The 55,872-nt window shown below is 73.6% G+C and carries 58 protein-coding genes (2 of these 58 running past the window's edge); 42 read left to right on the forward strand and 16 right to left on the reverse strand.

Annotated elements, in window-relative coordinates; genetic code table 11:
* From NMK34_RS07920 to NMK34_RS07935, 4 genes are all read left to right on the forward strand, one after another.
* Positions 1–150: the 3' end of an NAD(P)H-dependent glycerol-3-phosphate dehydrogenase gene (locus NMK34_RS07920; protein ID WP_013284538.1), read on the forward strand. 858 nt of this gene lie to the left of the window's left edge; only the last 150 of its 1,008 coding nucleotides appear in the window; the start codon falls outside the window, past its left edge; the stop codon is at positions 148–150.
* Positions 151–161: 11 nt separating this feature from the next.
* Complete coding sequence (locus tag NMK34_RS07925; protein WP_318332862.1) at positions 162–1,280, forward strand: cystathionine gamma-lyase; 1,119 nt, start codon at positions 162–164, stop codon at positions 1,278–1,280.
* Between the two features lie 172 nt (positions 1,281–1,452).
* Positions 1,453–2,244 carry a putative protein N(5)-glutamine methyltransferase gene (locus tag NMK34_RS07930; RefSeq protein WP_318332863.1) on the forward strand — a complete coding sequence of 264 codons (792 nt, stop codon included), beginning with the start codon at positions 1,453–1,455 and terminating at the stop codon, positions 2,242–2,244.
* Between the two features lie 109 nt (positions 2,245–2,353).
* The gene (locus NMK34_RS07935) at positions 2,354–3,403 is read left to right on the forward strand and encodes an ROK family protein (protein WP_318332864.1); all 1,050 of its coding nucleotides are present in this window, start codon (positions 2,354–2,356) and stop codon (positions 3,401–3,403) included.
* 43 nt (positions 3,404–3,446) lie between these two features.
* On the opposite strand, the gene NMK34_RS07940 is transcribed toward NMK34_RS07935, so the two are convergent.
* Complete coding sequence (locus NMK34_RS07940; protein WP_262014756.1) at positions 3,447–3,638, reverse strand: DUF397 domain-containing protein; 192 nt, start codon at positions 3,636–3,638, stop codon at positions 3,447–3,449.
* A gap of 4 nt (positions 3,639–3,642) precedes the next feature.
* Positions 3,643–4,488 (reverse strand): helix-turn-helix domain-containing protein, encoded by an 846-nt coding sequence (locus NMK34_RS07945; RefSeq protein WP_262014757.1) that lies wholly within the window; start codon positions 4,486–4,488, stop codon positions 3,643–3,645.
* A gap of 235 nt (positions 4,489–4,723) precedes the next feature.
* Between NMK34_RS07945 and NMK34_RS07950 the strand changes: the two genes are divergently transcribed.
* Positions 4,724–4,948 (forward strand): hypothetical protein, encoded by a 225-nt coding sequence (locus NMK34_RS07950; RefSeq protein WP_194799685.1) that lies wholly within the window; start codon positions 4,724–4,726, stop codon positions 4,946–4,948.
* Positions 4,949–5,114: 166 nt separating this feature from the next.
* Positions 5,115–6,218: a D-alanine--D-alanine ligase family protein gene (locus tag NMK34_RS07955; protein ID WP_318332865.1), complete on the forward strand. Its 1,104-nt coding sequence runs from the start codon at positions 5,115–5,117 to the stop codon at positions 6,216–6,218.
* A 53-nt stretch (positions 6,219–6,271) separates the two neighbouring features.
* On the opposite strand, the gene NMK34_RS07960 is transcribed toward NMK34_RS07955, so the two are convergent.
* Both NMK34_RS07960 and NMK34_RS07965 read right to left on the reverse strand, forming a co-directional pair.
* Complete coding sequence (locus NMK34_RS07960) at positions 6,272–6,859, reverse strand: DUF3515 domain-containing protein (protein WP_318332866.1); 588 nt, start codon at positions 6,857–6,859, stop codon at positions 6,272–6,274.
* Complete coding sequence (locus tag NMK34_RS07965; RefSeq protein ID WP_013284547.1) at positions 6,860–7,093, reverse strand: Lrp/AsnC ligand binding domain-containing protein; 234 nt, start codon at positions 7,091–7,093, stop codon at positions 6,860–6,862.
* A 163-nt stretch (positions 7,094–7,256) separates the two neighbouring features.
* Here NMK34_RS07965 and NMK34_RS07970 point away from each other — a divergent pair, with 163 nt between their 5' ends.
* Positions 7,257–8,207 (forward strand): thiamine-phosphate kinase, encoded by a 951-nt coding sequence (locus NMK34_RS07970; protein WP_318332867.1) that lies wholly within the window; start codon positions 7,257–7,259, stop codon positions 8,205–8,207.
* Between the two features lie 157 nt (positions 8,208–8,364).
* Positions 8,365–8,832 (forward strand): GNAT family N-acetyltransferase, encoded by a 468-nt coding sequence (locus tag NMK34_RS07975; protein WP_318332868.1) that lies wholly within the window; start codon positions 8,365–8,367, stop codon positions 8,830–8,832.
* On the opposite strand, the gene NMK34_RS07980 is transcribed toward NMK34_RS07975, so the two are convergent.
* Together NMK34_RS07980 and rpmB are read right to left on the reverse strand one after the other, a co-directional pair.
* Positions 8,829–10,085: an ATP-grasp domain-containing protein gene (locus tag NMK34_RS07980; protein WP_318332869.1), complete on the reverse strand. Its 1,257-nt coding sequence runs from the start codon at positions 10,083–10,085 to the stop codon at positions 8,829–8,831. The two genes, NMK34_RS07975 and NMK34_RS07980, sit on opposite strands and share 4 nt — an antisense overlap.
* 210 nt (positions 10,086–10,295) lie before the next feature.
* Entirely contained in the window at positions 10,296–10,487 is a 192-nt protein-coding gene (gene rpmB / locus NMK34_RS07985) for a 50S ribosomal protein L28 (protein ID WP_013284551.1), read from the reverse strand.
* 210 nt (positions 10,488–10,697) lie between these two features.
* Here rpmB and NMK34_RS07990 point away from each other — a divergent pair, with 210 nt between their 5' ends.
* The 12 genes from NMK34_RS07990 (at position 10,698) to NMK34_RS08045 (ending at position 23,469) form a co-directional block, all read left to right on the forward strand.
* The gene (locus NMK34_RS07990) at positions 10,698–12,311 is read left to right on the forward strand and encodes a DAK2 domain-containing protein (RefSeq protein WP_318332870.1); all 1,614 of its coding nucleotides are present in this window, start codon (positions 10,698–10,700) and stop codon (positions 12,309–12,311) included.
* A complete protein-coding gene (gene recG, locus NMK34_RS07995; protein WP_318332871.1) occupies positions 12,308–14,509 on the forward strand; it encodes an ATP-dependent DNA helicase RecG in 2,202 nt (733 codons plus the stop codon). Before NMK34_RS07990 ends, recG begins: the two co-directional genes overlap by 4 nt.
* A gap of 75 nt (positions 14,510–14,584) precedes the next feature.
* Complete coding sequence (locus NMK34_RS08000) at positions 14,585–15,520, forward strand: serine hydrolase domain-containing protein (RefSeq protein ID WP_318332872.1); 936 nt, start codon at positions 14,585–14,587, stop codon at positions 15,518–15,520.
* A gap of 80 nt (positions 15,521–15,600) precedes the next feature.
* Positions 15,601–16,164 (forward strand): 16S rRNA (guanine(966)-N(2))-methyltransferase RsmD, encoded by a 564-nt coding sequence (gene rsmD / locus NMK34_RS08005; protein ID WP_318332873.1) that lies wholly within the window; start codon positions 15,601–15,603, stop codon positions 16,162–16,164.
* Entirely contained in the window at positions 16,161–16,637 is a 477-nt protein-coding gene (gene coaD, locus NMK34_RS08010) for a pantetheine-phosphate adenylyltransferase (protein ID WP_318332874.1), read from the forward strand. The genes rsmD and coaD overlap by 4 nt, the downstream gene beginning before the upstream one ends.
* Positions 16,638–16,900: 263 nt before the next feature.
* Positions 16,901–17,398, forward strand: coding sequence for a hypothetical protein (locus NMK34_RS08015; RefSeq protein WP_135243736.1), 498 nt, complete (start codon positions 16,901–16,903; stop codon positions 17,396–17,398).
* 124 nt (positions 17,399–17,522) lie between these two features.
* Positions 17,523–18,086, forward strand: a complete 564-nt coding sequence (locus tag NMK34_RS08020) for a YceD family protein (protein WP_318332875.1) — start codon at positions 17,523–17,525, stop codon at positions 18,084–18,086.
* A 5-nt stretch (positions 18,087–18,091) separates the two neighbouring features.
* Positions 18,092–18,265, forward strand: coding sequence for a 50S ribosomal protein L32 (gene rpmF / locus NMK34_RS08025; RefSeq protein WP_030500827.1), 174 nt, complete (start codon positions 18,092–18,094; stop codon positions 18,263–18,265).
* 132 nt (positions 18,266–18,397) lie between these two features.
* Positions 18,398–19,357 (forward strand): phosphate acyltransferase PlsX, encoded by a 960-nt coding sequence (locus tag NMK34_RS08030; RefSeq protein ID WP_318336291.1) that lies wholly within the window; start codon positions 18,398–18,400, stop codon positions 19,355–19,357.
* A complete protein-coding gene (gene rnc / locus NMK34_RS08035; protein WP_318332876.1) occupies positions 19,354–20,166 on the forward strand; it encodes a ribonuclease III in 813 nt (270 codons plus the stop codon). Before NMK34_RS08030 ends, rnc begins: the two co-directional genes overlap by 4 nt.
* Positions 20,159–21,016 carry a bifunctional DNA-formamidopyrimidine glycosylase/DNA-(apurinic or apyrimidinic site) lyase gene (gene mutM, locus NMK34_RS08040; RefSeq protein ID WP_262014769.1) on the forward strand — a complete coding sequence of 286 codons (858 nt, stop codon included), beginning with the start codon at positions 20,159–20,161 and terminating at the stop codon, positions 21,014–21,016. Before rnc ends, mutM begins: the two co-directional genes overlap by 8 nt.
* A gap of 239 nt (positions 21,017–21,255) precedes the next feature.
* Complete coding sequence (locus NMK34_RS08045) at positions 21,256–23,469, forward strand: MMPL family transporter (protein ID WP_318332877.1); 2,214 nt, start codon at positions 21,256–21,258, stop codon at positions 23,467–23,469.
* A gap of 311 nt (positions 23,470–23,780) precedes the next feature.
* On the opposite strand, the gene NMK34_RS08050 is transcribed toward NMK34_RS08045, so the two are convergent.
* Positions 23,781–24,650, reverse strand: a complete 870-nt coding sequence (locus NMK34_RS08050) for an endo alpha-1,4 polygalactosaminidase (RefSeq protein WP_318332878.1) — start codon at positions 24,648–24,650, stop codon at positions 23,781–23,783.
* Between the two features lie 77 nt (positions 24,651–24,727).
* Complete coding sequence (locus tag NMK34_RS08055) at positions 24,728–25,876, reverse strand: CAP domain-containing protein (protein ID WP_318332879.1); 1,149 nt, start codon at positions 25,874–25,876, stop codon at positions 24,728–24,730.
* Between the two features lie 372 nt (positions 25,877–26,248).
* Between NMK34_RS08055 and NMK34_RS08060 the strand changes: the two genes are divergently transcribed.
* The 3 genes from NMK34_RS08060 (at position 26,249) to NMK34_RS08070 (ending at position 30,972) form a co-directional block, all read left to right on the forward strand.
* Positions 26,249–26,443, forward strand: coding sequence for a hypothetical protein (locus tag NMK34_RS08060; RefSeq protein ID WP_013284566.1), 195 nt, complete (start codon positions 26,249–26,251; stop codon positions 26,441–26,443).
* Positions 26,444–26,758: 315 nt separating this feature from the next.
* Positions 26,759–30,358, forward strand: coding sequence for a chromosome segregation protein SMC (smc, locus tag NMK34_RS08065; protein WP_318332880.1), 3,600 nt, complete (start codon positions 26,759–26,761; stop codon positions 30,356–30,358).
* Positions 30,355–30,972, forward strand: a complete 618-nt coding sequence (locus tag NMK34_RS08070) for an HAD-IA family hydrolase (RefSeq protein WP_318332881.1) — start codon at positions 30,355–30,357, stop codon at positions 30,970–30,972. The genes smc and NMK34_RS08070 overlap by 4 nt, the downstream gene beginning before the upstream one ends.
* Positions 30,973–31,011: 39 nt before the next feature.
* Here the strand turns inward: NMK34_RS08070 and NMK34_RS08075 are convergent, their stop codons facing one another.
* On the reverse strand, positions 31,012–31,947 hold the full coding sequence (locus NMK34_RS08075; RefSeq protein WP_318332882.1) for a superoxide dismutase: 936 nt from the start codon (positions 31,945–31,947) through the stop codon (positions 31,012–31,014).
* 78 nt (positions 31,948–32,025) lie between these two features.
* On the opposite strand from NMK34_RS08075, the gene NMK34_RS08080 reads away from it, so the two are divergent.
* Entirely contained in the window at positions 32,026–33,015 is a 990-nt protein-coding gene (locus NMK34_RS08080; protein ID WP_318332883.1) for a helix-turn-helix domain-containing protein, read from the forward strand.
* Here the strand turns inward: NMK34_RS08080 and NMK34_RS08085 are convergent.
* From NMK34_RS08085 to NMK34_RS08105, 5 genes are all read right to left on the reverse strand, one after another.
* Positions 33,002–33,529, reverse strand: coding sequence for a DinB family protein (locus tag NMK34_RS08085; protein ID WP_318332884.1), 528 nt, complete (start codon positions 33,527–33,529; stop codon positions 33,002–33,004). The two genes, NMK34_RS08080 and NMK34_RS08085, sit on opposite strands and share 14 nt — an antisense overlap.
* A gap of 68 nt (positions 33,530–33,597) precedes the next feature.
* Complete coding sequence (locus tag NMK34_RS08090; protein ID WP_318332885.1) at positions 33,598–34,086, reverse strand: universal stress protein; 489 nt, start codon at positions 34,084–34,086, stop codon at positions 33,598–33,600.
* Between the two features lie 2 nt (positions 34,087–34,088).
* Positions 34,089–35,678 carry an MDR family MFS transporter gene (locus NMK34_RS08095; RefSeq protein WP_318332886.1) on the reverse strand — a complete coding sequence of 530 codons (1,590 nt, stop codon included), beginning with the start codon at positions 35,676–35,678 and terminating at the stop codon, positions 34,089–34,091.
* 110 nt (positions 35,679–35,788) lie between these two features.
* Positions 35,789–36,214 carry a MarR family winged helix-turn-helix transcriptional regulator gene (locus tag NMK34_RS08100; RefSeq protein WP_318332887.1) on the reverse strand — a complete coding sequence of 142 codons (426 nt, stop codon included), beginning with the start codon at positions 36,212–36,214 and terminating at the stop codon, positions 35,789–35,791.
* A 13-nt stretch (positions 36,215–36,227) separates the two neighbouring features.
* A complete protein-coding gene (locus tag NMK34_RS08105) occupies positions 36,228–37,940 on the reverse strand; it encodes an alkaline phosphatase D family protein (protein ID WP_318332888.1) in 1,713 nt (570 codons plus the stop codon).
* Between the two features lie 146 nt (positions 37,941–38,086).
* Between NMK34_RS08105 and ftsY the strand changes: the two genes are divergently transcribed.
* The 8 genes from ftsY to NMK34_RS08145 all read left to right on the forward strand — a co-directional run bounded on the left by ftsY (position 38,087) and on the right by NMK34_RS08145 (position 47,800).
* Entirely contained in the window at positions 38,087–39,277 is a 1,191-nt protein-coding gene (gene ftsY / locus NMK34_RS08110; RefSeq protein ID WP_013284575.1) for a signal recognition particle-docking protein FtsY, read from the forward strand.
* An 8-nt stretch (positions 39,278–39,285) separates the two neighbouring features.
* Positions 39,286–40,149, forward strand: coding sequence for an aminoglycoside phosphotransferase family protein (locus NMK34_RS08115; RefSeq protein WP_174361701.1), 864 nt, complete (start codon positions 39,286–39,288; stop codon positions 40,147–40,149).
* Positions 40,150–40,315: 166 nt separating this feature from the next.
* On the forward strand, positions 40,316–41,671 hold the full coding sequence (locus NMK34_RS08120; protein WP_318332889.1) for an ammonium transporter: 1,356 nt from the start codon (positions 40,316–40,318) through the stop codon (positions 41,669–41,671).
* A gap of 25 nt (positions 41,672–41,696) precedes the next feature.
* Positions 41,697–42,035: a P-II family nitrogen regulator gene (locus NMK34_RS08125; protein ID WP_013284578.1), complete on the forward strand. Its 339-nt coding sequence runs from the start codon at positions 41,697–41,699 to the stop codon at positions 42,033–42,035.
* 17 nt (positions 42,036–42,052) lie between these two features.
* Positions 42,053–44,317 (forward strand): [protein-PII] uridylyltransferase, encoded by a 2,265-nt coding sequence (locus NMK34_RS08130; RefSeq protein WP_318332890.1) that lies wholly within the window; start codon positions 42,053–42,055, stop codon positions 44,315–44,317.
* Between the two features lie 185 nt (positions 44,318–44,502).
* Positions 44,503–46,056: a signal recognition particle protein gene (ffh, locus tag NMK34_RS08135; RefSeq protein ID WP_194799708.1), complete on the forward strand. Its 1,554-nt coding sequence runs from the start codon at positions 44,503–44,505 to the stop codon at positions 46,054–46,056.
* A 67-nt stretch (positions 46,057–46,123) separates the two neighbouring features.
* Positions 46,124–46,702: a Uma2 family endonuclease gene (locus tag NMK34_RS08140; RefSeq protein WP_318332891.1), complete on the forward strand. Its 579-nt coding sequence runs from the start codon at positions 46,124–46,126 to the stop codon at positions 46,700–46,702.
* Between the two features lie 18 nt (positions 46,703–46,720).
* Entirely contained in the window at positions 46,721–47,800 is a 1,080-nt protein-coding gene (locus NMK34_RS08145; protein WP_318332892.1) for an amidohydrolase family protein, read from the forward strand.
* 19 nt (positions 47,801–47,819) lie between these two features.
* On the opposite strand, the gene NMK34_RS08150 is transcribed toward NMK34_RS08145, so the two are convergent.
* Together NMK34_RS08150 and NMK34_RS08155 are read right to left on the reverse strand one after the other, a co-directional pair.
* The gene (locus NMK34_RS08150; RefSeq protein WP_318332893.1) at positions 47,820–48,413 is read right to left on the reverse strand and encodes a TetR/AcrR family transcriptional regulator; all 594 of its coding nucleotides are present in this window, start codon (positions 48,411–48,413) and stop codon (positions 47,820–47,822) included.
* A 25-nt stretch (positions 48,414–48,438) separates the two neighbouring features.
* Entirely contained in the window at positions 48,439–48,969 is a 531-nt protein-coding gene (locus NMK34_RS08155; protein WP_318332894.1) for a hypothetical protein, read from the reverse strand.
* A 69-nt stretch (positions 48,970–49,038) separates the two neighbouring features.
* On the opposite strand from NMK34_RS08155, the gene proS reads away from it, so the two are divergent.
* The 10 genes from proS to NMK34_RS08205 form a co-directional block, all read left to right on the forward strand.
* Entirely contained in the window at positions 49,039–50,445 is a 1,407-nt protein-coding gene (proS, locus tag NMK34_RS08160; RefSeq protein ID WP_318332895.1) for a proline--tRNA ligase, read from the forward strand.
* Positions 50,446–50,521: 76 nt separating this feature from the next.
* Positions 50,522–51,169 carry a DUF402 domain-containing protein gene (locus tag NMK34_RS08165; protein WP_318336292.1) on the forward strand — a complete coding sequence of 216 codons (648 nt, stop codon included), beginning with the start codon at positions 50,522–50,524 and terminating at the stop codon, positions 51,167–51,169.
* Positions 51,170–51,412: 243 nt separating this feature from the next.
* Entirely contained in the window at positions 51,413–51,871 is a 459-nt protein-coding gene (rpsP, locus tag NMK34_RS08170) for a 30S ribosomal protein S16 (RefSeq protein ID WP_018786330.1), read from the forward strand.
* Positions 51,846–52,106 (forward strand): RNA-binding protein, encoded by a 261-nt coding sequence (locus NMK34_RS08175; RefSeq protein ID WP_026268109.1) that lies wholly within the window; start codon positions 51,846–51,848, stop codon positions 52,104–52,106. Before rpsP ends, NMK34_RS08175 begins: the two co-directional genes overlap by 26 nt.
* Positions 52,106–52,645, forward strand: coding sequence for a ribosome maturation factor RimM (gene rimM, locus NMK34_RS08180; protein ID WP_043325915.1), 540 nt, complete (start codon positions 52,106–52,108; stop codon positions 52,643–52,645). The genes NMK34_RS08175 and rimM overlap by 1 nt, the downstream gene beginning before the upstream one ends.
* A 27-nt stretch (positions 52,646–52,672) precedes the next feature.
* Positions 52,673–53,461, forward strand: coding sequence for a tRNA (guanosine(37)-N1)-methyltransferase TrmD (gene trmD, locus NMK34_RS08185; RefSeq protein WP_194799714.1), 789 nt, complete (start codon positions 52,673–52,675; stop codon positions 53,459–53,461).
* A gap of 143 nt (positions 53,462–53,604) precedes the next feature.
* Positions 53,605–53,964: a 50S ribosomal protein L19 gene (gene rplS, locus NMK34_RS08190; RefSeq protein ID WP_013284591.1), complete on the forward strand. Its 360-nt coding sequence runs from the start codon at positions 53,605–53,607 to the stop codon at positions 53,962–53,964.
* A gap of 168 nt (positions 53,965–54,132) precedes the next feature.
* Entirely contained in the window at positions 54,133–55,017 is an 885-nt protein-coding gene (gene lepB / locus NMK34_RS08195) for a signal peptidase I (protein WP_318332896.1), read from the forward strand.
* Positions 55,014–55,646, forward strand: coding sequence for a signal peptidase I (gene lepB / locus NMK34_RS08200; protein ID WP_318332897.1), 633 nt, complete (start codon positions 55,014–55,016; stop codon positions 55,644–55,646). Before lepB (NMK34_RS08195) ends, lepB (NMK34_RS08200) begins: the two co-directional genes overlap by 4 nt.
* 90 nt (positions 55,647–55,736) lie before the next feature.
* Positions 55,737–55,872 carry the 5' end (the start) of an NUDIX hydrolase gene (locus tag NMK34_RS08205; RefSeq protein WP_318332898.1) on the forward strand. It continues 332 nt past the right edge of the window, so only the first 136 of its 468 coding nucleotides appear in the window; its start codon is at positions 55,737–55,739; its stop codon lies beyond the right edge, outside the window.

Here is a 55,872-nt window from a genome sequence, read left to right on the forward strand (position 1 = left end):
TGCCTGGCCATCCGCGACCTGGCCCGGGCGCACGGCGTCGAGATGCCGATCACCGAGCAGATCGAGCGGATCTGCCACGAGGGGATGGATCCGCGCCTGGCGGTGGACGCGCTGATGAGCCGTACCGCCAAGCCCGAGTCGTACGAGTGAGCGGAGCGGGGATGAGCAGCGAGCACTGGGGTGACGGCACGCGCAGCGTGCACGCCGGCCTGCCGGAAGCGGTACCCGGGCAGCCGTTCCTGCCCGGCCCGGTCTTCGCGGCGCCGTACCACCTGGACCCGGAGCGCGGCCCGTCCGCGGCGACGAACGGGTACGGACGGCCCGACAACCCCACCCGGCGGCTGCTGGAGACGGCGATCGGCGAGCTGGAGGGCGGCGACTGCCGGGTCTTCGCCAGCGGCCAGGCCGCCATCACCGGGCTCCTGCTGACACTGCTGCGCCCCGGCGACACGGTGCTGCTGCCCGCCGACGGCTACTTCTCGGTGCGCGCGTTCGCCTCGGACACGCTGGAACAGCTCGGCGTACGCGTGGTGCTCGCGCCGACGGCCGGGCCGTACCCGTCGTTCGACGGCGTACGGCTGGTGCTGCTGGAGACCCCGGCGAACCCCGGCCTGGACGTGGCCGACGTGCGGGCGGTGGCCACCGCCGCGCATGCCGCCGGCGCGCTGGTGGCGGTGGACAACACCACCGCCACGCCGCTCGGGCAGCACCCGCTGGACCTCGGCGCGGACGTGGTGGTCGCCTCCGGCACGAAGGCGCTGACCGGCCACTCGGACCTGCTGCTCGGCTACCTGGCGACCCGGGACGCCGGGCTGCGGGACGCGGCCACCACCTGGCGCAACGCCACCGGCGGCGTGCCCGGCGCGTTCGACTGCTGGCTGGCCCATCGGTCGCTGGCCACGCTCGACCTGCGGCTGGCCCGGCAGACCGCGAACGCGCGGGCGCTGGCCGACCTGCTCGCGGACCGCCCGGACGTCACCGGCCTGCGCTGGCCCGGACGGCCGGACGATCCGGCGTACCCGGTCGCGTCGGCCCAGATGCGGCGCGTACCGGGCGTGCTCTCGTTCGACCTGGGTGACGAGCGCCGGGTGGCCCGGTTCCTCGCCGCCTCCCGCCTGGTGGCCGCCGCCACCTCGTTCGGTGGCCTGCACAGCACCGCCGACCGGCGGGCCCAGTGGGGCGACGACACGACGCCGGGCTTCGTGCGGTTCTCCTGCGGCGTCGAGGACACCGCCGACCTGCTCGCCGACGTGACGGCGGCGCTGGACGCGGCGGGCTGACGGCGTATCGGCCGCTGGGCTAAGGTGACGGGCAGCCACGGCCCGTGCGGCCCCGACCCGAGGAGGTGAGTCCGATCCACGAGCAGAGGACCGGCGCTCCCTCCGAGTCCGCGTCGCTTCGGGGCTGAGGCGACGCCGGGGGCGCCGACGAGCGCTTCCCGAAAGGCTTGCCATGGCATCCACCGTGTTCACCCCCGATCGTCAGGCCCTCGTCCGGCGGCTGCGCGCCGCCGGCTGCGTCTTCGCCGAGGACGAGGCGGACCTGCTGATCGCCGCCGCCGACTCGGCGCAGTCACTGACCCGGCTGGCCGACCGTCGCGTCGCCGGCCTGCCGCTGGAGCACCTGCTCGGCTGGGCCGAGTTCTGCGGCCGGCGCATCGCCGTCCACCCGGGGGTCTTCGTGCCGCGCGGCCGGACCGCGCTGCTCGTCGACGCCGCGACGGCGCTGGCCGGGCCGGCACCCGCGGTGCTCGACCTGTGCTGCGGCTCCGGCGCCGCCGCCGTGGTGCTGCACGAGCGGCTGGCGCCGCGCTGGCTGGCCGCCGCCGACATCGACCCGGTGGCGGTGGCCTGCGCCCGGCGCAACCTCGAACCACTAGGCGTCCCGGTCTACCAGGGCGACCTGTTCGACGCGCTGCCGGCCGGCCGGCGCGGGACGCTGGACCTGGTGGTGGCGAACGCGCCGTACGTGCCGACCGCCGCGGTGGCCTCGCTGCCGGCCGAGGCGCGCCTGTACGAGGCGCCGGTGGCGCTCGACGGCGGCACGGACGGCCTGGCCGTGCTGCGCCGGGTCGCCTCCGGCGCGGCCGAGTGGCTCGCCCCGGGCGGGCATGTCGTGGTCGAGGTGAGCGTCGCGCAGGCCCCGGAGTTGTGCGCTGTGTTCACCGCCGCCCGGCTGGAGCCGGCGGTGGTCCGCGACGAGGAACGCGAGGCGACAGCGGTGACCGCCCGCCGTCCCGGCTGACCGTGGCGGGGGAGTCCCGCTGATCGCGGTGGGGGAGTCCCGGCGGGGGCGTGGCGGGTGGCCCGGACGGGAACTAGCCTCGGGTCAGGCGCGGCGGGAGGCGGTGGCGGTGGGCAGCGCAGGTGTGCCGGTGGTGGTGGGACTCGACAACGGGGGCACGAGTGACAACGCCACTGTGCTGACCGTCGACGGCCGGTTCCTGGTGGACGGGTTGCTGGAGATCCCGAGCGACGTCGGCGCCGGCCCGGAGACGGCGGTGGAGGCGCTGGTGCGGGCGTTCGACGGCGTCCTGGCCCACACCGGTGTGCCGCGTGACCTGGTCCGCGCGGTCGGGCTGGACACGCCCGGCCCGGCCAGCGCCACCGGTGTGATCTCGTCCCGCGGCTCGACGAACTTCTCCCAGCCCGCCTGGCGGGGCTTCGACGTGCGCACCGCGCTGGAACGGCGGCTGGGCCTGCCCGTGGTGTACGCCAACGACGGCAACGCCGCCGCGCTCTACGCCCACCACGTCTACTTCGGCGCCGACGCGATGGCCCGGTCGTCGGTGTCCGCGATCGTCGGCACCGGGCTCGGCGGGGGCGTGGTGGAGTCCGGCCGGGTGGTCGGCGGCGCGGCCGGCATGGCCGGCGAGTTCGGGCACGTGCACATCCCGCTGGACGGCCTGATCGAGCCGGACCAGGCGGCGCCGGTCTGCGCCTGCGGTTTCACCGGGGACGCGGAGAGCGTCGCCTCGCTCACCGCGATCCGGCGCAACCTGCTGCCGTACTGGCTGGCCCGGCATCCGGAGCACCCGCTCGCGGCGGAGGAGCCGGACCGGGCGGCGAAGCTGCTGCGCGGCTACGGCGAACGCGGCGACCCGCTGGCCCGCCTCGTCTTCACCCAGCAGGCCAAGGCGCTGGGCCGGCTGTTCACCATCGCGGCCAACTTCACCGACCCGCACGCGTACTTCGTCGGCGGGGGCGTGGTGGAGGCGGCGCCGGAGTTCCGGGACTGGTTCCTCGCCGCGGTCGCCGAGCACACGGTGCTCCGGGAGGAGCAGCGGGCGGTGGCCACCTTCGCGCTGGTGCCGGACCGGGACATGGCCGGCGCGCGGGGGGTGGCCATCGCGGCGCTGGAGGCGGTACGCGGTGCCGCCACCGCCGCCGCCCCACTCGGCTGACGCCGGCCCGCCCGACGGGCCACCCAGGCGGGCGGCGGGCCGGTCAGGCGCTCGGCGGCGCGGCGGTGAACGCGGCCCAGGCGTGCGGCGGGAACACCAGCACCGGGCCGGCCGGATCCTTGGAGTCGCGGACCGCCACCGCGCCGGGCAGCGGCGCCATCTCCACGCACGCGCCCTCGTCGCCGCTGTGGCTGCTCTTGCGCCAGCGGGCCGGTGTGGGATTCGTGCCGTTCATCTGGTCACCTCTCGTTCAGCAGGCGGAGGAGCTGGTCCCGGCTGGCCGCAGGGCTCAGCGCCACGGTCCGCAGGTGCTCCATGATCTTGGCGCAGGTTCGCAGGTCACCCGGCCGGTCGAGGACCATCTGCCCGGCGACTGTCTCCACCGAGGCGATGATCGGGTCCTCCGGGTCGGCGAACTCCAGGATGTGCAGCGATCCCCGGGTGCCCCGGTGGTATCCGGCGGCGAGCGGGATCACCTGCACCGTGACGTTCGGCAGCTCGGCCATCTTCAGCAGGTGCTGGAGCTGGCCGGACATCACCGAGCGGTCACCGACCGGGCGCAGCAGCGCGCCCTCGTCGATGATGGCGTCGAGGATCGGCGGCTCGGACCCGGAGAGCCGCTGCTGGCGGTCCAGTCGTAGCTGGACCCGTTGCTCCACCTGCTCGTCGGTGAGCGTGTGCGGCCCGCCGCGCATCACCCCGCGGATGTAGTCGGCGGTCTGGAGCAGACCGGGCACCACAGAAGGTTCGAAGTTCGCGATGCCGGTGGCCTCGGCCTCCAGCGCGATGAAGTCGATGGTGCGCTGGTCCAGCAGGTACGAATAGGACACCCACCAGCCCGGCTTGCGGGCGTCCTTCGCGAGTTGCACCGCCGCCGCGATGTCGGCCGGGTCCACGCCGTAGCTGGTCAGCAGCGCGCGCACGGTGGCGGGGCTGACGAGCGTCTGCGCGTTCTCGTAGCGGGACAACGTGCTCCGGGTGCTGTTGATCTCGTCGGCCGCGGCCTCCAGGGTGAGGCCGACGGCCTCCCGGTGGGTCCGCAGGGCGATGCCGAGCCGTCGGGCCCGGGCGGTCTTCGGCGCCATGCATCGATGGTCGCACATCTCGCGGGAAAGTGGGCATGAGAGAAAGTCGATGAGAGTTGCATTCACGCCGGTGAACCTGTCAATGTGTGACGGCGTCCTCACCACCGGTTGTCGTGGCGACGGTGGTGGTGAGCGACCGGAGGGGATGGGGCGCGCGGTGGTCGGATTTTTCACTCCCCCACGATCCGACCGCCGCGTGCCCCTGCCGGTCCACGAGACGGGAGGGATTGCCGCGGTGACCAGGTTCCTCGTCGTCCTCACCGACGTACGTCCGCCGGACGGCAGCCGGCGCGACGAACGGACCAGTCCGGAACGCCGCCGTCAGGTCGTCGGCGCGAGCAGCCGGGAGGCGGCCGACCGGATCGCCGGCGCGTTCATGGCGCTGGGCATGGTGCGGGCCGGCCGGCAGCGCGTGAAGGTCATCGCGGTCGGCCGCCGGCCCCGGCATCCGGCCTTCTGAGGCACGCCGCTCCGTTACTCCCCGTATATGTCACCTTGACCGTTTGCCACGCGACTCCGCGTCTCCCCGGGTAACGACCACCGCTTGCGGCAACGCACAGTAAGGTCAGTCGGGTGAGCGCCACCGGCGAGCACGGCCAGCCGCAGTCGCGAACGATGAGGTGACCATGACCACCCCAGGCAAGACCCGTGTGGCGATCGTCTTCGGCGGCCGCAGCCCCGAGCACGGCATCTCCTGCGTCAGCGCCGGCAGCGTGCTGGCCGCGCTCGACCCGGACGAGTTCGAGGTGGTGCCGGTCGGCATCACCCGGCAGGGCCAGTGGGTGCTCGCCAGCGGCGACCCGAGCGGGCTCGCCATCGCCGACCGCAAGCTGCCCGAGATCACCGCCGGCTCCGGCGCCGAACTGGTGCTGCGCGCCGACCCCGCCGTCGGCGGCCTGATGGTGCTCGACCCCGCCCAGGGGCCGGTCGCGCTGGCCGACGTGGACGTGGTCTTCCCGGTGCTGCACGGCGCGTACGGGGAGGACGGCACCATCCAGGGCATGCTGGAGATGGCCGACATCCCCTACGTCGGCGCGAACGTCTTCGCCTCCGCCGCGGCCATGGACAAGGAGTTCACCAAGAAGCTCTGCGCCGCCGAGGGCATCCCGGTCGGCCCGTACGCGGTGCTGCGCGCCGGGATGTCGCTCAGCGACGAGGACAAGGAGCGCCTCGGGCTGCCCGTCTTCGTCAAGCCGTCCCGGGCCGGTTCCTCGTTCGGCATCACCAAGGTCGACGACTGGGCGGACCTGGACGCCGCGCTCGTCACCGCGCGGGAGATCGACAGCAAGGTGCTCGTCGAGGGTGCCGTGGTCGGCCGCGAGATCGAGTGCGGCGTGCTGGAGGGCGAGGCCGGTGGCGCGCCGGAGGCCTCCGTGCTCGCCGAGGTGCGGATGATCGGCGACCAGGACTGGTACGACTTCGAGGCCAAGTACATCTTCGCCGACGAGGTCTGCGAGTACGACGTACCGGCCGACCTGCCCGAGCCGGTCGCCCGGCAGGTGCGCGAGTACGCCACCCGGGCCTTCACCGCGCTCGACTGCTCGGGCCTGGCCCGGGTCGACTTCTTCGTGACCCCGCAGATGGACGTCTACCTCAACGAGATCAACACGATGCCGGGCTTCACCCCGACGTCGATGTTCCCGCGGATGTGGTCGGCCAGCGGGCTGGAGTACCCGAAGCTGGTCAACCGGCTGATCCGTACCGCCCTGCACCGCCGCGCCGGCCGCTGACCGCAGGCGCCGTCGCCTGACGCCGGCGGACGGCGGACGTCGGGCGTCAGGCGTCAGGCGGAGCAGCCCGAGGGGATCTGCTTCGCCGAGGGGACCGAGCTGACGATCGTGTCGGAGATCGAGGTCACCCACTGCAGCGGCGGCTCGTACGACGTCGGCACCCGCACCCGGATCGGGGTCTCCCGGTCGACGGTGGTCAGCACCGTGGCGTCGGCCTCCTTCGCCGCGTGCCAGCAGACCTGGTTGACCTTCCACACCTCGTCGGTGGGCGGGAACTGCGCCGGGCTGCCGCCGCAGGCAACAGTCAGCGCCGGGTCGCCGTACGCGGCGTTCTGCTCCGGGCCCGCGGTGACCGGACGCTGCGGCAGGTCACGCACGCTGTCCGGGAGCTGCGACATCAGGGCGCGGCAGAGGATGGTCGGGCGCTCGGCCAGCGCCGGGGCGGGCATCTCGACCGGCGCGCTCGACTGCGCCCGAGGGCTCGCCGACGCGCTCGGCTCGGCGTCCGGCGACTCCGGGGCCAGCTTGGCGAACGTGAACCCGGCCACCGCCAGGGTCACCGGCACCGCGACGAGCGTCGCCCAGAGCGCGGCACGGCGGGTGGCGCCGTCCCGGCGGGGGGAGGTGTTCTTCTCGTCCACTTACAGCCGCACCACCGAACACGTGAGGGTGCGGGTGATGCCGGGCACCATCTGCACCTTGCTGACGATGAGTTTGCCGAGCTCGTCGACGGTGTTCGCCTCGGTGAGCACCACCACGTCGTACGGCCCGGTGACGGCGTCGACCCGTACCACGCCGGCCAGGTCCGCGATCAGACCGGCCACGTCACGCGCCCGGCCGACCTCGGTCTGGATGAGGATGTACGCCTGTACCACGACTCGACCTCCGTCCGTCGCCTCCGGGCGACCCGAAGGGTGAAACTACCGTACTGAGCGGCCGTGATCCCTATCGGTTGCCGGTCGGACGCGGTGAGCGAGCACACGCCGGTGCGGACAGGGGTGGGACGTGCGGAACGACGCAGCGGAGCGAGGGGACGGAATGACTGTCACTGATGTCGGCGAGTTCGGCCTGATCGACCGGGTGACCGCCCGGCTGGCGCAGGGACGGAACTGCCTGCTCGGCCCCGGCGACGACGGCGCGGTGGTGGCCGCGCCGGACCGGCGGGTGGTCGCCTCGACCGACGTGCTGGTGGAGGGGCGGCACTTCCGCCGCGACTGGTCCTCGGCGCGCGACGTGGGACACCGGGCGGCGGCGGCCAACCTCGCCGACATCGCCGCCATGGGCGCCACCCCGACGGCGCTGCTCGTCGCGCTCTGCATGCCGGCCGAGATGGACCCGGCCTGGGCCGAGGAACTGGCCGACGGGCTGGGCGCGGAGGCGGCGCTGGTCGGCGCGAGCGTGGTCGGCGGGGACATGTCCGGCAGCCCGACGCTCACCGTCGCCGTGACGGCGCTCGGCGACCTGGCCGGCCGCGAGCCGGTGGTGCGCTCGGGCGCCCGCCCCGGTGACGTGGTGGCGCTGGCCGGGCGCACCGGCTGGTCGGCGGCCGGCTACACCGTGCTGTCCCGGGGTTTCCGCACGCCCCGGCTGCTGGTCGAGGCGTTCCGCCGCCCCGAGGTGCCGTACGCCGCCGGACCCGCTGCCGCCGCGGCAGGGGCCACCGCCATGATCGACGTGTCGGACGGGCTGCTGGCCGACCTCGGGCACGTGGCGACCGCCAGCGGCGTCGCGATCGACGTGAGCCGCGACGCGTTCGAGGTGCCCCGGCAGATGCGGGACGCGGCGCAGGCGCTCGGCGTCGACCCGTACACCTGGATCCTGGCCGGCGGCGAGGACCACGCGCTGGCGGCGACGTTCCCGGCGGACGCCGCGCTCCCGGACGGCTGGCGGCCGGTCGGGCGGGTGGCGGCCGGCGCGGGGGTCACCGTCGACGGCGCCGCCTACAGCGGCCCGCGCGGCTGGGACCACTTCCGCCGGACGGCGGAGTAACCAGCGCAGCCGCCGGACGGCGGAGTAACCGGCGCAGCCGCCGGACGGCGGACTAACCGGCGCAGCCGCAGGGCGGAGTGACCGGGCGGGAGTGATCTGCGTCCGACCCCGGGCCGCCGGACCGGGCCGGAGCCGGCGACGGTCGTAACCTGGCACGGTGAGCGAGATCGAGATCCGGGAGCGGCGCTTCGACGCGCCCGAGTCGCAGGCGCTGATCCGGGCGGCGCTGGCCGACCTCGGCGCCCGGTACGGCGGCAGCGGCGACGAGACCCCCGTCGACGCGGCCGAGTTCACCCCGCCGGACGGCACGTTCCTCATCGCCTACCTGGACGGGCGGCCGGTGGGCTGCGGCGGCTGGCGCAGCCACGGCGAGGACGGCGACACGGCCGAGCTGAAGCGGATGTACACCGACCCGGCGGCCCGGGGCCGGGGCGTGGCCCGCGCGGTGCTCGGCGCGGTCGAGCGGTCCGCCCGCGACCACGGCCGCAAGCGGATCGTGCTGGAGTGCGGCGACAAGCAGCCCGAGGCGATCGCCATGTACACCTCGGCCGGCTACGAGCGGATCCCGAACTTCGGCTTCTACAAGGACGCCCCGGGCTGCCTGTCGTACGGCCGTACCCTCTAGCCGACGGTGATGCGGATCTGGCTCGCGGCGCGGCGGGCGGCGTCCGCCGCCTCGTCCGGGGTGGCGCCCCAGGTCATCAGGTGCCCGCTGCGGTGCGCCGAGGAGAGCAGCTCCGGCACTGTCTGACCGACCTTCGTCTCCACCTGCACGTCGAGCACGCCCGGCACGCGCAGCGCGTCGCGCCTGCCGTCCACGGCGGTGACGCGGCCGGGCGGCGCGATCAGGAACTCGATCGCCGCCGCGCCGGTCGCCCGCGCCGGCAGCTCCGGCCGTTCGCCGCGCAGGATCCGCAGGTACGCCTCGATGACGTCCCGCTCGTAGGCGATCGAGATGAGTGCGGTGATCATGTCGCCGGGCATCCGGGCCGCGCACTCCACGAGCGTCGGCACGCCGTCGGCGAGGATCCACTCGCTGTGCAGCATGCCGCTGCGGAAGCCGGCCGCCTCGGCGAGGCGTACCGCGGCGGCGCGCAGCGCGTCGTGCGCGTCGGCGGGCAGCGCGGACGGCACGGTGTGGCCGGTCTCGACCGGGTAGCGGCCACCGGCGATCCGCTTGTCGGTGACGTTGGCGAAGACCACCTCGCCCTCGGCCACGAGCAACTCCACACTGTGCTCGGAACCGACAAGCAGTTCCTCGACCAGCACACCGGTGGGCAGGCCGCGCTCGGTGGCCTCGGCCGGGTCGGGCGGGGTGGCGCTGGCCGCCCAGCGGGCCGGCACCTCGGCCGCGTCGGTGATCAGCTGCACGCCCAGGCTGCCCGAGCGGCGGGTGGGCTTGAGCACGCACCGCCCGCCGTGCGCCTGCGCGAACTCCACCGCCCGCGCCGGGTCGTCGACCAGCTCGTACGCCGGGTTGGCGAGCCCGATCCGGTCGGCGAGCAGCCGCATCCGGTGCTTGTCGGAGAAGACGTCGGCGGCCTCGACGCCGGCGCCGGGGAGGCCGAGCCGCTCGGCGAGCCGGGCGGTGGCGCCGACCGCGTACTCCAGGCCGGGCAGGACCAGCCGGGCGTCGGCGAGGCCGGGCTCGCGGGCGAGCAGGGCGTCCGGGTCGAAACCGGTCTGGTACTCGGCCGCGACGAGGCGCCCGATCATCGGCAGCCGCTCGGCGAACCGGGCCAGGTCGCGGCGGGCGATCACGTCCGGCTCCTCGACCAGCACCACGCTGCCCGGCGGCAGCTCCTGGTCGAACCAGCTCAGCGAGCCGAACGACGCGCCCACCACCACCAGTTGCTCGCGACCCAGATCGAGGTCCACCGGTCACCCTCCCCACGGCTCGCGCCGGAACCGGACGGCCGGCGCAGCAGCACCCTAACCGGCCGGATCGCGGCGGTCGCCGTACGGTCGGTCAGGGGTGCGGGGGCGGGTCGGTGGATACAACCGCGCGGGGCCGCCGGACACGACAGAAGCCGGCGGACCCCGAAGGGATCCGCCGGCGACCGACGATGTTCCGGTGGCGCTACCGCGTCAGGCGCGGGTGACCTTGCCGGCCTTGATGCACGAGGTGCAGACCTGCAACTTCTTGGTGGTGCCGCCACCGGCCGGGGTACGCACCGACTGGATGTTCGGGTTCCAGCGGCGGTTGGTCCGCCGGTGCGAGTGGGACACGTTGTGGCCGAAGCCCGGCCCCTTGCCACAGACGTCGCACACGCTAGCCACGGGATACTCCTGGGATTGAAACGTTCATGAGGTCGCCGCCAGGCGCTGCCCGGGCAACCTGGTCAGGTTACCCGATGACAGTCGGTACGCCCAACCGGCCCTTTCGCGAGCCCACCCAGCGTACCGGCGTCCCGGCCGGGCCGTCGGCCGGGGCGGACACGCGGCGGACGACCCCGGCGCGTGTCGGTGTGCGCCAGTAGGCTTCCCGACGTGCTGGAGACCCTCGACGCCGCAGCGGTACGCCGCTGGTGCGCGAGCGGGCTGACCGCCCTCCGGGCCCACCAGGGCGAGATCGACGACCTGAACGTCTACCCGGTGCCCGACGGCGACACCGGCACCAACCTGGTGCTCACGTTCACCTCCGCCCAGCAGGCCCTGGCGATGGACCTCGGCACCCTCCCCGACGACGGGCACACCCCGCACGGGCACGCGCTGCGGCTGATGGCCCGGGGCGCGCTGCTCGGGGCGCGCGGCAACTCCGGGGTGATCCTCTCGCAGATCCTGCGCGGTCTCGCCGACACGCTCGCCGCCGTGCCCGCGGTGCGCGGGCGGCAGCTCGCCGACGCGCTGGCCGACGCCACCACCGCCGCCTACGCCGCTGTCGCCCGGCCGGTCGAGGGCACGCTGCTGAGCGTGGTCGCCGCCGCGGCGCACGCGGCCCGCCGGGCGGACAGCGACGACCTGCGCGCCGTGGCCCGGGCCGCGAGCGAGGCGGCGGCGCACGCGCTGGCGCGTACCCCCGAGCAGTTGCCGGAGTTGGCCCGCGCGGGCGTCGTCGACGCCGGCGGGCGCGGCCTGTGCCTGCTGCTGGACGCGCTGGTCGAGGTGATCACGGGGGAGAGCCCGGGCCAGCCGGCGCCCGCACCACCCGCCCGCCGCGCGCCGGTCACCGCCGTGCGGGAGAGCGGCTCCGACGCGTACGCCTACGAGGTGCAGTACCTGCTCGACGCCACCGACGAGGCGGTGAACCGGCTGCGCGCCGAGCTGGACGCGCTCGGCGACTCCCTGGCGATCGTCGGCGACGGCGCCGGCACCTGGAACGTGCACGTGCACGTCAACGACATCGGGGCGGCGGTCGAGGCGGGCGTGGTCGCCGGCCGCCCCCACCGGATCAGCGTGACCCGCTTCGCCGACCAGACCGCCCCGGCGCCCGGGCCGCAGGTGCCGCCGCCGGAGGGGCGGGCCGCCGTGGTGGTCGCCACCGGCGCGGGCATCGCGGAGCTGTTCGCCGCCGAGGGCGCGGTGGTGGTGCCCGCCAACCCGTCCACCGGTGAGCTGCTCGACGCGATCCGGGCCACCGGCGCCGCCCGGGTGGTGGTGCTGCCGAACGACCCGAACACCCAGTCGGTGGCGAGCGCGGCGGCCAGGGAGGCGCACGGCCTCGGCGTGAAGGTGAGCGTGGTGCCGACCCGCTCGCCGGTGCAGGCGCTCGCGGCGCTCGCCGTCCGCGATCCGAAGCGGCGGTTCGAGGACGACGTGATCGCGATGGCCGAGGCGGCCGGCGCCTGCCGGTACGCGGAGGTCTGCCACGCCGCCCGGGAGGCGCTCACCGTCGCCGGTCCGGCCCGCCCGGGTGACGTGCTGGCCCTGGTCGAGGGCGAGGTGCACCTGATCGGGCAGGATCTGGTCGACACCTGCACCGCCGTGGTGGACCGGATGCTCGGCGGTGGCGGCGAACTGGTCACGCTGCTCTGCGGCGCTGACGCGCCGGCCGGGCTGGCCGACCGGGTCCGCGCGCACGTCGAGGGGGCTTGGCCGTTCGTCGAGGTGCAGGCGTACGAGGGCGGGCAGCCGCACTATCCGCTCCTGGTGGGGGTCGAATGACTGGTGAAGCGGCCACTGTGGACACGCCGCTGAAGAAGCTGGTCGGCGAGCGCACCGCGAAGGCGCTGGCCGGGCATCTCGACCTGCACACCGCGGGCGACCTGATCTACCACTTCCCACGCCGGTACGACGAGCGCGGCGAGCACACCGACATCCGCTCGCTCGACGTGGGGGAGCAGGTCACGGTGCTGGCCCAGGTGCAGCGCACCGCCGTGCGCCCGATGCGCCAGCGGCGCGGCAACCTGCTGGAGGTCACCGTCGGCGACGGCTCCGGCGGCGTGCTCACCTGCACGTTCTTCGGCAATCAGGCGTGGCGCGAGCGGGAGCTGCGGCCCGGCCGGTGGGGGCTGTTCGCCGGGAAGGTGACCGAGTTCCGGGGTAAGCGGCAGCTCAACGGCCCGGAGTACGTCCTGCTCGGCGAGGGCGGCGAGGGCGAGGCAGCGGCGAACGAGGAGGTCGAGGAGTTCGCCGGGGCGCTGATCCCGGTCTACCCGGCCGCGGCGGCGGTGCCGACCTGGGTGATCGCCCGTTGCGTCCGCGTCGTGCTCGACACGTTCACCCCGCCGGAGGATCCGCTGCCGGCCACCGTCCGGGCCACCCGCAACCTGGCCGACATCGGCACCGCGCTGCGCGAGATCCACCGTCCGACCAGCAAGGAGGCGCTCTACCGGGCCCGCCGCCGGCTGAAGTGGGACGAGGCGTTCGCCGTGCAGCTCACGCTGGTGCAGCGCAAGCAGCGGGCGGCGGCGTCGCCGGGGCGGGCCCGGCCGGCGAAGGCGGGCGGCCTGCTCGACGCGTTCGACGCGCGGCTGCCGTACGAGCTGACCTCCGGCCAGCAGGTCGTCGGGCGGGAGATCGCCGCCGACCTGGCCCGGCCGCACCCGATGCACCGGCTGCTCCAGGGCGAGGTGGGCTCCGGCAAGACGGTGGTGGCGCTTCGCGCCATGCTCCAGGTGGTCGACGCCGGTGGGCAGGCCGCGCTGCTGGCCCCGACCGAGGTGCTCGCCGCCCAGCACCACCGGGGCATCCTCGACCTGCTCGGGCCGCTCGGCCGGGCCGGTGAGCTGGGCGCCGCCGACGACGCCACGCGGGTGGAGCTGGTCACCGGCTCGCTCGGCGCGGCGGCCCGGCGGCGGGCGCTGACCGAGGTGGCCGAGGGGCGCGCCGGCATCGTGCTCGGCACGCACGCCCTGCTCTACGAGGGCGTCGACTTCCACGACCTCGGCCTGGTGGTGGTGGACGAGCAGCACCGCTTCGGCGTGGAGCAGCGCGACGCGCTGCGCGCCAAGGCCGAGCAGCCGCCGCACGTGCTGGTGATGACCGCGACACCGATTCCGCGCACCGTGGCCATGACCGTCTACGGAGACCTGGAGACCTCCACGCTGTCCCAGCTCCCGCAGGGCCGTTCACCGATCGCGTCGCACGTGGTCCCGGCCGCCGAGAAGCCGGCCTTCCTCGACCGGGCCTGGCGCCGGTTGCGCGAGGAGGTCACGAAGGGCCACCAGGCGTACGTGGTGTGCCCGCGGATCGGCGAGGGCCCGGTGTCGGACGAGGAGCCGCCGCGGGAGGACGACAACGGCCGCCGCCCGCCGCTGGCCGTGACCGAGGTGGCCCCGCTGCTGGCCGAGGGGCCGCTGCACGGGCTGCGGATCGGGGTGCTGCACGGCCGGCTGCCGGCCCACGAGAAGGACGCGGTGATGCGCGCGTACGCCGACGGCGAGCTGGACGTGCTCGTCGCGACCACTGTGGTCGAGGTCGGCGTGAACGTGCCGAACGCGACGGTGATGATCGTGCTGGACGCCGACCGGTTCGGCGTCTCCCAGCTGCACCAGTTGCGCGGCCGGGTCGGCCGGGGCTCGGCCGCCGGTCTCTGCCTGCTGGTCACCGAGGCGGCCGAGGGTTCGTCGGCGCGGGAGCGGCTGGACGCGGTCGCCTCCACCACCGACGGGTTCAAGCTCGCCGAGCTCGACCTGGAGCAGCGCCGGGAGGGCGACGTGCTGGGCGCGACCCAGTCCGGCCGGCGCTCGCACCTGCGGCTGCTGTCGTTGCTGCGCGACGCCGAGCTGATCCGCGACGCGCGGGCCGAGGCGACCGAACTGGTCGAGGACGACCCGGACCTCTCCCGGCATCCGGCGCTGGCGGCGTCGGTCGCCGCGCTCGTCGACGAGGAGCGCGCCGAATACCTGGAGAAGGGCTGACGGCGGGCCCGGCCGGCGCCCCGGTGCGGCTTCGCGGGACTGCGGCGCGGGCGTCGCGTGCCTAGGCTCGCGCAGATGTCGACACCATCACTCGAACACGGCGTGCTGCTGCTGACCCGGGGCGACGAACTCGTGGTGGACCGGGTGGCCGGAGTCGCCGATGAGGCGTCCGGCCGGCGGTGCACCGCGGCGACGCGGTTCCAGATCGCCTCGATCAGCAAGCAGATGGCCGCCGTGGCGGTGCTGCTGCTCGCCGAGCGGGGAGCGCTGGGCCTGTCCGATCCGGTGGTACGCCGGCTGCCCGGCACGCCCCCGCCGCAGTGGTCCGGCATCACGCTGCACCACCTGCTCACCCACACCTCCGGCCTGGGCCACTGGGAGGACTACCCGGCGATCGACCTGCACGGGCCGGCCGAGCCGGCCGAGCTGCTCGACCGGTTCGCGGCGCTGCCGCCGCTGTTCCGGCCCGGCGCGGGATGGCACTACAGCAGCCCCGGCTACGTGCTGCTGGCCCGGACCGTCGAGCGGGTGGCCGACCGGCCGTACGCCGAGTTCCTCGCCGAGGAGGTCTTCGCGCCGCTGGGCATGACCGGTAGCTTCGCCGGTTCCGGCGACGGGCGGGCGGACGTGGCGATCGGGCACGAGGGCGGCCGTCCGGTGCCGTCCTGGGATCTGACGACGGTCAGCCTGGGCGCGGGTGACGTCTGGTGCACCGGGGCGGACCTGCTCACCTGGCTCGACGTACCGCGCCGGGGCCGGCTGCTCGGCGCGGCCTCGGTGGCGGCGATGACCGCGTCGCACGCGCCCACCGGGCGGACCGGCGAGGCGTACGGCTACGGCTTCTTCGTCGGCCCGCTGGCCGGCCGGCGGGCGCTGCACCACTCCGGCGACAACGGCGGCTACAAGGCGTTCGCCGCCTGGCTGCCCGGCTCCGACCAGCGGCTCGTGCTGCTGACCAACCGGGCCGAGGTCGATCCGCGGACGATCACGTCGGCGCTCGACGCGACCTGACCGCCCGTACGCACGGCGAGGGCGCGCCGGCCGGGTGGTCGGCGCGTCGCGTAGCGTCGGGGCATGCGCAGGGAGCGACGGTGACCCGGATCGTGGCCGGTACGCTCGGCGGCCGGCGGATCGCCGCGCCACCGGGTGCCGGCACCCGGCCCACCTCCGACCGGGTCCGCGAGGCGCTGTTCAGCGCCGTGCACTCGCATGTCGACCTGGACGGGGCGCGCTTCGCCGACCTGTACGCCGGTTCCGGCGCGGTCGGTCTGGAGGCGCTGTCCCGGGGCGCGGCCCACGTGCTGCTCGTCGAGTCCGACGCGCGGGCCGCCCGGGTGATCCGGGAGAACATCGCCGCGCTGCGGGCCGCGCCGGCCGCCCGCCTGGTCACCGGCAGGGTCGCCACCGTGCTGGCGGCCGGTCCGGACGGCGGGCCGTACGACGTGGTCTTCGCCGATCCGCCGTACGCGGTGCCGGACGGCGAGATCACCGCGATGCTGGCGGCGCTGGTCGACGGCGGCTGGCTCGCCCCGGACGCCCTGGTGGTCGTCGAGCGGTCCAGCCGTACCGGACCGGTCACGTGGGTGGAAGGTGTCACTCCGGAGCGCAGCAGACGTTACGGCGAGACCACTCTTTGGTACGGTCGCCGATCATGAGACGTGCGGTCTGCCCGGGCTCGTTCGACCCGGTCACCAACGGACACCTCGACATCATCGGCCGGGCCAGCCGGCTGTTCGACGAGGTGATCGTCGGAGTGCTGGTCAACCAGTCCAAGCAGGGCCTGTTCACGGTCGAGGAGCGCATCGACATGCTCCACGAGGTGACCGGCTCGTACGACAACGTCCGGGTGGAGTCGTTCCGCGGCCTGCTCGTCGACTTCTGCCGGGCGCAGCAGGCGAGTGTGCTGATCAAGGGCCTGCGGGCGGTGAGCGACTTCGACTACGAGCTGCAGATGGCCCAGATGAACATCGGCCTGGCCGGCGTGGAGACGCTGTTCATGCCGACCAACCCGCTCTACTCGTTCATCTCGTCCAGCCTGATCAAGGACGTGGCGAAGTGGGGCGGCGACATCTCCGCCCACGTCCCCGACCTGGTCCGAGCCCAGCTCTCCGCCCGCCTCCGCCCCTGACCTCGCCCCGCCCTCCCCACCCGCCCGCCCGACCCCCGCGATCTTGCAGTTTCGGCCCGGACATTCCTCCCGCAAGGGACGAACGCCGGGCCGCAAGTGCAAGATCGCCGGGGAGAGGGGCGGGTGGGCGGCGGGCGGGCGACGCGCCGGGTGGGGCGGGTGGGGTGGTTGTGGCTCGGGCGCGACATGATGTCTGCAGCGCCGAGACCGGGCGCGAGGCCGCATGATGGAGGGCGGCCGACGAAGACAGGAGTGAGGTACCGGTGGACCCGCTCGATCGCATCGACGAACTGATCGCCATGGTGGAGCAGGCCCGCTCCGTCCCGATGTCGCGCAACAACTGCATGGTCGACCGGGGCGAGATGATCGCCGCGCTCGACGAACTGCGCGCGGAGCTGCCCGCCGACCTGCGCCGGGCCGCCGCGTTGCTGGAGGAGCGGGACAAGATCATGGAGGCCGGCAAGCGCGAGGCCGACCGGATCATCAGCGAGGGTGAGGCGGAACACGCCCGGCTCGTCTCGGTCAACGAGATCACCGTCTCGGCCGAGCATGAGGGCGCGCGGATCATCGCCGAGGCGCGGGCCGAGGCGCAGCGCCTCCGCGAGGAGGTGGACGACTACGTCGACACCGCGCTGGCGAACTTCGAGCAGTTCCTCACCCGGGCGCTGGCCTCGATAGAGCGCGGCCGGGACAAGATGCACGCGCTGCGCGAGATCGGGACCTTCGGCGGGGACGAGGCGGACCGCCCGCTACCCTTCTGAGCGGCGCGCGGGCCGGTCGCCGACAGCCGGCTCCCGCCGGGCCGGAGGCGAGCCCCCGGTTCGACGGTCCGCCCGTCTGGCAGGTAACCTTCTTTGTCGGCCTCTCAACGGCCGGAGTCTGACTATGCCCAAACACTCGCCAAGCACACTCAACCCCAGGTCGCCGCTGGTCCTCGACACGAGGGAACTGCCGCGCCGACCTGGCGCGTTGCGTACGCACAAGCGGGTCGTGCCGGCACCGGCGGACCTCGGCGTGGAGTTGATCGGCGTGCCGGAGGGCGCGGACCTCGACCTCGATCTGAGGTTGGAGTCGGTGTCCGAGGGCGTACTCGTCTCCGGGACCGTCACCGGTCCCGTCAAGGGCGAGTGCGGCCGCTGCCTGCGCGAGATCGACGACTCGTTGGCCGTGACGATCCAGGAGCTGTACGCGTACGAGAACAGCACCACGGACGACACGACCGAGGAGGACGAGGTGGGCCGGATACAGGGCGATCTGATCGACCTGGAGCCGGCGTTGCGGGACGCGGTGGTGCTGGCGCTGCCGACGAACCCGCTCTGCCGGGAGGACTGCCCAGGCCTGTGCCCCGAGTGTGGGGTGCACTGGGACGATCTGCCGGCCGACCACAGCCATCAGCAGGTCGACCCGCGTTGGGCGAGCCTGACGCAACTGACCCGTACAGAGGAGTAAGAACCGTGGCCGTCCCCAAGCGCAAGATGTCGCGCAGCAACACCCGCGCCCGCCGGGCGAACTGGAAGGCCTCGGCGGTGGCGACCGTGGCCTGCCCGCAGTGCAAGTCGGCCAAGCTGCCGCACGCCGCCTGCTCCGTCTGCGGCACCTACAACGGCCGTCAGGTCCTCGAGGTCTGACCCGGCTGCCGAGTGACGTCCCCGACCACCGGTCGGGTGACGCGCGCACCAAGGCTCTCGCCCGGTGCCCCGGCTCCCGCCACCGCCGACCGGTTCACGGCCGGCGGATCGTCGGAGCCGGGCGCCGCGCGGATCGCCGTCGACCTCCTCGGCGGGGACGATGCTCCCGCCGTCGTGGTTGACGGCGCTCTGCGAGCGGTACGCACGGATCCCGCCCTGCACCTGATGCTCGTCGGCCCGATCGAGGTGGCCGACGAGCTCATCGGTGCGCTCGACCCGGCCCAGCGCGCCCGGGTCACGGTCCGCCCGGTGCGGACCGTCGTCGGCATGGCCGACCATCCCACCGCCGCCCGCGGCGAGAGCACGGTACGCACCGCCGTGCAGGCCGTCCGCGACGGACTCGCCGACGCGGTCGTCTCCGCCGGTTCGACCGGCGCCACAGTCACCGCCGCCGCGCTCGGCCTCGGCCGCTGGACCGGGATCCGCCGTCCCGCGCTCGCCGCCACGCTGCCCGCCGTCGAAGGGCCGGTGGTGCTGCTCGACGTCGGCGGCACGCTCGAACCGGGCCCGGCCACGCTGGCCCGGCACGCCCTCCTCGGCGCGGCCTACGCGTCGGTGGCCCACGCCGTCACCGCACCCCGCGTCGGGTTGCTCTCCGTCGGCCACGAGACGGGCAAGGGCGACCGGCTGCGCCGCGTCGCCGCGCCCGCTCTCGCCGCCGCGCCGCTGCCCTGCGACGGCCGCTACGTCGGCCTGGTCGAGGGGTACGACATCTCGCTCGGCGCCCGCGCCGACGTCGTGGTGACCGACGGCTTCACCGGAAACGTCCTGCTGAAGGCCATCGAGGGCGCGTACGCCATGGCCGGCGGCCCGCCCGCACGCGGCGGCGCCCCGCGTGCCGCCGCGCTGCTCGGGGTGGGCGGCACCGTGGTGGTGTGCCACGGCGCGGCCGGCTCCGAGGACGTCGCCTCCGGAATCGCGCTCGCGGCCCACCTGTGGCGCCGCGACGCCGCCGCGACGGTCCGCTCCCTGCTCGCGGACATCCCGCACGATCTCGCACCTGACCGACACGACACCGAGGTAGCACCATGACCAACGACAAGCGGCGGCGTGCTCCCGTCGGCCACCTGGAGGCGGCCTTCGGGGTGTCGCTCGACCCGGAACTGCTGGAACGCGCGCTGACCCACCGCTCGTACGCGTACGAGAACGGCGGCCTGCCCACGAACGAGCGGCTGGAGTTCCTGGGCGACTCGGTGCTCGGCGTGGTGATCACCACAGCCCTGTTCCACAACCACCCCGACCTGCCCGAGGGGCAGCTGGCGAAGCTGCGCGCCAGCGTGGTCAACATGCGGGCGCTCGCCGACGTGGCGCGTGGCCTGGGCCCGGACGGGCTGGGCGCGTACCTGCTGCTCGGCAAGGGCGAGGAGGCCACCGGCGGACGGGACAAGGCGAGCATCCTGGCCGACACGCTGGAGGCGCTGCTTGGTGCGATCTATCTCCAGTACGGCCTGGACACCGCCGCCATCGTCATCCACCGGCTGTTCGACCCGCTGATGGCCGAGTCGGCGGGCCGGGGCGCGGCGCTGGACTGGAAGACCAGCCTCCAGGAGCTGACCGCCGCGCTCGGGCTCGGCGTGCCCGAGTACCGGATCGAGGGCACCGGACCGGATCACCTCAAGACGTTCACCGCCTGGGTGGTGGTGGCCGGCAACCGCTACGGCGGCGCCGAGGGGCGCAGCAAGAAGGAGGCCGAGCAGCGCGCGGCCGAGTCGGCCTGGCGGATGCTCACCGAGCAGGCCGAGGCGGAGGCGGCGGCGCGGGCGGAGGCGGCGCAGGCGGAGGCGGAGACGAGCCCGCAGGACGACACCTCCGACGTGGAGGCGGGCGCCGGCCGTGCCTGAGCTGCCCGAGGTCGAGACCGTCCGGGTGGGCCTCGCCCAGTGGGTGATCGGCCGGCGGATCGCCGCTGTCGAGGTGCGCCACCCCCGGGCGGTACGCCGGCACGCGCCCGGCGGCGCGCACTTCGCCGACGTGCTGGCCGGCCGGACGATCACCGGGGTACGCCGCCGCGGCAAGTACCTCTGGCTGCCGCTGGACAGCGGCGACGCGGTGATCGGCCACCTCGGCATGTCCGGCCAGCTGCTGCTGCAGCCGGTCGGCGCGGCCGACGAACTGCACCTGCGGGTCCGGTTCCGGTTCGCCGACGACGGGCCGGAGCTGCGTTTCGTCGACCAGCGCACGTTCGGCGGGCTGTCCGTGTCCGAAGGTGGGGCGGAGCTGCCCGCCGAGATCGCCCACATCGCCCGCGACCCGATGGACCCGGAGTTCTCCGACGAGGCGTTCGTGGCGGCGCTGCGGCGCAAGCGTACGGAGATCAAACGCGCCCTGCTCGACCAGACGCTGATCTCCGGGGTGGGCAACATCTATGCCGACGAGGCACTGTGGCGGGCGAAGCTGCACGGCACCCGCCCGGCCGACGCGCTGACCCGTCCGGCCGCGCTGCGGCTGCTCGGGCACGTGCGGGACGTGCTCGCCGAGGCGATCAAGCAGGGCGGCACCAGCTTCGACGAGCTGTACGTCAACGTCAACGGCGAGAGCGGCTACTTCGACAGGTCGCTGAACGCGTACGGCCGGGAGGGCGAGCCCTGCCCGCGCTGCGGCGCGCCGATCCGGCGGGAGGCGTTCATGAACCGGTCCTCCTACAGCTGCCCGCGATGCCAGCCGCGGCCCCGGGGCACCCTCCGGGGATGACCCCGAGCCGGTTCGGGGTTGCGCCGGTGTGCATGGCCCGGCGGTCCCCGGAGACGCGCCGGAGCGTACCCGGAGATGCCCTTTTCCGCCCGGTCCGCGCGGCCGGTTCCGACCGCGCGGACCTCGCCCTGCGGATCGGGGACGAGCGGGGGCCCTTCCCCGATGCCGGGGCCCCGCCTGCTGCCTAGCGTCATCTGGGGTCGGCACAGGGCCGGCATCAGGAGGGTGGAACCCGGGACATGGGCAGGCGACCGGTGACCGTGCGGCTGGCACGGTGGAGTGCGGAGCATCCGTGGCGCGCGATCGCGTTGTGGGTGGTCTTCGTGGCGGTGTGTTTCGTGGGCGGCAGCGCCGCCGGGCTGAACGAGGCGACCGACGAGGATCAGGCGATCGGCGAGTTCGGACAGGCACAGCTGATCGTCGACAGTGGCGGGTTCGACCGGCCGGCGACCGAGAACGTGCTGATCACCGCCCGCTCGGGTTCGCTCGACCAGGCGGCGGCGAAGGCCGCCGCGCAGGACGCGGCGGACCGGCTGCGGCGGGTCGACGGCGTGGCCTCGATCGGTACGCCGATGCCGTCGCGCGACGGCAGCGCGCTGCTGGTGCCGATCACCATGTCGGGCGACCCGGGCACCGCCGGGGACCGGGTGCAGCCGCTGCGGGACACCACCGCGAAGGTGCAGGACGCGCACCCGCAGCTACGGGTGGAGCAGGTCGGTGGCCCGTCGATCGACAAGGCGCTCGACGACACGCTCGGCAAGGACTTCAAGCGCGCCGAGCTGCTGAGCCTGCCGGTGACGCTGGCCATCCTGATCATCGCGTTCGGCGCGCTGATCGCCGCCGGGGTGCCGGTGCTGCTGGCGCTCTCCTCGGTGGCAGCGGCGATGGGTCTCTCCACACTCGCCTCGCACCTGGTGCCGGCCACCGACACCACCGCAAGCGTCATCCTGCTGATCGGCATGGCGGTCGGCGTGGACTACTCGCTGTTCTACGTGCGGCGGGAGCGGGAGGAACGGGCGAAGGGCCGCTCCGGCCTGGACGCGGTGGAGATCGCCGCGGAGACCTCCGGGCACGCCGTGGTGGTCTCCGGCACCGCAGTGATCATCTCGATGGGCGGCCTGCTGCTCGCCCAGGACGCCATCTTCTCGTCGCTGGCGGTCGGCTCGATCCTGGTGGTGGCGGTCGCGGTGATCGGCTCGCTCACCGTGCTGCCGGCGCTGCTGGCGAAGCTGGGCCGGTGGGTCGACCGGCCGCGGGTGCCGCTGCTGTGGCGCCTCACCGCGCCGCGCAACGGGCAGCCGGCCCGGCCCCGGTTCTGGCCGGCGGTGCTCAAGCCGGCGCTGCGCGCGCCGGTGGCCACGCTGCTGATCTCGGTCGCGCTGCTGCTCGCGCTCGCCGCGCCCGCGCTCGGCATGAAGCTGAAGTTCCCCGGCCCGGAGGACGTACCGCGCACCACCGCCGCCATGCAGGCATACGACCGGCTCACCGCGGCCTTCCCGAGCAACGGCACCAGCCACACGGTCGCCGTGCGGGCACCCGCCGAGCAGGCCGACCGGGTGCGGGCCGCGCTCACCGACCTCGCCGGCCGTACCGCCGCCGACCCGCTCTTCGCGCCGGCCGAGGGGGACGGCCCGGAGATCCAGGTGTCGGCGGACCGGCGGGTGTCGGTGCTGGAGGTGGCCACGCCGCATGCCAGCCGCTCCGACGAGGCGTCCCGGTCGCTGCACGAGCTGCGCGAGGACCTGGTCCCGGCCACGCTCGGCCGCATCCCGGGCGTGGAGTACGCGGTCGGCGGCGGCGTGGCCGCCAGCGAGGACTACGCCGCCCACATCTGGGCGAAGCTGCCGATCGTCGCGGCGTTCGTGCTGGCGCTGACGTTCCTGGTGATGGCGTGGACGTTCCGGTCGATCGTGGTGGCGCTGACCTCGATCGTGCTGAACCTGCTCTCCGCCGGCGCCGCGTACGGGCTGCTGGTGCTGGTCTTCCAGAGCACCTGGGCGGAAGGGCTGCTCGGCTTCACCTCGATGGACGCGATCGTCACCTGGCTGCCGCTGTTCCTGTTCGTGGTGCTGTTCGGACTGTCGATGGACTACCACGTGTTCGTGGTCAGCCGGATCCGCGAGGCGGTCGACCGGGGCATGCCCACCCGGGAGGCGGTGGCGTACGGCATCACCTCCTCGGCCGGCGTGGTGACCAGCGCGGCGGTGGTGATGGTGGCGGTGTTCTCCATCTTCGCCACGCTCAGCATGATCGACTTCAAGCAGCTCGGCATCGGCCTGGCGGCGGCGATCCTGCTGGACGCCACGATCATCCGGGCGGTCGTACTGCCCTCGGTGATGACGCTGCTCGGTGACGCGAACTGGTGGGCGCCACGCTTCATGCGCCGTCGGCGGCCCGTCCCGGCGGTCGAGCCGCCGCCCGCCCCGGCACCGGAGCTGGTCGGCGCCCGCTGAGCCCGAGCGGACCCGCCCCGGTCGGCTCCATCCGGGGCTCCGTCCGGGACTCGGTCCGGGGCCCGGTCCGGGGCGCGGTCCGGCGCCCAACCGGAAGTGCCGAACAGCTTGACATCAGTTCCGGCTCGTGCCGGCCGCAGAGAAGGCATTCGTGTTCGCGCGGTATGCCTGAGAGTCATAAGTATGACTCTCAGGCATACCGCCTTCCGTGCATCTGTTCGCCGCTGAGGGTGACGGAGAGTGTTGGCAGCTTTCGTACCGGATGATCGTCATCGGCACCCCGCTTCCCGGCGAGCGGGGCGGCGGGGTTGTCACGGCAGGGCGCACGGCTCCCGCCAGGCGTCCAGCTGGCGGTCCTTGCGGATCGAGGCGAAGCCGTAGCCGACCGAGGTGACGCAGAAGTCCGCCGGCTCGCCGGTGTACTCGACGTGGAAGACCGGCTTGCCGGCGTCGACGAACGGCAGCAGCTTCGCGCACTCGCGGCGGCGTACGCACTCCTGGTTGACCGCGAAGTCGAAGTCGGGGGCCAGCGCCGCCACCTGCGGCACGTCGTCGACCAGGCCGGGGGAGAGGTCCAGCTTGCGGGCCAGCCCGGCCAGCCGGCGGTTGAACAGCAACTGGTCGTCGAAGTCCAGCGGGAAGCCGGAGCGGTGCCGGTAGCCGTCCGCGTCGGCGAGCGCCACCGCGCCGAAGCCCTTGCCCCGGCACAGCCGGAACCGGTCGGCCAGCACCGGCGCGAGCGCGTCCCAGCCCCGTACGTCCAGGAAGCGGCTCCCCGGCCGCCCCGGCACGCCCGCGCCGCGTACGGCGGTGGGGAAGCGGGTGGCGTCCGGGTCGTCGGCGGCGTACGTGCCGACCCGGACGTGGCAGACCAGCCGGCGGCCCCGCTCGCGCAGCGCGGCGGTCTCGGCCGAGGTGGTCGCCACCGGGTCGAGGAGGAAGACGTCGGCGTCGACCGCCACGTCCACCGGGGAGGTGAGCTGCCACTGCCACCGCCAGCTGTCGGCCTGCGCGGCCGGCCAGGGCGTGGGCGCGCCGGGCGGGGTGATCGGCCGGCGGCAGGCCGGCACCGGGGCGAGCAGCAGCGCGGTCAGCGCGAGCGCCACGCCCCGGCGCGGGCCACGTCGGCGGACGCGGGCCGGCCGGGAGCGCGGCACGGCCCACACCGGCCGGATCCGCATCGACAGCTCCCCGGACGCGGGCGGCCCGACGCCGCCCCCGACCGGTCAACGAGCGCCGGGCCGGTCACGACGCGCGGTCAGCTCGGGGTGGCGAAGACCTGCGTCCAGTACGGCCCGTTGCTGCGCGCCACACCCACCCCGATCTGGGTGTACGAGCAGTTGAGGATGTTCTTCCGGTGGCCCTCGGAGTTCATCCAGCCCTCCATGACCGCCGCCGGGGTCTGGTAGTTCCAGGCCACGTTCTCGCCCACCATGCGGTAGCTGTAGCCGGCGGCCTTGACCCGGTCCCAGGGCTGACTGCCGTCGCTGCCCGTGTGGTCCATCTTCCGGTGGTCGGCCTGGTCCTGGCTGTGCCGCTGGGCGGCCAGGTTCAGCTTGGCGTTGACGGTGAGCGCCTTGCAGCCGGCCTTCGCCCGTTCCTGGTTGACGATCGTGACGACCTTCTGCAGCTCGGCGCTGAGCCCGGTCGTGGCGGTGGCCTTCGTGCTCGTGGAGCCGCCGCTCGACCCGCCACTGCTCGACCCGCCGCCCGGGGCACTGCTGCGCTCCTGCTGCCGCGACGGGGCGGTGCTGCGGCTCGGCTTCGGGGTGGCCTTCTTCGTCGGGCTCGGCGCGACGGTGGTCGGTACGGCGGACGGGCTCGCCGACTCGGGCGCGAGCGCGTCGGCGGGTCCGTCCTCGGTCCCGTCGGGCGCCTGCGGCGCGGCTGCCACCGGCGCGTCGGCGGAGGTGCGCTTCGTGCCCTGGTCGCCGCCGGGCAGCAGGACGGCTCCCACGCCGAGGCTCACCACGAGCGTCGCCGCGGCGGCGGCCCCGCCGATCACGAGCGGCCGGGACAGGCGCCGCTTCGGGCGCCGCCGGTCGTCGGCCGGGGTGTCGGTCGCCGGCTGCCAGGTCGCGGTGGGCTGGTCCCAGCCACCGGCCGGCTGCTCCTGCCCCTGCCACGCGGCGGGCTGTTCCCGGCCCTGCCACGCGGGCTCCTGGCCCTGCCACGCGGCGGTGTGCTGCTCCTCGCCGTTCCACCGGTCCCGGGGCACCGGGGGCGCGTTCTCCGGGCCGTAACCCGCGGGGGCCGGGCCGGCGGGCGGCCGCTGCGCGGCGTCCCCGAACAGGTACGACGACCGCGGCTCGGGCCGGTCGCTGAGCCACGCCGGACCCTCGTCGGTCGGCGGCTCGGGACGCCGGCGGGCGCCCTCCGGTTCGATCGGGTCGTTCCAGCGGTACACGCCTGTCCCCTCCACGGGTCGGTTGCGGGCCCGGGTGACGCTACGGGCGCGCTCCAAGCTGCGGCAACGTGGCTAAGAAAGAGTTAAGGCGAAGCCGGTGCCGAGGATGAGTCGTTCACGCATTTCCGGCGTACAGTAAAGGTGTCCGGACAGAGCGTGTCCGCGCCTTGTGGCAGCCCCCCGGCGAGTGGACCGGCCGACGTGGAGATGATCTACGGCCTTGGTCAACTTGACGAAGGAGGGGGTTTCGGCTCAATATGTAGGTGTCGCCAGTCGCGCCCAGCCATGCCCCGATGCAGTGGGAATGGCAGCCGCGAACATCATGGGCGCGCGTTGGCCGGCCTTTCCGGCAGCGCACATCAAGGAGTCAGCATGGCGAAGGCCCTCTACGGCCACGTAAGTGCAGCGCCCGACCGGCGTCTGCTCGACGAGGTCACCCGACTGCGTGCCAGGGTTCAGGCACTGGAGTTCGAGATCACGCGTCTGCGCGCCGACAACGATCGGCTTGCGGCGGCAGCGGCGGAGGCCGATGACCTCCTCCGTCTGGCCGAGCCCGCACTGACCTGATCTCCAGTTGTCGGAAAACTGAATCGCACCACACCGAAAAGCGCGCCGACACTCAAGTGCCGGCGCGCAGCCATGTGCGGACCCCTTTTCGTCGCCGCCGTCGCAATAATCGATCTTGCGGAAGCGCCCGGAATTGCGCCCGGTAATTGTGATCATGCATTTCCGCTCCGTCCGCGACGGCCGGGCGGAAAGCGGACAGCCGGTCCGGCGGGTGGGTCGCGTGGCGGCGGCGCCCCGGTCCCGGGTTAGTCTGCGGGTTCACCAGGTCCGCGCAGCCGGCGACGGTACGGCGGCCACCGGACGAGGATCGAGAAGGTGCATCTCAAGAGCCTGACGGTGAAGGGCTTCAAATCCTTCGCCTCCGCCACCACGTTGAAGCTGGAGCCCGGGATCACCTGCGTGGTGGGCCCGAACGGCTCCGGCAAGTCCAACGTCGTCGACGCCATCGCCTGGGTGCTCGGCGAGCAGGGCGCCAAGGCGCTGCGCGGCGGCAAGATGGAGGACGTCATCTTCGCCGGCACCGCCGGGCGGGCGCCGCTGGGCCGGGCCGAGGTCACCCTCACCATCGACAACACCGACGGCGCGCTGCCGATCGAGTACACCGAGGTCTCCATCACCCGCCGGATGTTCCGCTCCGGCGAGAGCGAGTACGAGATCAACGGCGACTCCTGCCGCCTGCTCGACATCCAGGAGCTGCTGTCCGACTCCGGCATCGGCCGGGAGATGCACATCATCGTCGGGCAGGGCCGGCTCGACGGCATGCTGCACGCCAAGCCGGAGGACCGGCGCGCGTTCATCGAGGAGGCGGCGGGCGTCCTCAAGCACCGCAAGCGCAAGGAGAAGGCGCTGCGGAAGCTCGACGCGATGCAGACCAACCTCAACCGCCTGACCGACCTCACCGCCGAGCTGCGCCGCCAGCTCAAGCCGCTGGGCCGGCAGGCCGAGGTGGCCCGCCGCGCCGCCGGCATCCAGGCCAACCTGCGCGACGCCCGGCTGCGGCTGCTCGCCGACGACCTGCACACGCTGCGGACCACACTGGACAAGGAGATCGCCGACGAGACCGCGCTGCGCGAGCGGCGCGAGCTGATCGAGGCCGAGCACGGCGAGGTGCAGGGCCGCCTCGGCGAGCTGGAGGCGGCGCTGGCCGAGGACGCCCCGCTGCTCGCGGCGGCGCAGGACACCTGGTACCGCCTCTCCGCGCTCCAGGAGCGGTTCCGCTCGATCGAGCAGCTGGCCCGGGAGCGGCTGCGTCACCTCAGCGCCGCCGGCGACGACGAGCGCCCCGGCCGCGACCCGGACCAACTGGAGGCGGAGTCGCGGCGGGTCCGCGAGCAGGAGGAGGAACTGCGCGCCGCGCTCACCGAGGACCAGATCCGGCTGGCCGAGGCGGTCGAGCACCGCCAGGAGCTGGAACGCCAGCTCGCCGCCGCCGAACGGGAACTCGTCGCCGCGGCGAAGGCGATCGCCGACCGGCGGGAAGGGCTGGCCCGGCTGACCGGCCAGGTCAACTCCGCCCGGGCGCGGACCACGAGCGCCGGCGAGGAGATCGAACGGCTCGCCGCCGCGCACACCGACGCGATGGGCCGGGCCGAGAAGGCGCAGGCCGACCTGGACGCGGTAGCCGAACAGTCAACCGAGGCGGACCGGGACAACGCCGACCTGGACGCGCGGCACGACGAGGCGGTGGCCGTCCACGAGCGGGCCCAGGCGGCGGTGCGCAGCCTGGCAGACGGTGAGCGCGCCGCCGAGAAGGACGCCGCCACCTGGAAGGCCCGGGAGGAGGCGCTTGCCATGGGCCTGCGCCGCAAGGACGGCGCCGGGGAACTGCTGGCCCGCGCCGACCAGGTGCCCGGCCTGCTCGGTAGCCTCGCCGGGCTGCTCACCGTCGCGCCCGGTGACGAGGCGGCGCTCGCCGCCGCGCTGGGCGGCCTGGCCGACGCGGTGGCGGTCAGCGGCGTGGACGAAGCCGTCGAGGCGATGCGGCTGCTCAAGATCTCCGACGCCGGCCGGGCCGGGCTGCTCGTCGGCAGCCCCGCCGGACCGGGCATGGACGGGCCCGCCGACGCGCTGCGCCCGAAGCTGCCCGAGGGCGCCCGCTGGGCCCCCGACCTGGTGGAGTGCTCGCCCGCGATCCGCCCGGCCGTGCACCGGGCGTTGCGCGACGTGGCGCTCGTCGACGACCTGGCCGCCGCGTCCGCGCTCGTCGCCGCGAACCCGGAGCTGCGCGCGGTCACCCCCGACGGCGACGTGGTCGGTGCGTACGCGGCGGCGGGCGGGTCGGCCAAGGCGCCCAGCTTCATCGAGGTGCAGGCGGCCGTCGAGGAGGCGCGGGCCAACCGGGCCACCGCCGAACGCACCGCCGCCGAGCTGCGCGAACAGCTCGCCGAGGCGCGCGCCGAGGTGACCGCCGCCAAGGAGGCGGTGCAGCACGCCGCGGCCGCCAAGCGGGAGGCGGAGAGCCATCGCAACGCCGCCGCGCGCCGCCTGGCCGAACTGGGCGCCGCCGCCCGCTCGGCCAAGGCGGAGACCGACCGGCTCGGCGAGTCCCGGGCCCGCGCCGAGGCGGCCCGGGAACGGGATCTGGCGGCGCTGGCCGAGCTGGAGGAACGGCTGCGGCTGGCCGAGGCCACCCCGATCGACGCCGAACCGTCCACCGAGGAGCGGGACCAGCTCGCCGCCATGGTGCCGCAGGCACGGCAGAACGAGATGGAGGTCCGGCTCGCGGTGCGTACCGCCGAGGAGCGGGTGGCCTCGATCGCCGGGCGGGCCGACTCGCTGGCCCGGCAGGCCACCGCCGAACGGGCGGCGCGGGAGCGCGCCGCGGCCCGGCGCGCGGCCCGCACGCGCGGCGCCCAGATCGCCCGGGCCGTGGTCGGCGGCGCCCGCGAGGCGCTCACCCGGCTCACCGTCTCCATCGCCCGGGCCGAGGAGCACCGCGACGCCGTCGCCCGCGAACGCGCCGCGCGCGAGGCCGAGCTGTCCGAGGTACGCGGCGCGGCCAAGCGCCTCGCCGCCGAGCTGGAGCGGCTGACCAGCCAGGTGCACCGCGACGAGGTGGCCCGCGCCGAGCAGCGGATGCGCATCGAGCAACTGGAGGCGAAGGCCGCCGAGGACTTCGGGCTGGACGTGCCCACGCTCGTCGCCGAGTACGGCCCGGACCGGCTGGTCCCGCCCACCGACGCGGACGTGGCGCTCGCCGAGAAGGATGGCCGTCCGGTGCCGGAGCCGGTCCGCTACGAGCGGCCGGTGCAGGAGAAGCGGGCCGCCAAGGCGGAACGGGAACTGGCCCTGCTGGGCAAGGTGAACCCGCTCGCGCTGGAGGAGTTCGCGGCGCTGGAGGAGCGCTACAAGTTCCTCTCCGAGCAGCTGGAGGACCTCAAGGCCACCCGGCGTGACCTGCTCACCGTGGTCAAGGACGTGGACGACCGGATCCTTGAGGTCTTCGCGAGCGCGTTCGAGGACACCGCCCGGGAGTTCGAGCAGGTCTTCACCGTGCTGTTCCCCGGCGGCGAGGGACGGCTCGTGCTCACCGACCCGGAGGACCTGCTGACCACCGGCGTCGAGGTCGAGGCCCGCCCGCCGGGCAAGAAGATCAAGCGGCTCTCGCTGCTCTCCGGCGGGGAGCGGTCGCTCACGGCGGTGGCGATGCTCGTGGCGATCTTCCGCGCCCGGCCCAGCCCGTTCTACATCATGGACGAGGTGGAGGCGGCGCTCGACGACGTGAACCTGGGCCGCCTGATCACGCTGCTGGCGCAGTTGCGGGAGAAGAGCCAGCTCATCGTGATCACGCACCAGAAGCGGACCATGGAGATCGCCGACGCGCTCTACGGAGTGACGATGCGCGCCGGTGTGACCCAGGTGATCAGCCAGCGGCTCAACCGGGCCGACGACGAGGAACAGGTGACGAGCGAGTGAGTCGGGAACGCGCCACGGCCCTCCTGGTGGACTTCGACGGCGTACTGCGCCGCTGGGATCCGGCGGTGGCCGCCGGCGTCGAGCGGGAGTACGGGCTGACCGAGGGCGTCCTCGGTGAGATCGCGATGTCCTGGGGACTGCTCCAGCCGGTGCTCACCGGCCAGGTCAGCCACGCCCAGTGGATGGTGAGCGTGGCCGACGCGCTGACCCCCGCCGTCGGCGCGGATCGGGCCCGTGCGGCGGTTCAGGAGTGGCAGAGCTACCGCGGCGAGGTGGACCCGGAGGTGCTGGCGTTCGTCCGCGAGGTGCGGGCCGCCGGCATCCGGGTCGGGCTGGGCACGAACGCGACCGACCTGCTCGACGCCGACCTGGCCGCGCTGGACCTGACCGGCGAGCTGGACGTGATCGTCAACTCCTCGGTCGTCGGGGTGCACAAGCCGGCGAAGGAATACTTCCAGGCCGCCTGCGAGGCGCTGGGGACGCCGCCGGGGCGGGTGCTGTTCGTCGACGACGAGGACCGCGCGGTGGCCGGCGCCAGGGTGGCAGGTCTGTCCGCGCACCGCTGGAGCGGCCCGGCCGACCTGCGCTACCTGCGGGCGGCGCTGGCGTACTGAGCCGGACGGGCCCCGTGTCCCGCCCGGCTCGTGCGCCGCTCACCGCAGGCCCGGCACCTCGGAGACCGTGAACGGCGGGGTGGGCGTGGTGGCGAAGAGTTGGCTGTCCACCCAGAGCAGCCGGCCGGCGTCGCGCGCCACCGAGGTCGGCGACCGCTCCGTGCCGACCGGACGGGACCGGTCGACCACCCGGGCGGTCCGCAGCCCGTCGTCGAGCCGGGCCACGTTCACCAGGAACCGGGTGCCGCCGGCGCCGTCCGGTTCGTTGACCACGCCGTAGAGCCGGTTCCCCTCCAGCAGCAGGCCGTCCGCGCCCATCCGACCGCCGCTGATCTCGACCTCGGTCACCGACCGGCCGGCCAGGTCGACCCGGAACAGGCGTTCGCCGCCCTGTTCCGCGACCAGCGCGACCCGGCCCGACGGGTCGGCCACGACGCCGTTGAGGAAGACCGGGGCGGCCGGGAAGTCGTCGGGGCCCACCCAGGGGACCAGGGTGCCGACGTGCCCGTCGTCGACTGCGGCGCGCCACAGGGTGCCGGTGGCGGAGTCGGTGACGTAGACGGCGTCGCCGGTGACCGCCAGGTCGTTGAGAGCCGCGCCGGGCGCGGCGGTGCGGCGGGCCAGCAGGGCGCCGTCCGGCGCGTACACGAAAAGGGTGCCGGTGGTCCAGCCGGCGACGAGGACGCGCCCCCGGTGGTCCACCCGGACCCCGGCGGCGCTGGTCCGGCCGTCGGCGCCGGGGGCGAGGAACGGGCGCAGCCCGGCCCGGCGGGTGTCGCCCCGGTAGACCGCGCCGGTGGCCGAACTCGTGACGTACATCGTGCCGGAGGGGGTGACCGCGAGCCCTTCGGGCAGCACGCCCGGCGCGCGGGAGACGACGTAGGTGTCGGGACGGACGCTGGTGGGGGCGGGCCGGGGCGCGCCGACGGTCACCGCCGTCAGGACCGCGGCGGCCGCCGCGAGGAGTGTCTTCACGCGACGCAGCGTCGGACGGCGCCGGCCCGCCCGGAAGCCCCTTTCGGTACGGGCCGAAAGGTGGCTACCGTTGCGCCGGTGACCACCGTGCGGCTCAACGCCACCGACCTGAGCCGCACGGTCCTGCGGTCCGATCCGGCGGTGCTGGTCGAGCTGGCGATGGCCGCCCAGCGGCTGGTCCTGGCGGACGTGCCGGAGCACCTCGCCGGTTGGCGGTCCCGGACCCGGGCGGCGTTGCGCCCCGAGATGCGTCCCTACCTGGACCTGTGCCGGACGCCCTACCTGGTGCCGGACTTCGTGACCCCGCCGGTGTTCGACGGCGGTCTCGACGCCCTGCTGGACCGGGTCGCCGGCGCCCCGGACGAGGTGCTCGCCGCCGAGTTGGGCCCGCTGGTGGCGTCCGGCGCGCTGCCCGCCCGGGTGGCGCCGCTGGCCGCCGGGGAGCCCGCCGCCCGGGCCCGGCTGCGGGCCGCGATGCGCGCCTTCCACGGCGTGGCGCTCGCGCCCTACTGGGCGGAGATCGAGACGGCGGTACGCGCCGACCGGGCGGTACGCGGCCACACGCTGGCGGCCGGCGGCCTCGACCGGGTGCTGCGCGACCTCAGCCCGTACCTGGCCTGGGCCGAGACGGGGGAGGACTACGCGCTGTCCTACCGGTGCGCGGTCGCCGACGACGTCGAGGTGGCCGCGGGCGGGCGGGGCCTGACCCTGCTGCCCTGCCACCTCGCCCCGCAGCCCTACCTGCTGGCGGACCCGGGCGGCCCGCTGGTGCTGGTGTATCCGATTCGGCCGGGGCGGCGTGAGCTGGGGCCCGGGGCGCCGCTGGCGGACCTGCTCGGGCGCACCCGGGCGGCCGTGTTGGCGGCGACCGCCGACGCCCCGGGCACCTCCCAGCTCGCCCGCCGCGTCGGCGTCTCCGTCGCCACGGCCAGCGAGCACGCGGCGACCCTGCGGGCCGCCGGGCTGATCACCACGCGGCGGGACGGCGCGGCGGTGCGGCACTGCCTCACCCCGCTGGGCGAGCAGGTGCTGCGGGCGGGCGCCCCGGCCGGGGTCAGGCGCCGGTGACGCCGTCGATACGCTCGCGGATCAGGTCGGCGTGGCCGTTGTGCCGGGCGTACTCCTCGATCATGTGCACGTACACCCAGCGCAGGCTGATCTCGTGCGTGGTGTCGCCCCGGCGGTGGTGGAAGGTGTGCTCAAGCGGCAGGCCGGTCACGGCCTCCCGGGCCGCCTCGATCTCGGCGCGCAGCGTGGCGAGCGCCTCGGCCGGGTCGGCGTCGGCGATGTCGTTGTGGTCCGCGTCCGGGTCGGTGCTGTAGTCGTAGAGCGTGGGCACGTCCTGCCCGGCGGCGCGGATGCGGAACCACCAGCGCTCCACGTCGGCCATGTGCCGGACCAGGCCGAGCAGGGTCAGCCCGGAGGGCTCGACGCTGCGGGTACGCAGTTGCTCGGCGGTCAGCCCGGCGCACTTGTGCACCAGGGTGTCGCGGTGGTGGTCGAGCCAGCCTTCGAGCATGGTGCGCTCGTCGGCGACGTAGGGCTCGTGGCGGCGGTCGATCTCAGGAACGGTCCAGGTCATGGGCGCAGATGTTAAGAGGGGCCCCCTGTACAACGCGAGGCGTTAACAGGGGGCCCTTCCTTACACCCTCAGGGGACCACGACGACGGGCCAGCGGCCGGTGCGGACCAGCCGGGTGGCGACCGAGCCGACCAGCTTGTGCCCGGCCTGCTCGGACGAGCCGACCACCACCATGTCGGCCCGGTGCTCGTCGGCGGCCCGGCACAGCTCGGTGTAGGCGTCGCCGCGCCGGCACAGGAACGTCACCGGCAGGTCCAGTTCCTCGGCCCCGCGCCGGCACTCCGCGCGCAGCTCGTCGGCCAGCTCGTCGTGGGTCTGCTGGACCGCACCGGCCACCACGCCGGAGAGCATCGCGCTGTACGAGGTGGGCGAGCTGACGAACACCGCCACCAGCGTCGCGCCCTGCCGCCGGGCCAGTCCGGCGGCGTACGCGGCGGCGCGCATCGAGGTGCGGCTGCCGTCCACGCCGACGAGCACCACCCGCGGCCCGTCCGTACCCCGTTCGTAGGGCAGCGGACGGGTCTGCGGGCCGTACCGTTCACGCTCCGCGGCGTCCACTGTCAGTCCTTCGTTCCGGCGGTGACGGCCACGGCCGTCTCCGGTCCGGTGGGCACCGGCTCGGCGTTCGAGCGGCGCAGCGGCACCTCCCGGATGAGGACCACCGCGATCAGGGCGAGTAGCCCGAACGGGGCGGCGGCCAGGAAGATGTCACCGGCGGCGTGGCCGTACGCGGACTCGACCACGGTGCGGATCGGGCCGGGCAGCGTGTGCACGTCCGGCAGCCCGCCGCCGCCCGAGCCGGAGGCCGGGACGCCGAGGCGGCTCAGGCCGTCGGCCAGGTAGCCGCTGACCCGGTGCCCGAGGATCGCGCCGAGCGCGCTGACGCCGATCGCGCCGCCGAGGCTGCGGAAGAACGCCACCACCGAGCTGGCCGCGCCGAGTTCGTCCGGGCGGACCGTGTTCTGCACGGCGAGCACCAGGTTCTGCATGCTCATGCCGACGCCGAGGCCGATCAGTGCCATGAACACGGCGAGGCGCCAGTACGGGGTGTCCGCGCGCATGGTGCCCATCAGCGCGAAGCCGGCGGTGAGCAGCACCGAGCCGATGACGAGCCAGCTCTTCCACCGTCCGGTGCTGGTGATGATCCGGCCGACCACCGTCGAGGAGACCAGCAGGCCGCCGATCATGGGCAGCGTCATCAGGCCGGACATGGTCGGGCTGGCGCCACGGCTGATCTGGAAGTACTGGCCGAGGAAGACCGAGGCGCCGAACATGCCGACGCCGACCGCGATGCTGGCGATCACGGCGAGCGTGATGGTGCGGTTGCGGAACAGGTGCGGCGGGATCATCGGTTCCGCGGCACGCTTCTCGACCCGGGCGGCGAGCACGCCGAGCACCGCCGCGCCGGCCACCAGCGCACCGCTGGTCCAGGAGATCCAGTCGTACTTGTCGCCGGCCAGGGTGATCCAGACCAGCAGCAGCGAGACGGCGGCGGTGATGAGCGTGGCGCCCCACCAGTCGATCTTCACCTCGCGCTTGACCACCGGCAGGCGCAGCGTCCGCTGGAGCACGACCAGGGCGAGCACGGCGAACGGCACGCCGACGTAGAAGCACCAGCGCCAGCCGAGCCAGGAGGTGTCCACGATCACGCCGCCGATCAGCGGGCCGCCGATGGTGCCGACGGCCATCACCGCGCCGAGGTAGCCGCTGTACCGGCCGCGCTCGCGCGGCGCGATCATCGTCGCCATGATCACCTGAGCCAGGGCGGTGAGGCCGCCCGCGCCGACGCCCTGCACGACGCGGCAGGCGATCAGCTCACCCGTGGTCTGCGCCTGCCCGGCGAGTACCGAGCCCAGCACGAAGACCCCGAGAGAGAGCTGGACCAGCAGCTTCTTGCTGAACAGGTCGGAGAGCTTGCCCCAGATGGGCGTGGTCGCGGTGGTCGCCAGCAGCGTCGAGGTGACCACCCAGGTGTACGCGGACTGGCCGCCGCGCAGGTCGGTGATGATCCGCGGCAGCGCGTTGGAGACGACGGTGGAGGAGAGGATCGCGACGAACATACCCAGCAGGAGGCCGGAGAGTGCCTCCAGGATCTGCCGGTGGGACATGTCGACGGCGGTCGCCCGCGCGGGCGCGGTCGCCTGGGTCATCGTGGATTGCCTCCGGAACGGGGGATGAAGGTTGCCTCGGGCAACCGTATAAGTCGTTGCCTTGAGCAACAACTCGGGCCGGGCCGGGTTTGTTCCCCCTGGCCGGGGACTCAGAACGACTCGTTGAAGCGGTGCATCAGCCGGGCCAGCTCCGCCACGTCCTCTTTCGGCCAGCTCTCGAGTGAACGCCTTATCTGTCCGAGTCGCGCCGCCCGGGCCGCGTCGAACCGCCGGGTGCCCTCCTCGGTCAGGCTCAGCTGGGCCGCCCGCCGGTCGGTCGGGTCCGGGTCGCGCCGGACCAGTCCCAGCGCCTCCAGCCCGCCGATCTGGCGGCTCAGCGTGCCCTTGCCGATACCCAGCTTCGCGGCCAGGTCGGTGAGGCGGATCGACCCGGAGCGGCGCAGCCAGAGCAGCAGGCCGTACGCGTTCGGTTCCAGGTTCGGGTGGACCTCGCGGGCGATCTCCCAGGACAACGCCCGGCCGCGGCGCAGCAGCGCGGTCAACTCGTGCTCCACGGCGCGCAGCGTCTCGTCCACGCTCAGAGGGTACTCAGTCCCCGTCGCTGAGTTGCTGGTGCGCCACCGGTCGCAGCTCGCCCTCACTGGTCGTGCCCTCGATCACCACGGCGGCCCGGCGGCCCTGATGCGTGAGCGTGGCGACCGCGTTGCCGAAGTAGGGCCCGGCCAGCTTCCGCCAGCGCACCGGCGGGCGGCGTACCCCCGCCGAGCGGGCCAGCGCCCGGGTCGCCCCGGCCGGGCCGGGATTCCAGCCCAGCGTCATCAGCGGGCGCATCGCGGCCGGCACCTGGTTGTGGATCGGCGAGCAGGTGAGCTGGTGCACGGGCGTGCGGACGTCGCGGTCGGCGAACCGCGCCCGGGCCACGTACGAGTGGTGCACGTCACCGGAGAGCACGCTGATCGACGCCGGTCGCGCGTACGCCGGCCCGGCGCCCACCCGCGCCCCGGTGCGCGGCGCGGTGCCGCTGCCCAGCCGCGCGAACAGCTCGCCCAGCGCCTCGAACGAGCGCCGGAACGCCGCCCAGTGCTCCAGGTCCAGGGCCCGGCGGATCTGCTCGGAGATCCGCGCCACCCAGGGGCGGCTCGAGTCGGCCAGGCGCTCGTTCCACGCCTCGACGTGATGGATGCCCGGCGGCAGCAGCCACGGCAGCGAGCTGCCCACCACCAGATGGTCGTAGCTGCCGTGCGCCTGGTCGAGGAACCACGACCACTCACCCGGCGGCAGCATCGCCCGGCTGCCGGGCAGGAGCACCCGGCTGGACCGGTTGTCCAGCATGACCAGGCGGGTACGGCCCAGGTCCAGCGCGTAGCTCCACTGGTATTGCACGGCCCGCCAGCGCTCGGTGTCGTGCGCCAGGTCGGCCTCCTTGTCGACCCGCTCGCCGAACTCGTGCAGCACGCCCGTGGCGTCCTCGGCGGCGATCACCTTCGCGTACACCGGGTCGGCGGCGATCTCGTCCGGGCTGAGGTTGCCCAGGTGCTGGTAGACCCAGTAGGAGGCGAGGCCGCTGCGGATCCGCTCGGCCCACCACGGCTGCTCGCGCATGTCCGCGCGCCACGACTGCGAGGTGTTCCAGTCGTCGATCACCTCGTGGTCGTCGAAGATCATCACGCTCGGCACGGTGGAGAACAGCCAGCGGATCTCCGGGTCGCGCCACGACTCCAGGTAGAGCTTGGTGTACTCGTCGAAGCTCACCACCTGCGTCGCCGGGGCGTCCTTCGGCCGCCGCCGGCGCCGCTTGAGCAGCCGCCGCACCGTCGGCGAGGTCTCGTCCGCGTACACCTGGTCGCCGAGCAGCACCAGCAGGTCGGGCAGCGCGGCCTCGTCGGGCGCGGCCATCACCCGCCGGGCGTACGCGTCCAGCGCGTCCGGCGGCAGCCGGCGCGCGGTCGAGTGCTGGGTGGTCTCCCGGCACGAGCCGAACAGCAGCCGCACCGGCTGGTCGGCGTCGTCGAGCGCGCGGGTCCGGATCACGCTGGGCGGGAACGACGAGTCCGGCAGCGGCCACGCCACCTCGTCGTCGATCAGCACCTCGTAGGTCGTGGCGCTGTCCGGCGTGAGCCCGCTCACCACGACGATCGCGTAGTGGTGGTCGTACGCCGAGAAGGTGGGCGCGCTGCCGGTGGCGCCGTCCGCCGTGCGGACGGTGACCACGGCGGGCGAACTGGTCTCCACCCAGACGGTGGCCCGCGTGTCGACGACCCGGCGTAGCAGCGGGCCGATGAGCAGGCGGGAACCGGGCACGACGCACCTCCGACAAGATCGTTGCGGCTGATTCCTACCCGGCCGGCGGTTGCGGTACGCCTTCCGATGTGAGCGTACCCGCAGGTTGTTCGCGTGCCGAGGCGGTGAGTGGGACGCCGTCGCCGGCATCTGACAGGATTTCGGGCATGACGGAATACCTCCTCGTCGCTCTCGCCCTGCTCGGCGTGCTGATCATCGGCGGTCTGAGCCTCGTGGTGCCCCGGCTGCGCCGGCGCCCGCAGCCGCCGCTGCCGCGTACGGAGGTCGACACCCGGACGGAGGAGGATCTGGCCGGCCCGCCGGTCGAGGCCCCGGAGGCGGAACTCACCACCGGCGTGGTGGTCGAGGCGCCGCCGGCCCCTCCGGTCGAGGTGCCGCAGGTCGAGGTGCCGGAGCCGACCGCCGGCCGCCTGGTCCGGCTGCGCTCGCGGCTGTCCCGCTCGCAGAACGTCTTCGGCAAGGGCCTGCTCGGCCTGCTCAGCCGTGACCGGCTGGACGAGGACACCTGGGAGGAGATCGAGGACAGCCTGATCACCGCCGACGTCGGCATCGACGCCACCCGGGAGATCGTCGACCGGCTGCGCGAGCGGACCCGGGTGCTCGGCACCCGGACCGGGGAGGAACTGCGCGCGCTGCTCGCCGCCGAGCTGGTCAACGCGCTCGACCCGGGCCTGGACCGCTCGCTGCGTACCGCGCCGAAGGAGGGCGTCCCGGCGGTGGTGCTCGTGGTCGGCGTCAACGGCGCCGGCAAGACCACCACCTGCGGCAAGATCGCCCGTGTGCTCGTCGCGGACGGCCGCAGCGTGCTGCTCGGCGCCGCCGACACGTTCCGGGCCGCCGCCGCCGACCAGCTGGAGACCTGGGGCGGCCGGGTGGGCGCCGAGACGGTCCGCGGGCCCGAGGCCGCCGACCCGGCGAGCGTCGCGTTCGACGCGGTCAAGCGCGGCATCGACACCGGCGTGGACACCGTGCTCATCGACACCGCCGGCCGGCTCCAGAACAAGATCGGCCTGATGGACGAGCTGGGCAAGGTCAAGCGGGTGGTGGAGAAGCACGGCCCGATCGACGAGACGCTGCTGATCCTCGACGCCACCACCGGTCAGAACGGGCTGGAGCAGGCGCGGGTCTTCACCGAGGCGGTGAACGTCACCGGCGTGGTGCTGACCAAGCTCGACGGCACCGCCAAGGGCGGCATCGTGATCGCCGTGCAGCGCAAGCTCGGCATCCCGGTGAAGCTCGTCGGCCTCGGCGAGGGCAAGGACGACCTGGCCCCGTTCGACCCGGCACAGTTCGTCGACGCGTTGCTCGGCACCGAGCCGCTCGCCCGGGACGCGTAGCCTCTCCCGTGACGACTGACGATCGCGCCTACGCGGGGTGGCGCGACCCCAGCCACCCGTCGCCACGCCTCGGGAGACCGTACGTGACTTCGCAGGAGATCCCGCTGCACGGCGGGAACGTGAGCACCGTGGTCCGTGTGGGAGACACGGTCCGGCGCAACGCCGGCCCGTGGACGCCCTCCGTGCACGCGCTGCTGCGCCACCTGGAGTACGTCGGATTCACCGGCGCGCCCCGGGCGCTCGGCATGGACGAGCGCAACCGGGAGGTCCTGTCGTACCTGGAGGGGGAGTGCGGGGAGTACCCGCTGGCCCCGCACTGGGTCACCGACGAGGCCCTGGTCACGGTGGCCACCATGCTGCGGATGTTCCACGACGCGCAGTACGGCTTCACCCCGCCGCCCGGCGCGGTCTGGCGCTCGTTCGGGCCGCCCCCGCCGGACACCGAGGTCATCTGCCACCACGACGCCGCGCCGCACAACGTGATCTGGCGGCCGGACGGCACGCTCGGGCTGATCGACTTCGACCTCGCGTCGCCCGGTGCCCGCATCTACGACGTGGCGTACGCGGCCTGGACCTGGGTGCCGATCTTCTCCGACCGGGACTCGATCACGCTCGGCTGGAAACACCCGGACCGGCCGCGCCGGTTGCGGCTGTTCGCCGACGCGTACGGGCTGATCCCGCGCGACCGGCACCGGCTCATCCGGACCATCCGCAAGCGCATCGTCGACCACGTCGAGGGCATCCGGCGGATGGCCGCCGCCGGTGAGCCGGCGTTCGTCCGGATCGTCCACAAGGGCCACCTGCGTCGGCCTATGCGTGACCTGCGACTGCTCGACTACGAGCGGCACCAGCTGGAGTACGCGCTGCGCTGAGCAAGATCGGCGTTCTTCACACGCCGGAAACAACCCGTCACGCGTCGGAAATCGCGCGGTGTCGCTGAAGGAAACAGCCGGCGACAAAGCTTCCGCGCAACCGGCTGACGGGCGATGCTGCCAGGTCTCAGTCGGAGGGAGGAATACGACAACGAGAGGAGGCAGCGTGGAGATCGACACCGGGAACACTGCCTGGTTGCTTGTCTCGACTGCCCTCGTGCTGCTCATGACCCCCGGTCTCGCGCTGTTCTACGGCGGCCTGAACCGGTCCAAGGGCGTTCTGAACATGATGATGATGAGCTTCTCGTCCATCGGGCTCGTCAGCATCCTGTGGCTTTTCTACGGCTTCACCGTCGCCTTCGGCGAGGGCGGCAGGTTCTGGGGTGACCTGGGCCAGTACCTCGGCACCAAGACCTTCGTCGGCGAGAACGACCTGTGGGGCGAGACCGGCATCCCGATCTACGTCTTCATCGCCTTCCAGATGATGTTCGCGATCATCACCGTGGCGCTGATCAGCGGCGCGCTGTCCGACCGGGTGAAGTTCGCCGGCTGGCTGCTGTTCGCGTTCGGCTGGGCCACCCTGGTCTACTTCCCGGTCGCCCACATGGTCTGGGGCGGCGGTCTGATCGGCGGCGACATCGGCGCGCTGGACTTCGCCGGTGGTACCGCTGTGCACATCAACGCCGGTGCGGCGGCGCTCGCGCTGGTGCTCGTGCTCGGCAAGCGGGTCGGCTGGCCGCGCGAGAGCATGAAGCCGCACAACGTCCCGATGGTCGCCCTCGGCGCCGCGCTGCTGTGGTTCGGCTGGTTCGGCTTCAACGCCGGTTCCGAGCTGACCGCCGACGGGGTCACCGCGCTGGCGTTCATCAACACCCAGGTCGCCACCGCCGCCGCGCTGCTCGGCTGGCTCGTGGTGGAGTGGCTGCGCGACGGCAAGCCGACCCTGGTCGGCGCCTCGTCCGGCGCCATCGCCGGCCTGGTCGCGATCACCCCGGCCTGTGCGTTCATCACCCCGGCCGCAGCGGTGCTGCTGGGCGTGGTGGCCGGTGCGGTCTGCGCCCTCGCGGTCGGCCTGAAGTACCGGCTCGGCTACGACGACTCGCTCGACGTGGTCGGCGTGCACTTCGTCGGCGGCTGGATCGGCTGCCTCTGGATCGGCCTGTTCGGCACCGCCTCGGTCAGCTCGCTGGTGGAGACCGACGGTCTGCTCGTCGGCGGCGACGCCTCGCTGCTCGGCAAGCAGGCGATCAGCGCGCTGATCGTCAGCGTCTACTCCTTCGTGGTCGCCTTCGCCCTGGGCTTCGTGATCGACAAGACGATCGGCCTGCGGGTCTCCGCCGAGGCCGAGGTCGACGGCATCGACATCGCCGAGCACGCGGAGAGCGGCTACGACCTGTCGCCCACCACGGGCAGCAGCGGTGGCGCGTTCGCGATGGCCGGGATCGGCGCCGGCAAGCCGGCCGCGGAGCCGGCCGTCGAGACCGACGAGTCCGCGCCGGTCAGCGAGAAGGTCGCCGGTTAACGTTCCTGGGATGGAGGGGTTGGACATGAAGCTGGTGACCGCGGTCATCAAGCCGTACCAGCTGGACGCGGTGAAGGAGGCCCTGCACGCGCTCGGCGTGGCCGGGCTGACCGTCAGCGAGGTCCAGGGCTACGGCCGGCAGAAGGGGCACACCGAGGTCTACCGGGGTGCCGAGTACACGGTCGAGTTCCTGCCCAAGATCCGGGTCGAGGTGCTCACCGACGAGATGGACGTCGACAAGATCGTGGACGCGATCGTCGGCGCCGCCCGGACCGGCAAGATCGGCGACGGCAAGGTCTGGGTGACCGGCGTCGAGGAGGTCGTCCGGGTACGTACCGGCGAGCGCGGGCTCGACGCCCTCTGATCGCCGGACCCGCCGACGTGACCTCGTTGACCACGGCCGCCGCCCCCACCGGGGACGGCGTGCCCGTGGTCAACGAGGTCGCCGGCGTACCCGCAGGCATCGGCGCGGCCGCCCGGTCCGCCCGGGCCGACGCGCTCGACGCCTGGCTGTGCCGGGCCTTCCCGGACCGGGACGGGGTCGCGCTCGTCGCGGTGGGCGGGCTGGGCCGCCGCCAGTGCGCCCCCTACGGCGACCTCGACCTGGTGCTGCTGCACGCCGGGGTACCCGGCATCGACGAGCTGGCCGCGTCGCTCTGGTATCCGATCTGGGACGCCGGGCTGCGGCTGGACCACTCGGTGCGCACCGTCGCCGAAGCGTTGTCGGTGGCCCAGGACGACGTCAAGGTCGCCCTCGGCCTGCTCGACGCCCGGCACGTGGCGGGCGACCCGGCGCTCACCGGCCAGCTCGCCCGCACCGCCACCGACCACTGGCGGCGGACCGCGATCCGCCAGCTCCCCGGCCTGCGCGAGATCACCGCCGCGCGCTGGGAGGCGCACGGCGAACTGGCGTTCCTGCTCGAAGGCGACCTCAAGGAGGCGGCCGGCGGGCTGCGCGACGTGGGCATCCTGCGCGCCATCGCCACCGCCGGGGTCACCGACGCGCTCCGCCCCGCCGTGCACGCGGCGCACCGGCGGCTGCTTGATACCCGCGACGCGCTGCACCAGCAGGTGGGCCGCCGGGTCGACCGCCTGGTCGCCCAGGAACGCGACGGCGTGGCGCGGCTGCTCGGCGCCGAGGACGGCGACGCGCTGCTGCGGCTCGTCGCCGGCGACGCCCGCACCGTCAGCCACGCCCTCGACGACGCCTGGCGGGCCGCCGACCGGCTCCGCTCCGGCCGGCACCGCGCCGCACCCGGCCGGCCGCTGCGCCGGCCGGTCGCCCGGGACGTGGTGGAGCAGGACGGCGAACTCGTGCTCGCCCGCACCGCCATCGGCGCCCGACCCGACCCGAGCCTGTCGCTGCGCGTGGCCGCCGCGGCCGCCACCACCCGGCTGCCGATCGCGCGGGCCACCTGCGAGTGGCTCGCCGCGTACTGCCCGCCGCTGCCCGCGCCCTGGCCGCCGGCGGCCCGCGCCGCGCTGACCACCCTGCTCGGCGCCGGACCCGGCCTGGTGCCGGCCTGGGAGACCTGCGACAGGTACGGGCTGATCGACCGCTGGCTGCCCGAGTGGACCCGGATGCGCAGCCTGCCCCAGCACAACCCGGTGCACCGGTTCACGCTCGACCGGCACCTGGTGCAGACCGCGTACGAGGCGAGCCGGCACACCCGCGACGTGGAACGCCCCGACCTGCTGCTGCTCGGCGCGTTCCTGCACGACATCGGCAAGGGGCTGGACGGGGACCACTCGGCGGTCGGCGCACCACTGGCCGAGGCGGTCGCCACCCGGATCGGGCTGCCACCGGACGAGGCGGCGCTCATCGGCACGCTGGTCCGGCTGCACCTGCTGCTGCCCGACGTGGCCACCCGCCGTGACCTGTCCGATCCGAAGACCGTCGCCGGGGTCGCCGAGCGGGTCGGTGACACCGGCACGCTGGAACTCCTGCACGCCCTGGTCCGCGCCGACGCCGCCGCCACCGGCCCGGCCGCCTGGTCCGGCTGGAAGGGCCGGCTGATCGCCGAACTGGTGAGCCGGGTACGCACCACGCTGGACACCGGCGTGGTACCCGCCCCGCCGGCCCCCGACCCGGCGCTCGTGGCCGGGCCGCTGCCTGTCGTACACCTGGGGGAGGACCGGGTGTCGGTGGCCGCGGCCGACCGGCGCGGGCTGCTCGCGACGGTGGCCGGGTGCCTGGCGCTGCACCGCCTGGAGGTGATCTCCGCGGACGCCGCCACCGTCGACGGCCGCGCCCTGGTCGAGTGCCGGGTGCAGCCGCGCTACGGACTGGCCCCGGACCCGATCGCGCTCAGCGCCGACCTGCGCCGCGCGGTCGGCGGCGACGTGTCGGTCATCCAGCGGCTGCGCGGCCGGGCCCTCGCGGCGCGCAGCCGGGGCGCCGCGCCGCGGGTGGTGTGGCACCGGGAGGCGGCCACCGACGCGGTGCTGCTGGAGCTGCGGGCCGCCGACGCCGCAGGGCTGCTGTACCGGGTCACCTGCGCGCTGGACGAGGCGGGAGCCCAGGTGCGGGCCGCCCGGATCTCGACGCTGGGCGGCGACGTGGTGGACGCGTTCTACCTGGTCGGCGGTTGGCCCCCGGACGAGGAACGGACCCGGATCGAGGCCGCCGTCCTCGCCGCCGTGTAAGGAAGGGCCCCTTGTTAACGCCGGCGGTAGAGGAAGGGCCCCTTGTTAACACCTCGCCGACGAGCGGGGCGACGCGTGGGCGGCCGGGCCGGAGCGGGGGTGCGGGCGGCGGGCTACCCTAACGGTGGGCTGGACCACCGGCCCGGCAGCATGTGCCCGCCGAAAACGACAAACGGGATGTTCGCGTGTTTGACACCTTGAGTGACCGCCTGTCCGGGATCTTCACCAAGCTCCGCGGCAAGGGCCGGCTCACCGACGCCGACATCGACGCCACCGCGCGCGAGATCCGGATGGCGTTGCTGGAGGCCGACGTCGCCCTGCCGGTGGTCAAGGGCTTCATCGCGAACGTCAAGGAGCGGGCGCGCGGCGCCGAGGTCTCCCAGGCTCTCAACCCGGCGCAGCAGATCGTCAAGATCGTCAACGAGGAGCTGATCAAGGTCCTCGGCGGCGAGGGGCGGCGGCTCCAGTTCGCCAAGCACCCGCCGACCGTGATCATGCTGGCCGGTCTCCAGGGTTCCGGTAAGACGACGCTCGCCGGCAAGCTGGCCCGCTGGCTCAAGAGCCAGGGCCACCAGCCGCTGCTCGTCGCCGCCGACCTCCAGCGTCCCAACGCCGTCGGGCAGCTCCAGGTGCTCGGTGGCCGGGCCGGGGTCGAGGTGTACGCCCCGGCGCCCGGCAACGGCGTCGGCGACCCCGTGCAGGTGGCCCGCGACTCGATCGAGCACGCCCGCCGCGCCGCCCGGGACATCGTCATCGTCGACACCGCCGGCCGGCTCGGTATCGACACCGAGATGATGCAGCAGGCCGCGAACATCCGGGACGCGGTCCAGCCCGACGAGGTCATCTTCGTCATCGACGCCATGGTCGGCCAGGACGCGGTGCGTACCGCCGAGGCGTTCCGCGACGGTGTCGGCATCACCGGCGTGGTGCTGTCCAAGCTCGACGGCGACGCCCGCGGTGGTGCCGCGCTCTCCGTCCGTGAGGTGACCGGCCAGCCGATCCTGTTCGCCTCCACCGGCGAGAAGCTGGAGGACTTCGACGTCTTCCATCCGGACCGGATGGCCAGCCGGATCCTCGGCATGGGCGACGTCCTCACCCTGATCGAGCAGGCCGAGGCGGCCTTCGACTCCGATCAGAAGGAGAAGATGACCGCCAAGCTGATGGGCGGGGAGACCTTCACGCTGGAGGACTTCCTCGATCAGCTCATCGCGGTCCGGCGGATGGGCCCGATCGCCAACGTGCTGGCCATGATGCCGGGCATGGGGCAGATGAAGGACCAGCTCGCCGAGCTGGACGACAAGCACTTCGACCGGGTCACCGCGATCATCAGGTCGATGACCCCGGCCGAGCGCACCAACCCGAAGATCATCAACGGCTCCCGCCGGGCCCGTATCGCGAACGGCTCCGGCGTCACCGTCATGGACGTCAACCAGCTCCTCAACCGCTTCGCCGACGCGCAGAAGATGATGAAGCAGATGGGCGGCATGATGGGCCTGCCCGGCGGCGGCCGGCGCAAGGCGACCAAGTCGCCGAAGAACAAGCGCAAGGGTACGAAGGGCGGCGGGCGGCCGCGTACCGGCGCCGGCATGCCGGGCGGCTTCCCGGGCGGCATGCCGCAGCTCCCGCCGGGCCTGGACCCGGGTGACCTGGCCGGTGGGCAGGGCCTGCCGCCGGGCTTCAAGCTCCCGAAGATCGACTTCAACAAGCTGGGCAAGGGCGGCGACAAGGGCCCCCGCTAGCGTGTCGGTGACGGTGGGCGACATTGCTGTCTCTTAAGGTGATGTCGCCCCCTGGAAGGAGATGTCAATGACCGCGGCCCCGATCCTGCCGGAGCGGCACGAGTGGACGGTCGACGACCTGGGCGAACTGCCCAAGGACCTTCCGTACGAACTGATCAACGGAAGGTTGATCGTGCCGTCGCCCACTCTGCTGCATCAGGACATGTGTGTCCGTCTCCTGCTCGCGTTGGAGGTCAACTGCCCGAAGGAGTACCAGGTCGGGATCGACCTGTCGATGCGGGTCGACCACCGGAACGAGCCCCGGCCGGACGTCGTCGCGGTCGTGCGGGGTAACGCCAACCGGAGCCCGTTGCCGGTCGAGGACGCGGTGCTCGCCGTCGAGGTCATCTCGCCGACCTCCACCTTCCGCGACATGTACGACAAGGCCAGGGTCTACGCGCACGCCGGTGTCCGCTCCTACTGGGTGCTCGACCCGGTCAAGGAGAAGATCACGCTGACTGAGTACGTGCTTGGCGCCAATCGCGAGTACAAGCAGATCAGTCAGGCCGAGGATCTGTTCGTCACCGAGCGGCCGTGGAAGGTCTCGGTCGATCTGCCGGCGTTGACCGCGCGCCGCAACGACCTGCTCGCCGGCGAGGAGGACTGATCGGGTAGGACTGTGCACATGGCTCTGCACGTGCGCGGTGTGTTCCTTCCCGACGACGAGGTCCGGGACGTCTGGCTGGTCGGCGACCGGGTCACATTCGAACCGGTACCCGGCGCCGAGACGGTGGCCGACGGCGGCTTCGTGTTGCCCGGCCTGACCGACGCGCACTGCCACATCGGCATCGCCCGCGGCGGCAGCCCGATCACCTCCCTGGACCAGGCGCGGGACCTGGCCCGGATCGACCGGGACGCCGGCGTGCTGGCGATCCGGGACGCCGGGTCGCCGTACCCGTACCCCGAACTGGAGGACGAGCCGGACCTGCCGCGACTGGCCCGCGCGGGCCGGCACGTCGCGCCGCCGAAGCGCTACCTGCGCGACATCGGCGTGGAGGTCGGGGCCGCGGAGGTGGCCGCGACGGTGGCCGCGCAGGCCGCGGCCGGCAACGGCTGGGTCAAGCTGGTCGGCGACTGGATCGACAGGGGGGTGGGCGACCTGGCGCCGGCCTGGGACGCCCACACGATGACCGCGGCGGTCGCCGCCGCGCACGCCGCCGGGGTACGCGCGGCGGTGCACACGTTCTCCGAGTCGGCGGTGGAGATCATGGTGCGGGCCGGGGTGGACTCGGTGGAGCACGGCACCGGGCTGAGCCTCGACCTGATCGACCTGATGGCCCGGCAGGGCACCGCGCTGGTCCCCACCATGATCAACATCCGGACGTTCGGCCACATCGCCGAGCAGGCCCGGCCCAAGTTCCCCGGGTACGCCGACCACATGCTGGCCCTGCGCGACCGCTTCCCCGAGGTGGTGCGCGCCGCGCACGAGGCGGGCGTGCCGATCTACGTCGGCACCGACGCGGGCGGCGGCATCGACCACGGCCTGGCGGCCGAGGAGATGATGCTGCTGCACGAGCAGGCCGGCATGTCCGCCACGGACGTGCTCGCCGCCGCCTCCTGGCGGGCCCGGGAGTGGCTCGGCTTCCCCGGGCTGGTCGAGGGCGGCCTCGCCGACCTGGTGGTCTACCCCGAGGATCCGCGCCGCGACCTGCGCGTGGTCCGGACGCCGAGCCGGATCGTGCTGCGCGGCCGGGTCGTCCGCTGACCGGCCGCCGCCGGCGCCCCTAGCGGGCCGTCGCCGCCATCAGGAACAGGCGTACCGCCAGGTCGGCCAGCCGGTCGGCGGTCTCGTCGACCGGGCCTCCGGGCAGCACGATGTGGCTCACCACCAGGCGTACGACGCTGTCCGCCGCGAACGCCAGGGCCGCCGGATCGGCGTCGGGCAGGCGCTCACCGGTCCACTCCAGCAGCGCCCGCGCGGCCTCGGCGAGCACCAGCTCGGACCGGGTGGTGAGGTACGGCAGCAACTCCTCCGATCCGCCCCGCGTGCTGGTCAGCACCGCACGGACCAGCGGGTTCTCGGCGGCCGAGGCGAGCGTGCGGTGGATCGCCGCGTACGCGGCCGCGCGGACGTCGGAGTCGTGCTCGGCCAGCGCGGACCGGACCTGGCCGACGAACCGGTCCACCTCGTGCCGGGCCAGCGCCTCGCCCAGGCCCGCCTTGGTGCCGAACTCGTTGTAGACCGTCTGCCGGCTCACCCCCGCGGCGCTCGCGACGGCACCCATCCGGACCCCGGCCCAGCCGGTCGTGACGGTCAGCGAACGGGCGGCGTCGACGATCGTTTCGCGTACCGGCGTGACGTTCCTCGGCTTAGACATGGTGATCGAAGTCTACGGGCGCTGTTCAGCGCACCTCGAGTTCGTGCTCCGCCTCGACCCGGAACGGTCCGCCGTCGTGGCCGCCGAAGGTCAGGTGGTGCGTCCCCGGCGCGGGCGGCGGCACCAGACCCCACAGACCCCAGCAGGAGACGTGCACCGGCCACGGCCACGCGGTGACGACGTTGTTGAAGAACCCCCGCACCGGGAACGAGGCGGGCGAGCCCGCCGGCCGCACCGGCACCGCCACGCCGTCCAGCTCGGCGTGCCCGACGGCGTGGGGCATCGGCGGGACCGGATCGTCCCGGCGGCCGACCCGCCAGCAGCAGATCGCCGGGAAGAACAGCGGGCGACCCGCCGGCACCACACCACGCCGGGCGACCCCGCCGCCCTGCGTGCCGGCCAGGAACCACACGTCGTCGGGCTGGTGACGCCCGCCGTGCCGGCCGGTGGTGTCCTTGAGCGGGTTGACCGGCTGGCGGTGGGCGGCCACCCAGGCCACCCAGCGGGCGGCGAGCGGGGCCAGTGCCGGCGCCGGGTCCGGGGCGGGGAGGTGCATGACGGCAGATGGTAGTGCGGGCGCGCCCGGCTGCGCCGACCCGTCACGGGACGCATAGGATGTGCGGTCATGGCACGCGTGCTCACTCCCCGTGCGGAGGACTTTCCCCGCTGGTACCAGGACCTGATCGCCAAGGCGAAGCTGGCCGACAACGGCCCGGTCCGGGGGACCATGGTGATCCGACCGGCCGGCTACGCCATCTGGGAGCGGATGCAGGCCGAGATGGACGCCCGGATCAAGGCGGCGGGCGCGGAGAACGCGTACTTCCCGCTGTTCATCCCGGAGAGCTACCTGAAGCGGGAGGCCGAGCACGTCGAGGGCTTCTCGCCGGAGCTGGCGGTGGTCACGCACGGTGGCGGCAAGCAGCTCGCCGAGCCGGTGGTGGTGCGCCCGACGAGCGAGACGGTCATCGGCGAGTTCATGGCCAAGTGGATCGACTCGTACCGCGACCTGCCGCTGCTGCTCAACCAGTGGGCCAACGTGGTGCGGTGGGAGCTGCGCCCGCGGATCTTCCTCCGCACCAGCGAGTTCCTCTGGCAGGAGGGGCACACCGCGCACGCCACCCGTGAGGACGCCCGCGCCTACGCGCGGCGGATCCTGCACGAGGCGTACGAGGACCTGATGGTCAACGTGCTCGGCATCCCGGTGGTGGTCGGCCTGAAGACCGCCCGGGAGCGCTTCGCCGGTGCCACCGCCACGTACACGTGCGAGGGCATGATGGGCGACGGCAAGGCGCTCCAGTTGGGCACCAGCCACGAGCTGGGCCAGAACTTCGCCAAGGCGTTCGACATCAGCTACTCCTCGGCCGAGGGCGGCCGGGAGCACGCGTGGACGACCTCCTGGGGCACCTCCACCCGGATGCTCGGCGGCCTGATCATGTGCCACGGCGACGACAACGGGCTGCGGGTGCCGCCGAAGCTGGCGCCGGTCCAGGCGTACGTGATGATCGTCAAGGACGGCGAGGGCGTGAGCCAGGCGGCGGCCAAGCTGTGCGACGCGCTGCGGGACGCCGGGGTGCGGGTGGCGCTCGACGACCGGACCGACACCGCGTTCGGCCGCCGCGCCGTCGACGCCGAGCTGCGCGGCTACCCGGTCCGCGTCGAGGTCGGCCCGCGTGACCTGGCCGCCGGCAACGCCGTGGTGGTCCGGCGTACGGACGGCTCGAAGGCCCCGACGCCGGTGGCCGACGTGGTCGGCGCGGTGGTGGCCGCGCTGGAGGCCGACCAGCGGGCGCTGCACGACCAGGCGCTGGAGTTCCGCCGGTCCCGCACCGTCGAGGTGTCGACGCTGGTCGAGGCGATCGAGGCGTCCGCCACCGGCTGGGCGCGGGTGCCGTGGTCGGCGGTCGGCGTCGAGGGCGAGGCCGAGGCGAACGGTCAGGGTGTGACGGTCCGCTGCCTGGTGCGTGCCGACGGCTCGGTGCCGGACTCGGAGGACGAGCCCGACCTGGTGGCGATCCTCGCCCGCGCCTACTGAGGGTGTAAGGAAGGGCCCCTTCTTAACGCATTCCGTAGAGAAGGGGCCCCTTGTTAACACGACGGCGGGGGTGAGCGTGCGGTTCGAGCCGGGGCGGCTGATCATGCACCGCAACGTGCGCAACGGCCGGATCGGCTGGGTCCGGTCGGCCCGGGTGGTCTCCGACGACGAGCGCGGCCTGGTGCTCTGGGTGGCGCGCGAGGCGCCCGTCGCGCACGAGGTGAACGCCGCCGGCCTGGGCATGCGGGCCGTGCCGTTCGCCGAGTGGGTGACGTCGTCCTACCGGCTCGCGCAGGGGCTGTGGAACGGCCCGCCGGTGCTGAAGTTCCTGCCCACCGGCGCGGCCCACTCGGTCTGGTGGTTCCGTGACGCCGCCGGCCGCTTCCAGAACTGGTACGTCAACCTGGAGGAGCCCGGCGTCCGCTGGGACGACGGCACGGTGGCCGGGGTCGACATGGTCGACCAGGATCTCGACGTCGTGGTCCACCCGGACCTGAGCTGGGAGTGGAAGGACGAGGACGAGTTCGCCGAGCGGCTGGCGTTCCCGGAGCACTACTGGGTGACGGACGAGAAGGCGGTACGCGCCGAGGGCGAGCGGGTGATCCGGATCGCCGAGGCGGGCGAGTTCCCGTTCGACGGCACCTGGTGCGACTTCACCCCGCCCGCCGAATGGGACGCGCCGGACGAACTTCCGCCGGGGTGGGACCGCCCGCCGGTGCGCTGAACGAGTGTCCTCGGTCACGGCCCGGGCTGCCCCGGGCGTTGGTGTCCGGGTCCGGTGTGAGAGTTCCGGTCCGGATCTGGCAGAATGGTTCGCTGGTATCCGGCACGCGTCCGGCGCCCTCTAACCCGGGCGCGTCGCCAGTTCACCGAGCAGTCTCCGGCCCAAACCCCACTGTGCCGGTCGGCGCTCACCCGCCACACCGCCCGTACGGGCCGGTGAGATCGCAACAGGAGCGAAACAACTGTGGCCGTAAAGATCCGGCTCCTGCGGATGGGCAAGATCCGCAACCCGCAGTACCGCATCGTCATCGCCGACTCGCGCACCAAGCGTGACGGTCGCGCGATCGAGTTCGTCGGTGTGTACCAGCCGAAGGAAGACCCTTCGGTGATCGAGGTCAAGTCGGAGCGGGTCCAGTACTGGCTCTCGGTCGGCGCCCAGCCGAGCGAGGCCGTGCAGCGCCTGCTGGAGCTGACCGGTGACTGGCAGAAGTTCAAGGGCCTGCCGGCCCCGCCGCCGCTGAAGGTCGCCCCCGAGCGGGCCGACCGCAAGGCGGCGTACGAGGCCGAGGCGAAGGCCGCCGCCGGCGTGGCGGACACCCCGGCGAAGCCGGCCAAGAAGGCCGCCGCCAAGGCGGAGGAGCCGAAGGCCGAGGCCCCCAAGGCCGAGGAGCAGACCGGTGCCGAGTCCGGCGAGCAGGCCTGACATGCCGCTGCGTCCCGCTCTGGAGCACCTGGTCAAGGGCATCGTCGACCACCCGGACGACGTCCGGGTGCGCATGGTCGACTCCCGTCGGGGCAAGCGCCTCGAAGTCCGCGTGCACCCCGAGGACCTCGGCACGGTGATCGGGCGGTCCGGCCGGACCGCCAAGGCGCTGCGCCAGGTGATCGGCTCCATCGGCGGGCGTGGGGTACGCGTCGACATCGTCGACTCGTACTGATGCTTCTCGTCGTCGGCCGGATCGGTAAGCCGCACGGCATCCGCGGTGAGGTCACCGTGGAGGTGCGTACCGACGAGCCCGAAGCACGGTTCGCCCCCGGCTCGGTGTTGACCACCGAGCCGGGGGTCACCCCGTCGGAGCCCGGCGCCTGGCGGGTGCCGCCGACACTCACCGTCGAGTCGGCCCGCTGGCACCAGGGCCGCCTGCTCGTCGCCTTCGAGGGCGTGCTGGAGCGGAACGTCGCCGAGGCACTGCGCAACACGCTGCTCGGCGTGGACAGCGCCGACGTCGCCCCGCCGGAGGACCCGGAGGAGTTCCACGACCACCAGCTGGTCGGGCTCGCCGTGGTCACCCGCGACGGCGAGCACGTGGGCGAGGTGGCCCGCATCGACCACGCGCCCGCGTCCGACATGCTGGTGCTGCGGCGCCCCGAGGGGCGTACCGCGCTGGTCCCGTTCGTCAAGGCGATCGTGCCCGAGGTGGATCTGGCGGGCGGTCGCGTCGTCGTCGACCTGCCCGATGGCCTGCTCGACCTCTAGCTCTCGACCTCCGGCTGGAGCCACCGCATGCGCGTCGACATCGTGTCGATCTTCCCTGAGTACTTCGCCCCGCTGGACCTGTCGCTCATCGGCAAGGCCCGCGCGAACGGCACGCTGCGGCTGGCCGTACACGATCTGCGGACCTGGACCCACGACGTGCACCGCACCGTCGACGACACGCCCTACGGCGGCGGTCCGGGCATGGTCATGCGGCCGGAGCCGTGGGGTGAGGCGCTGGACGCGCTGGCGCCCGGCGAGCTGAGCCCGGACGGGCACACGCTGCCCCGGCTGCTCGTGCCGTCGCCCGCGGGTGTCCCGTTCACCCAGGCCCTGGCGCACGAGCTGGCCGCCGAGTCGCACCTGCTGTTCGCCTGCGGCCGGTACGAGGGCATCGACCAGCGCGTGCTGGACCACGCGGCGACCCGGATGCCGGTGACCGAGGTCTCGCTCGGCGACTACGTGCTGTTCGGCGGCGAGGTGGCCGTGCTGGTGATCCTGGAGGCGGTCACCCGGCTGCTGCCCGGCGTGCTCGGCAACGCCGGGTCGCTGGACGAGGAGTCGCACGCGCACGGGCTGCTGGAGGCCCCGCTCTACACGAAGCCGGCGAGCTGGCGCGGGCTGGACGTGCCCGAGGTGCTGCGCTCCGGCGACCACGCCCGGATCGACCGCTGGCGGCGCGACGAGTCGCTGCTGCGGACCGCGGCCCGGCGCCCGGACATGATCGGCGCGCTGGCCCCGGAGACGCTCGACGAGCGGGACCGGGCGACGCTGGACCGGGGCGGATTTTCCCCGCCACCGGGGCATGTGGCAAAGTAGAGGGGTTGCCGCATCCGTCCACGCCGTGGGCGGCTGCGAGGACCCTCGACCGGGGCCGGCCTCGCCGGTCACCACCCGGGGGTCAGAATCACCCATCCGCGCATCGACTGACGATGCGCCGTGAGCCTCACGAGGACGCAGCGATGAACATCCTGGACGCCCTTGACGCCCAGTCGAAGCGTACCGACCTGCCCGACTTCCGTGCCGGTGACACCGTCAAGGTGCACGCGCGGGTCGTCGAGGGCAACCGCTCCCGGGTCCAGATCTTCCAGGGCGTCGTCATCCGCCGCCAGGGTGACGGCCTGCGTGAGACGTTCTCGGTCCGCAAGGTCAGCTTCGGTGTCGGCGTGGAGCGGACCTACCCGCTCAACGGCCCGGGCATCGACCGGATCGAGGTCGTGACCCGCGGTGACGTGCGTCGCGCCAAGCTTTACTACCTGCGTGAGCTGCGCGGCAAGAAGGCCAAGATCAAGGAGCTGCGGGAGAAGCAGCCGGCGAACTGATCCACGTTCGCCACGCCGCCCGGCCTGCGCGGATGTCGTATCGACCAGACCGCATTACCCTGGTCGGTACGGGCGCAGCCGGACGGTGCGAAACGGTCCACTACCGCCCGTGGGGTCTCCGAGGGGACTCCCGGGCGGTAGTGTCGTTTCCGCGGACCGGAGAGTGGCATGGTGCAGATGGTTGACGAGGACGGTGCCGTCGATCCCTGGCGCCGGCGGGCCCGCCGCGGCCGCCGCCAGATGCCGCTCTGGCAGGAGCTGCCGCTGCTGCTGATCGTGGCGTTCTGCCTCGCGGTGCTGATCCGGACGTTCCTGCTCCAGGCGTTCTTCATCCCCTCCGGGTCGATGGAGGACACGCTGCTCGTCGGTGACCGGGTGCTCGTCAACAAGGTCGTCTACGACGTCCGGGATCCGATCCGCGGCGAGGTGGTGGTGTTCCGGGGCACCGACCGCTGGGTCGCCCAGGAGGCGCCCGCGCCCCCGACGAACTTCGCCGGCCGGGTCGGCCGCACGCTCGGCGACCTGGTGGGTGTCAGCCGCCCGGGCGAGAAGGACTTCATCAAGCGCGTCATCGGCGTACCGGGCGACAAGGTCTGGTGCTGCGACGACGGCCGGGTGGTGGTCAACGGGGTGCCGTTGGACGAAACGGCGTACGTCTCCGAGGACTCCCCGGTCGAGCTGCCACCCAATCCCAAGGAGTGCCGGTCCCGGCAGTTCACCGAGGTGGTGGTGCCGGCGGGGCAGATCTTCGTGATGGGTGACCACCGGCTGGTCTCGCAGGACGCCCGGTGTCAGGGACCGGTGCCGATCGAGAACGTGGTCGGCCGCGCCTTCATGATCGTCTGGCCCTCGCAGCGGTGGACGAGTCTGCCCGTACCGGAGACCTTCGCGAGCGTGCCGCGCGCGGACGCCGCGGCGGCGCCGGGGCCGGTGCCGGTGGATCCCGACCCGGTCGGCGGCGTCGTCCTGATCCTCCCGGTCGCGGCGACGCTCACCGTTCTGGCGGGTTCGGGGCGACCGCGGCGTACCCGGCGACGTAGGCTCCACCCGTGATCGACGAGCAGACCGAGAAGCCCCGCAGCTCCTTCTGGAAGGAGCTGCCCATCCTCCTGGGCGTGGCGATCCTGGTCGCGGTGCTGGTGCGTGCCTTCGTGCTGCAGACCTTCTTCATCCCGTCGCCGTCCATGGAGAACACCCTCAAGATCGACGATCGGGTGCTTGTCAACAAGCTGGTCTACGACTTCCGCTCGCCGCACCGGGGCGAGGTCATCGTCTTCAAGGCGCCCACCGAGTGGAGCGGCAACCCCGACGGCGAGGACTTCATCAAGCGGGTCATCGGCGTCGGCGGCGATCACGTGGTCTGCTGCGACCGCACCGGCGGCCAGGAGCGGCTGGTCATCAACGGCAAGCCGATCGACGAGCCGTTCGTCTTCCCCGGCAACAAGCCCGCCGACCAGGACTTCGACATCACCGTGCCGAAGGGGCGCCTGTGGGTCATGGGTGACCACCGGGAGGCTTCAGGCGACTCGCTGGAGCACTGGCAGCAGTCGGGCGAGGACATCAACGTCGCCACCATCCCCGAGGGCGAGGTCGTGGGCCGGGCCTTCACCATCTTCTGGCCGGTCAGCCGCGCGACCTGGCTCAGCGTCCCCAAGCAGTTCGACGGGATCCCCAATCCCTGAGCAGGCCCGCGCCACGCTGCGGCACGCCGGCCCCGCGCCGGCGGCGGGAGGGCGTGGTCGTTCGTCGCAGGCGTCTGGCAGGCTGGTGCGGTGACCGTCTACACCCCTCGTCGCGCGGCCCGGGTGCTGCTGGTCGACGCGTCCGACCGGGTGCTGCTCTTCGAGGGCAGTGATCCGGCCCGGCCGGGTCACCGCTACTGGTTCACCCCGGGCGGCGGGCTCGACC

The organism is Micromonospora sp. BRA006-A (assembly GCF_033433935.1).
Taxonomy (GTDB): Bacteria; Actinomycetota; Actinomycetes; order Mycobacteriales; family Micromonosporaceae; genus Micromonospora; species Micromonospora aurantiaca.

What these genes read in the sequence shown, in the direction of transcription:
- NMK34_RS08145 (WP_318332892.1), top strand. Translation starts at nt 46,721, where the DNA reads ATGGCTCTGCACGTGCGCGGTGTGTTCCTTCCCGACGACGAGGTCCGG.
- NMK34_RS08150 (WP_318332893.1), bottom strand. Translation starts at nt 48,413, where the DNA reads ATGTCTAAGCCGAGGAACGTCACGCCGGTACGCGAAACGATCGTCGAC.
- NMK34_RS08095 (WP_318332886.1), bottom strand. Translation starts at nt 35,678, where the DNA reads ATGACCCAGGCGACCGCGCCCGCGCGGGCGACCGCCGTCGACATGTCC.
- lepB (WP_318332896.1), top strand. Translation starts at nt 54,133, where the DNA reads ATGGTGCAGATGGTTGACGAGGACGGTGCCGTCGATCCCTGGCGCCGG.
- recG (WP_318332871.1), top strand. Translation starts at nt 12,308, where the DNA reads ATGACTGGTGAAGCGGCCACTGTGGACACGCCGCTGAAGAAGCTGGTC.
- NMK34_RS08050 (WP_318332878.1), bottom strand. Translation starts at nt 24,650, where the DNA reads ATGCGGATCCGGCCGGTGTGGGCCGTGCCGCGCTCCCGGCCGGCCCGC.
- rplS (WP_013284591.1), top strand. Translation starts at nt 53,605, where the DNA reads ATGAACATCCTGGACGCCCTTGACGCCCAGTCGAAGCGTACCGACCTG.
- coaD (WP_318332874.1), top strand. Translation starts at nt 16,161, where the DNA reads ATGAGACGTGCGGTCTGCCCGGGCTCGTTCGACCCGGTCACCAACGGA.
- NMK34_RS08000 (WP_318332872.1), top strand. Translation starts at nt 14,585, where the DNA reads ATGTCGACACCATCACTCGAACACGGCGTGCTGCTGCTGACCCGGGGC.
- proS (WP_318332895.1), top strand. Translation starts at nt 49,039, where the DNA reads ATGGCACGCGTGCTCACTCCCCGTGCGGAGGACTTTCCCCGCTGGTAC.
- rnc (WP_318332876.1), top strand. Translation starts at nt 19,354, where the DNA reads ATGACCAACGACAAGCGGCGGCGTGCTCCCGTCGGCCACCTGGAGGCG.
- NMK34_RS07970 (WP_318332867.1), top strand. Translation starts at nt 7,257, where the DNA reads ATGACTGTCACTGATGTCGGCGAGTTCGGCCTGATCGACCGGGTGACC.
- NMK34_RS07955 (WP_318332865.1), top strand. Translation starts at nt 5,115, where the DNA reads ATGACCACCCCAGGCAAGACCCGTGTGGCGATCGTCTTCGGCGGCCGC.
- NMK34_RS08020 (WP_318332875.1), top strand. Translation starts at nt 17,523, where the DNA reads ATGCCCAAACACTCGCCAAGCACACTCAACCCCAGGTCGCCGCTGGTC.
- NMK34_RS07930 (WP_318332863.1), top strand. Translation starts at nt 1,453, where the DNA reads ATGGCATCCACCGTGTTCACCCCCGATCGTCAGGCCCTCGTCCGGCGG.
- NMK34_RS07925 (WP_318332862.1), top strand. Translation starts at nt 162, where the DNA reads ATGAGCAGCGAGCACTGGGGTGACGGCACGCGCAGCGTGCACGCCGGC.
- NMK34_RS08085 (WP_318332884.1), bottom strand. Translation starts at nt 33,529, where the DNA reads ATGACCTGGACCGTTCCTGAGATCGACCGCCGCCACGAGCCCTACGTC.
- NMK34_RS08125 (WP_013284578.1), top strand. Translation starts at nt 41,697, where the DNA reads ATGAAGCTGGTGACCGCGGTCATCAAGCCGTACCAGCTGGACGCGGTG.
- NMK34_RS08155 (WP_318332894.1), bottom strand. Translation starts at nt 48,969, where the DNA reads ATGCACCTCCCCGCCCCGGACCCGGCGCCGGCACTGGCCCCGCTCGCC.
- ftsY (WP_013284575.1), top strand. Translation starts at nt 38,087, where the DNA reads ATGACGGAATACCTCCTCGTCGCTCTCGCCCTGCTCGGCGTGCTGATC.
- NMK34_RS08060 (WP_013284566.1), top strand. Translation starts at nt 26,249, where the DNA reads ATGGCGAAGGCCCTCTACGGCCACGTAAGTGCAGCGCCCGACCGGCGT.
- trmD (WP_194799714.1), top strand. Translation starts at nt 52,673, where the DNA reads ATGCGCGTCGACATCGTGTCGATCTTCCCTGAGTACTTCGCCCCGCTG.
- NMK34_RS08140 (WP_318332891.1), top strand. Translation starts at nt 46,124, where the DNA reads ATGACCGCGGCCCCGATCCTGCCGGAGCGGCACGAGTGGACGGTCGAC.
- rimM (WP_043325915.1), top strand. Translation starts at nt 52,106, where the DNA reads ATGCTTCTCGTCGTCGGCCGGATCGGTAAGCCGCACGGCATCCGCGGT.
- NMK34_RS07940 (WP_262014756.1), bottom strand. Translation starts at nt 3,638, where the DNA reads ATGAACGGCACGAATCCCACACCGGCCCGCTGGCGCAAGAGCAGCCAC.
- NMK34_RS08045 (WP_318332877.1), top strand. Translation starts at nt 21,256, where the DNA reads ATGGGCAGGCGACCGGTGACCGTGCGGCTGGCACGGTGGAGTGCGGAG.
- NMK34_RS07945 (WP_262014757.1), bottom strand. Translation starts at nt 4,488, where the DNA reads ATGGCGCCGAAGACCGCCCGGGCCCGACGGCTCGGCATCGCCCTGCGG.